The organism is Salegentibacter sp. UBA1130, assembly GCF_002311535.1.
GTDB classification, from domain to species: domain Bacteria; phylum Bacteroidota; class Bacteroidia; order Flavobacteriales; family Flavobacteriaceae; genus Salegentibacter; species Salegentibacter agarivorans.
Genome location: NZ_DCAP01000027.1, coordinates 122,643 through 180,313, shown reverse-complemented (window position 1 = coordinate 180,313; position 57,671 = coordinate 122,643). Strand labels below are relative to the sequence as shown.

Below are 57,671 nucleotides of genomic sequence, written 5' to 3'. Positions count from 1 at the left end.
TCATCCTGTCTAGCGCATACTGGCTGGCAAGTTCAGATATCTTTGAACGTTGCAATTGTTTAAAGTTTCTTAGCCCATCAAAAAGGTTTAGACTTGCAGTTACTCCTGCAGAAAAGTTTCTGGTGGTTTGCGTTTGTAAAACTCCAGTAGTTACGTTTTGGGTAAGACCCGTATTCCAGGAATTTGTTGCAGATGCATTTATATTAGGCAGAAAATTACCAATTGCGTCTCTTCTACCAAGCTCTGCCAACTCCACATCGAGTTCGCTTTGTTTTACTGAAATATTATTTTCCAGGGCATAATTAACACACTCCTGGAGGGTCCACTTTTTGCCTTCCTGTGCTTTTACCACTAAAGCAGAAAATAAAAATATGATTAGTAAGCTGTATTTTTTCATAATAGGAATTGTAGTTGATGAGTCTATGAAATTCTAAACTTGTTACATTTTGAATTAAAAATCTAATTACCGGCAAACTCCGGACTAGGTTTTACAATATTCCAAACCTTAATTTTATCGTCTTTAGAAATGCCATTTATTACCTGAACCTGAATACCATCACTTATTCCTAATTCCAAATCCCGTCTTTCAAATTCCTGGTCTCCGGTTTGTACTTCTACAAAAGGCTTCTGGCTGTCTGGGTCAAATTGAACAAGTGCTTCTTTAATTGCTAAAACCTCGTCTGCCCGGTCTAAAATAATAGAGGCATTTGCACTTAAACCGGCACGAATAAAGGTAGTATCGGCTTTATCTAAAGTTCCTTTTATTTCAAACTGAATGGCTCCGTTTTCGTCTACACCTTTTGGTGCTATATAATCTAAAATGGCATTAAAAGTTTTATTTTCTATAGCACCCACAGTTACTTCAAGCGGTAAATCTTCTTTAATTTTCCCCACTTCACTTTCATCAACTTTTCCTTCAAAAATCATTTCGTTAACATCGGCAAGCGTGGCTAAGGTAGTACCATCGTTAAAGTTGTTACTTTCAATAACCTGGTTTCCTACTTTAACCGGAACATCCAGCACCATTCCATCTACAGTAGATCTTATAAGCGTGTTGGCTGCACTACCAATACCGCTTGTGGTACCGGTTTGAACAATTTCAAAATTCTGCTCGGCAGAGCGGAAGTTTTGCTGCATCCTTTTAAAATTAGCTTCAGCATTATCAAAATCGTTTTGAGAAATCACCCCTTTTTCAAACAAAGATTTCTGTCTTTCAAAGGTTTTCTTTTCATTTTCTAAATTGATCCGCGCTGTAGCTACGGCATCTTTCGCACTTTGTAATGAATTTACATTGGGGATCACCCTAATTTTGGCAATAAGGTCACCCGCCTTCACTTTCTCCCCGGCCTCAATATATATTTCATCTATAATTCCTGAAATATTCGGCTTTATTAGCACTTCTTCTTTCGGAACAATATTTCCCGTTGCCACCGTTTTCTTCACGATGGTTTCCATTGAAGCCTGCTCGGTTTCATAAACCGTAGGATCTTCCTGATTTTTTTGAAACAAATAGTATAACGCCCCTACAAAAACCACGGCGATCAATACTAAAATTGAGATGGTAACTGTTTTTTTCATTTTTTGATTGAATTTGTATTCTTTATTTTTTTCTAGTTATTCGGTTCTAAGAGCATCTACAGGCTTGATCTTAATTGCGTTTTGCGCCGGAATAAGCCCGGCCAGCAAGCCAGAGCAAATTAAAATCATTAAAGCAGTAAGTACCACTCCCAGATCTACACTTGGATTGGCAAACATCATTTCTGAAGTATCCATACCGCTTAAGGCATAATTTATTGCGGCAATAATTCCGGTGGCAAAAATAATCCCTGCCATTCCTGAAATTATGGTAAGAAAAATAGATTCCATTAAAATTTGCCCCCTAATAGACCAGGGTGTGGCGCCAAGTGCACGCCTAACCCCAATCTCGTTGGTTCTTTCTTTTACTACAATGAGCATAATATTGCTAATTCCAATTATCCCTGATAGCAGTACTAAAATCCCTACAAAATAAGCCACTGCTTTTAAGGCTATAAACAAACCGTTTATTTTGTTGAATTCTTCGTATAAATCAAAATTACCTACGGCTCTATCATCTTCAGGATGAATAGAATGCCTGCTCTTTATGAGATCTAAAACGCTGGATTTTAAGCTGGTAATAGAATTTTCATCTTCGGCAGTGATCGCCATCCAACCTACGGTATCTCCCATATTAAAAGCCTGGGAAAAAGCCGTAAAGGGCACATAAATTTCTTTCTGTGCTTCTTCTGAATTTCCACCTCCGCCACCTTTCTTTTTGTATGTGCCAATTACCATAAAATTTACACCATTAATTTTGAGATAAGTCCCCAGGACTTCTTCCTCCTTTTCGTACAATTCGCGCCTTACCCCTTCACCAATTATGGCAACTTTACGCTTTTCCTGAATATCCAGATAATTAATAAACCTTCCAGAAGTAACATCCATAGGCTCCTGCTGAATGATTTCGGGATAATCTCCATACACGTTAAAGGCACCGGTTTGTAAACCGCGAACCACATTGTTATTTCCACCAAAGCCCCCTAACTGGTTCCTGGGAGATATAAACCTAAGTCCAGGTACATTTTCCCGCAAGGCTTCAACATCAGAAGTTTTAAAATTATAGCGCCTGCCTTTGGGAAGGCCTTTATAAGGTTTAGAAGCCGTTTGTGTCCACATAAACATAGTATTGGTAGCTATACCTCCAAAACCTTGTTTTACGCCATTTTCAAACCCTTTACCGGCAGCCAGTAAAATAACCAGGATGAAAATTCCCCACATTACCCCAAAAGCCGTAAGTAAAGTTCTAAACCAGTTAGCACTTAAGGCTTCAATTATCTCGTTCCATTTATCCCTGCTAAACATATTATTCGTCTCTTAATGCTACAATAGGTCTAATTCTCGCGGCTCTCCAAGCAGGGAAAAATCCGGCGATTGCACCGGCCAAAACCAGGATAAAAACGGTAGTAAGGGCTACATTGAAATTAACCGAAGGATTGGAAATATACTGGGTTTCTATAAGCGGACCCACAAACTCCAATAGTAACAAACTGGCAATTAAACCTATAAACCCAGCAATTGCGGTTACAAAAATAGATTCGTGAAGTACCATTCCAACTATAGAAAGTGGCTCGGCGCCGAGTGCTTTTCTAATTCCAATTTCCCTGGTTCTTTCTTTTACAATTATGAGCATAATATTACTTACACCAACAATTCCGGCTATAATAGTACAAATACCAACTCCCCAGAAAAAGAATTTTATCATATCCATAAGATCGAAGAAACGCTTGGCATTTTCCAGAGAGTTATTAATGCTAATGGCACTTTCATCGTCTGGCGCTATGGTGTGGGTTTCTTTTAACTGATTTTCTATAGCTTCAGAAAAACGAGTAGAAGCGGCCAGGGCTGCTTCAAAGTTTTCTGCAGGCTCTAAGGTAAAAGCCATATTTGCAATATTATTACCGCCTCCAAAAACACGTTGTGCGGTAGAAAGTGGCATAAAAACCCTACTTTCTTCTCTTTCCCCACCCGGATCGGTAAAAACACCTATTACTTTAAAATTTACTCCTGAAATTTGAACATACTCACCAATGGGATCTTTTTTGTCTTTAAAAAGATCGTTGCGTACTTTATTACCAACAACTACAACTTTTTCGAAATTTTGATGGTCTTTAAAATTTACAAATCTTCCTTCCACCATCCCACTGTTTTCCAGAAACTGATAATCTGGATAAACACCTTCTACACGATAGGAACCAGATTCTTTTCCAAAATTCACTATTCCATTCCAAATTCTGTAGATAGAAGATCTATATTCTAAATCGTCCTGATATTTAACAGCAGTGTAATTGAAGTCTTCATTTTTCATCTGAATTCTTCTCCCGGGATTCAGGCCTTTATATTCTTTAGAAGTCACCCCGGTATAGACATACATTATATTGGCGGCATCTCTTTCAAACTCTTGCGCAATACCATTACGCATCCCTTCGCCAATTCCAAGAAGAACTACCAAAATAAAGATACCCGAAGCCACTGAAAGCCCGGTTAGAAACGTTCGTAATTTATTTTTACGAATTGTTTCAAAAATTTCTTCCCAACGTTCAAGATCAAACATTTTGTAGCGCTCTAACCTGGTTAACGGGGGTGTCCTGTATAATTCTACCGTCTTTTAAATTGACGATTCTTTTGGTCATTGCTGCAATATCGGGTTCGTGTGTTACAACAAGTATGGTGCGGCCTTCATCGTTAATTTCCTGAATTAAATTCATCACCTCGTAAGAGGTTTTTGAATCTAAGGCGCCCGTAGGTTCATCGGCTAAAAGTACTTTTGGATCGCTGGCAAGTGCTCGTGCAATTGCTACACGCTGCTTTTGCCCTCCAGAAAGTTCATTGGGTAAGTGCCCTGCCCAATCTGCAAGACCTACCTTTTCAAGGTAACTCATTGCCTTATCTATACGTTCACCACGTTTAATTCCCTGGTAATACAGCGGAAGCGCAACATTATCCAGAGCGTTTTTATAAGAAATAAGGTTGAAGGATTGAAATATGAAACCCAAAAATTTGTTACGGTACCGGGCCGCTATTTTTTCGTTTAGATTTTTTATAGGAACGCCATCTAAAGTGTAAGAGCCTCCATCGGCTTCATCTAGCATTCCTAAAATATTAAGTAAAGTAGATTTCCCAGACCCTGAAGATCCCATGATAGAAACGAGTTCCCCTTCAGCAACGCTAAAATTAATTCCTTTTAAAACGTGTAGTGAATTACTACCCATTTTATAGGATTTATGAAGATCTTTAATTTCTATCATCGTAGTGAAAAATTACAGGTTGTTAACTTTTAACCAAAAGTGTCACCCATAAGACTCTACGAAAAGGGAAATGTTACATATAATTGAAGAAAATATTTTAAAAGCTGCTTATGCCTTTCCAGACTTCTTAGCTTTTTTTCGGGAACGATATATAAAATATCCCAGGCCACCCACCAACAAATAAGGAAAAGCCATTAGATAAAGAATCCCGTTATTAATACCTTCAGCAGCACTGGTATCGGTATCGCTTTCTAAAACTGCGCGGCACATAGAACATTGTGCTTCAGCTAATTCAGGAAGTAGCAGCAAAAAGAAAAAGATAAATAAAAACCTGATTTTCATAGCAGTAATTTCTAAATGCAAATTTAATAAATTTTACTATTAAGCTCTCTTTGCAGTTGTTAAGACTTAAACTACTTCAGAAGAAAAATTAATAATACGGAAACATAAAAATATAAACCAAAACCCCTGTAATTGCAACATAAGACCAGATTGGAAAGGTCCAGCGGGCAATTTTTGCGTGTTTATCATATTCGCCGGTTAAGCCGCGATACATGGTAAAAAGTACCAGGGGAACAATAATTGCTGAAAGTACTATATGCGTAATTAAAATAAAGAAATAAACAGGACGTAAAATTCCTTCTCCGCCATAAGGCACGGGATCGTTACTAATTTTAGAGATCACATAACTCACCAGAAATATGGCTGAAAGTACAAATGCGGTGATCATCACATTTCTATGCAGTTTATATTCCTTAATACTCATAAAGAAGTAGCCAAGCATTAGTAAAACAGCCGTAGAACCATTTAAAACCGCGTGAAAAAACGGGAAAGTTCCTGTTTGTGCGCCAAAAATATTATAACGCTCTGGGAGGTACATAAGAATAAGTACCAAAACCGGCACAAGTATTGATAATGCAATTATTACCGGCACCGCAATTTTATCGCTTTTTGTTAGTGCTTTTCTCACAGTAGTTTTTTAATATCTTCAATTAAAATATCAATTTGCGGTTCTTCTTCACCTTCTACAACCGATTTATTTCTTTCTACAGATCCTCGATAATAAATTATTGGGTTTCCAAAATTATCTAAACGTGATCTAATATAACCTTCTTTATCAACAAGCGCAAAAAGGCCCTGGTGAGCAAAACCACCGGGAACTTCACTATTTTCACCGGCATAAATATTATATCCGCCATTTGCCAGCCCGTAAATGGAATCTTTTTCTCCGGTTAATAGATTCCAGTTGGGATGATCTATTCCATAATTTTCAGCATAAGCATTTAAAACTTCTGGTGTATCATGTTTTGGATCTATTGAAAATGAAGCAATTCCAAAATCTTCTTCATTTTTAAATTCTTCCTGAACTTCTACCAGGTTTTGATTCATAATTGGGCAAATTGTAGGGCAGGTTGTAAAAAAGAATTCGGCTACATATACCTTCCCACGGTAATCTTTACTACTAACCGTGTCACCATCCTGGTTTATTAATTGAAATTCTGGGGCTTTTTTCTTTCTTCCGTTTATTTCGATATAAGAAAGTGCCTTATCGGTATTCAATTTTTTGTCGGCTCCTTTAATATTTAATCGGTCAGATTTTACTACTTCATCGCTACTAATCGTTTCAACTATTTTTGGAATAACAATTATTCCGAAAATTAAAATGATAAGCGAAAGCCCTATATAAGAATACTTTTTTTTCATGCTAATTGTTTTTTCTTTCGGCGTTGTTCTTTTTTAAAGCCAGCCTGTATTCAGCAAGAATAACTTTTACATCGTCGTTCATTTTATCACTCAATTCTGCCACCGAACGGGAGTCATACCCATAAACCTTTCCAAAATCTTCATCTTCATCACGCCCTCTTAAATTAAGGTCTTTATCTACAATAAAAACGTAAGGCGTATAAGTATTATTAAGCTGGTGTGGAGTGTTGAAACTTTCAAACACCTCTTCTACCTGTGCTGAAGTTCCAAAAATGAATTCCCATTTTTCAGTTTCAGAAATACCGCTAAATTCTTCTTTAAATTTTTCAGCTTCTTCCCTGGCTTCTTGTGGTAATACCACTACGAACTGAAAATCTTTGAATTCGTAATATTTTTCAAGTATTTTCTGGTCAAGATTAAATGTGTTTCCCTTTAGGTTATCGAGATCTTTCCCAAAAAAAGCTACAATGCTAATTTTATCTTCTAAACTAATAGGCTCCCCATCAAGACTTTCAAATTTAGAAACATCTTTAACTTCCGGAGTTAACACAGGTAATTTTGCGAAATTATTTTGACCTGAAGCAAAAAACATATAAGCAATAATAGGCAATGCAAAAAGCACTAAAAGCACTAAAAACTTTTTCATAATCGGGTCTATAGAAGTGAGTGCAAAAATAAAAAGACGGTATCACAAAACCGCCTTTCTCTAAACTTTTAACTTTTAAGCCAGATTAAAAATCCCAGGCTACGTGATTAGATTTAAACACCTCATAAATATAGTCACCTTCTGTTAGAAGAATAAAAATAAGGTAACTTATAAGAAAAACTGAGGTCCAAACAATTGCTCTTCGCAATCCTTTAGTTTCGCCTTCAAGGTGCATAAAAGACCAGGCAATATAATAAGCTTTATAAATTGTAAGAATTATAAATATCCAGTTAAGAAGAGACATACTTAAAAAAGAAGTTCTTGTAAGAAATTCTGGTTTAAAAATCCCTAAAACAACTTCTATAAGTGTAACGATAGATAGGATTACAAATACCGTCCAGATCTTCTTTGTATTAGATTCGTGATGATGTGCTGTACCGTGTGCCATTTTTAATATTTTCTAAAATTATACCAGGTAAAAGAATGTGAAAACAAATACCCAAACTAAATCTACAAAGTGCCAGTAAAGACCAACTTTCTCTACCATTTCGTAATTTTTTCTTCGCTCGTAAGTACCAAGAAGTACATTAAAGAAAATTACGATATTAATAAGTACCCCAGTAAAAACGTGAAAACCGTGGAAACCGGTAATAAAGAAGAAAAAATCTCCAAATAATGGCGGGCCGTATTCATTACGGGTAAGGTTAGCACCTTCTACCACTCCTGCGGCTTCATTATCTAATTTAGCAATAGATTCTTCACGAGAAAGGATGGTTTTTTCACCCTCTTCGGTCATTATTTGTGTTCTTATTAAAAGGTCTGGATTTGCAGCAAAACCAGCTTTTATTTCTTCTATAGAATAAGATGGCATAGCTTTTTCAGATTCAAACCATACTCCATTTTTAGATTCGTGCTCCACCCTATCTGAAGCTGCTGGGATAGCAATATCTGCCAGTGCTACCCTATGACCGTCGCCATCAATAAACTGAAGAACGTTACCTCCATTAGTGTAAACCGCGCCATAAGTTCCATTGATAAAATTTTTCCATTCCCAGGCTTGAGAACCAAGGAAAATAATTCCCCCAATAATAGTAAGGAACATATAAAAAGTAACTTTGGCTTTATTTAACTGGTGGCCGGCATCTACTGCCAATACCATGGTTACCGAAGAAAAAATAAGGATAAAAGTCATTAATGCCACATAATACATTGGCGCATCTACACCGTGTAAGAATGGAAAGTGATTAAAAACTTCGTCGGCAATTGGCCACGAATCCATAAATTTAAAGCGGGAAAACCCATAAGCTGCAAGAAAACCAGAGAAGGTAAGTGCATCGGAAACGATGAAAAACCACATCATCATTTTGCCATAACTGGACTTTAAAGGCTCATTACCACCACCCCAGGTTTTACCTTCGGTGCCTGTTCTAACAACAGTAGCTTCCATAGAAGAGTATTTAAATTTTAAGTATTGCGCAAAAATACGCAATTTTATTATCTAAAGAAATATAAAAACACAAACAGGTAAATCCACATAAGATCAACAAAATGCCAAAAAGTCGCACCTAGCTCAATTCCAAGCATTTGACCTTTTTTATAACGTTGTTTAAAATGGTTATAAATTACTACCAAAAGCGTGATAATGCCCGCCAACAGGTGAGCCATATGCACTAGAACCAGTACGTAAATAAAGGAAGTTGTAATACTACTTTCACTACCGGTAAAGTAGTAACCTTCGGCTATAATTTCAGTAAATCCATTAAATTGAAGCGCCACAAATAAGACCGCAAGAACCAGTGTACCAATAAGTAAGGCGGAGGCGTTTCTTCGGTTTCCGGTTAAAATACTTTGTTTTGCTAACATAAACGTGAGGCTGCTTAAAACTATAACAAGAGTACTCCACATGAATGCATTTGGAAGATCAAATTCCGTTAACCAGTCTGGCCTTGTTTTACTTACTACATAAGCACTGGTGAGCCCACCAAAGGTCATAATCATACTAATTATCCCAAACCAGAGCATCATCTTCTTTGCCCTATCGTATTTGTGCTTTTCGGCATCTTGAGTTAAATCCATTCTCTTATAAATTTATCAAAAACATATACTATTTGAAGTAGCGTAATATAAGATACGCTTGCAAACATCAATTTCTTAGCGGCCTGCGCCGTCTTTTCCTTATACAATTTTAAAGCATAATACAGCATTCCCAGGCCAAGTAGAAGAATGAGCCCGCCAGCTACCGGCGATAGAAAAAGTTTACCTGTAACTCCAAAAACAGGAATTAAAGAAACTAAAATGGTCCATACCGTATAAAGAATTACCTGTATGGCCGTTCCCTTATCACGCTTTCCGGTAGGTAGCATAAAAAAACCTCCTTTTTTATAATCGTCAAACAACCACCAACCTATTGCCCAAAAATGAGGAAACTGCCAGAAAAATTGTATCATAAATAAAGTTCCGGGCTCTATACTAAAATCTCCTGTGGCCGCTACCCAACCTAACATAAAAGGAATTGCTCCCGGAATTGCACCTACAAAAACTGATAACGGGGTTTTAGTCTTAAGTGGAGTATAAACACTTACATATAAAAATATACTAATTGCCCCAAACATAGCCGTCTTGGGGTTTATAATGTATAAAACGATAAGCCCGGCGATGGTAAAAATACTTGCGATTAAAAACGCTGTACTTACCGACATTCTACCATCAGGAATAGGTCGGTTTTTGGTGCGATCCATAAGTGCATCAAGATCCCGCTCTATAATTTGGTTATAAGCATTTGAAGCGCCCACCATAAAGTAACCACCAATGGCAAGTAAAAAAACAGTAACAAAGTTTATGCTATCTGCACCCAAAAAATAACCTGCAACCGAAGAAAAAACCACGCTTACGGCAAGCCGCACCTTGGTAATTTCTTTAAAGTCTGTTAGGATAGAAGCCGAGGAAGTATGTACACCGGTGCTGCTCAAAAATAGGTTTTTTCAATTGGCGCAAAGATACTCCTTAATTGGGTTTTGGCAAGGGTGCAAAAATGTTAATTTTCAGCACTTAAGAAAATGAAAAAATATTGAATAAAACTACTTAAAATACTATAGTAATTTAGCAATTTATTTAATAATCGTAATACCAGTTAAAAATATCGGTACGTAAACCAAAATTTATCCAGGAAGTTGTATTCTCATAATTTTGATGCGTTTTTACATCGGGGTTAAAAGAGCGATAAATAAAACTACCGTAAAGCTTTAAATTTGTTGCCGGGTTTACAATATAACCTGCTTCAATATTCGAAAAGAAAGAAGTTGTAGTATTTCCCTGGCCAATTTTCACACCGACATCAAAAGGCCGCTGGCGCTCGCTGGTATAGATGTCTCCTCCATAGGCAGCCTGGTTTGTTGCCATATTATAATCAAAACCTCTATTGCCGTAAATTACTTTGGCACTTCCATACCATCTATCATTTTTATAGCGGGCAATAGCTAAAATCTCCCTGAAATTAGAGCCCCACAAGTGAGCCATAGACTGGTTATTATGCCCATAATTTAAAACCCCTGTGTTATGCGAATAAGTGTAAGGCCGTACCTGGTTATATTCTGCCTGTAGAAATAACCCGGGAATTTTAAAAGCATCAAAATATTTCACTCCCAATTGATACCCAAGTTTGTTTTTCCAGCTTTGATTCCCACCAAAAACATCAGAAGTAGAGAATTCATCTATAATCATTTGACCATAGATATTAATTTCATCTGAAAATTTATATTTTGAAGTAAGGCCAATAATTGCATTGCCGCCACGTGCCCCGGTAGAAAATTCTATAGCCCGATAAAAAATTACCGGGTTCAAATAATTTAAATCGAAGCCCCGGTTATTATCATTTTCCCAAACCACAGATTCAAATAAACCAATATTAAGCCTTTTGGTTACATTATAACTCAAGTAATGGTTGGCCATATATTTTGTTCTAAAGGAACCATTTTCTGTAACTGCCGGTCTCACATCACGCAAAGACATCCAGGTATTGGTATATTTTAACTTCCAAAACGTGGTGTTGAGTTTAAAATAAGGATATGGTGAAGCATTATCACTCATTAAAAGGGAGCGATAACCGTCTCCAATAAAGTTTTTGCCGTGGCCAAATTGAAGATTAAAAAACTTATTGGGTGTGTAAGATAAATACCCTTCAGCTACAGGATAATCATAACCTTCGTCCATAAAAGGTTTTGCAATTCCCCTGCCGGGTATTATAGCAGGATCGCCACCATCTGGCCTAATAGATTCGGCAAACCTATTGTAATAATCGACAAACCTGCCCTGATTTTCGTAAGCTACCGTATAAAAATTAAACTTTTTCCCTAAACCACCCTGAAAAATAAGAGCACGGGTGTTATTATACGTAAAATCGAAGTCTGTTTGCTGAAAATCTTTTCCTAACTGAAGATCTAAAGCAAAATCCAGGGTAAACCAATAATCTTTGGTTTGATATTGCACCAAATGCTCATTCCATAACTTTTTGCCAAACCAGGAATCTGCATCCCGCAGCATTTTATTTTCTTCAGCTTTAAAATTATAATATTTAGAAACTTCAGAAAAAAGCAAAGGCTTTGAAGCCGAGTGAGTATTCACTCCTATTTTATTGAATTCAGCATCAAAACGGCTGTAGTATTCATGCGATAAAGGAATATTTATCTGACTTTCATACCGAGGGCGCGTAAATTCTTCCGATTGAATTTGATCATATTCATTAGTCAGATCATCTTCTTGAGGTTGCTGAAAATTGATTTCTGAAATATCAGGTTCAACCTGGGAGGTAGTAGAAAAATCTTCAGTATTTAATTCCAACGGAATTTTTACAGGCATTTTAAACTGGACAAAAATTGGCCTGGAATTATAAGTAGCCGGCTTAATTTGAGGCAACAAATTAAAAACACGCTGCATTTCTTCCTTTAATTCTGCATAAGCTGCATCTGTATAAACAACATTAAAATTTCCGGTTTTATCAACTTCAAAAATAACAATGATTTCTCCCCTATAATTTTCTCGTATTACCTCTAAAGGAACTTCGTAATTATTCAGAACAAATTTGGTAAGGGTATTTTTAAAGCAGGTTTCTTTATTAGCAAAATCTACATTGGTACATTGAAGAAATTCAGGAAAACGCTGGCTATTATCCTGGGCCTGAGATTTTAAAATAATCGCACTTAGCAAGAAAAGAAGAAACAGGTAGTTCTTCATACTTAAAGTAGGGAAAGATTGGTTACACCTTCGAAATATACATTTTTTTAGATAGAGTAAACCAGCTTAAAATAAAAAATCCCGGGACAAGCCCGGGATTTAAATTTATACTAAATAAATGTCTTAGTCCTGAATTTGGAATACAATTGGTAAAGAGTACATAACCCCTACTGCCTTACCACGTTGTTTACCCGGTTGCATACTAGGCAATTTATTAATTACCCTTGCTGCTTCACGCTCTAACCTTGGGTGGGGCGCTCTGGATTGAACATTGGTAATATTTCCTTTTTCATCTATCTTAAACTGAACAATTACCCTGTTTACACCAGAAAGGCCAAGTTCTGCACCAAGATCTGTATCGAACTCACGGTTTACAAACTGACTAATCTTTTGGCTCATACATTGCTTACGCTCTTCGTTGTTATTTAGGTTTTCACAACCCGGGAAGATTGGCACATCTTCAATTACAGCGAAGGGAACATCTGCAACCTCTTCTTCTACGGGTGCTTCAACAACCTCTTCTACCTCAACAATTTCATCCATATTGGTTTCAGTAGACTCAATTTCGTCTTCTTCTACCTCTTCCTCATCCTCTACAACTTCAATAACCTCTGGTGCCGGAGGTGGAGGTGGAGGAGGTGGAGGTGTATTCTGCATCTCTGTAATTGGGATTTCTTCATCGTCTAAATCGTCCATATTTAACTGGCCGGTATCAATGGCTTCCTTGTCATAAGTCTTCCATTCAATTGCCCTCCAGGTAATTAATAGAACAACAATAAGCCCCAATTGCAGAAAAAATACACTTCTTCTGGTTAAATCGGCTTTTGGATTTTTCTTTGGTTCCATAATAGGTTATTGATTAATAAGGATTGCTAAATTAAATATTTTTTCTAAAAAATTAAATTAATCTTACTATTTAACCTTTTTAGACTCTTTTCAAAGAGAAGAAAGATAATAACAGCAAGCAAAATTCCAGCAGTATTCGCCAAAATATCATACCAATCTGGTTCTCTATAACTGGTAAGTACACCCTGTAAAACCTCAATTAACATACCAAACAGTATAGAGAGGCCGGCTAATTTAAATAGGTTACCTTTATAAGTAGCTTGAGGTCTATTTCTTTGCATAAAATATACCTTCCACAATGCTACAAGTCCAAAATAGGCCCCAAGATGTAAAAGTTTATCTGTAGGATTAAAACTCCCCACACTAATTTTACCGAGTTTCACTAAAGAAGAAACCGTTAGTAATATAGTATAAAGGCTCGCTACAAATAAAGTTATTTTAGCTACCAAGAACTTCTTTGTAGGCATCTGCACTTAAAAGATCTTCCAGCTGAGATTCATCAGAAAATTTAATTTTAATCATCCAACCTTCTCCGTAAGGATCTGAATTTACTTTTTCCGGCTCATCTTCAAGGCTCTCGTTAAATTTAATAATTTCGCCAGAAAGAGGCAAATAAAGGTCTGAAACTGTTTTTACAGCTTCAACTGTTCCAAAAACCTCTTCTCTTTCAAGGGTTTCGTCTACGGTTTCTACTTCTACATAAACGATATCACCTAATTCGCCCTGGGCAAAATCTGTAATACCAATTGTAGCCGTATCACCTTCTACCTTAATCCATTCGTGGTCTTTGGTGTACTTTAAATCTTGTGGAATATTCATTAGTTCTATTTTATATTAGAGCAAAGTTAATTTTTTAAAGCAATACTTCAAACAAGCCTCAATTAATTTCCAAAATTATATCTAAGTGTAATACCCGATCTTATGGTTGTTTGCGGAAATGCAGTAGATACTGCATATTCAGAGAAATTATGTTCGTAATAAAATATTGCCGTTAGATTACTGGAAATTGCATAATCTGTTGTAAAATTAATACGCCATATATCCTGGCCGGCAATTACCTGGCTGGTTTCTAAATCTAAATACCTTATAATACTCTTATTTCTTCTAAAGGAAACATCTGCTTTAAAATTAAGATCGCTGCTTAGAATACGATTGGTGCCTCCAAGGCCGGTGGCAATCCTTAAATCGCTAATTCTATAACCCGCACCTAAAATATATTCGTTTCCGGTGGTTTCAGTCAATAAATTATTATCAAAACTCAGGGAAAGCATTCGGTCTTTTCTTACTTCTGCTAAAAGCTGAATAGCATTTTTCGTTTCCAGGTCTAATCGGAAAAGCGGCGTAAATAATTCAGTTAAAACAATATTAGAATACAGCATTGGGTTTTTAAAATCCCCGGCTTGGTTGGTTTCAAATTCATTCTCGGGATCGTAATCCAGGTTTGTTTGAAATTGATTAATGGTATAGTTAGACTGGTAGCCATGATTGATGGAAATTCTTCTGAATTTATCTTTAAACCAACCAATTCGCATTAAACCGGTATACTTCATATTCCAGTTTGGCAAAGGCATATCTCTAAAAGCTCCCAGCTTAATATCTTCGGGATCTTTCCCTGCATAGGCCGAAACAAAAGCCGGTAATAAAACGGCCTGGTTTGTTTTTCCTATTCCTACCGGATAACCGTCTTCATCTACATTATTGGGATCTAAACCTCTCTCCTGAGCAATACGGCGAGCAATATTTAGGCGATTTTCCCTAAAGTTTTCAAAAGTTTCAGAAGATTGCTCATCTGACTGATTAAAGGCGGTTTTTATTAGAATAGTAGAAATATTAAAATTCCCATAATTATAAGGCGTCAAAGAAATATATTCCATGGTAGTAGGATTTACCCTATAATTCTCTGAGAAATTTTCTGAATAATTCCTATTTGCGCTAATATCTACAGTAAGATCTGGAACAATATCCAGCGAAGCCTGAACGTCTAATTGCTCGTTTTTAAGTGTAGAATACTGTTGGTTAAAATTTTGGAATAAGGTTAACCAACCTCTTCTGGCAGCGGTATACCTAACTTCATCCTGCCAACCAAAAGTAAAGGCTGTACTGGGCTGCAAGGTGCCCATAAACCCCACGCTGGGAGTATAACCGGGAAGAAAAGTCCCTTCATTTTCGCGATAGTTTACCTGCAGTCTACTTAAAATAGTTACAAAATCTACAAACGTATTAAAGCTCTTGCTAGTTTTCTCAACCACTTGGGTATTTTGGGTTCGCTCTGCATCTCGTGGACTTCCATCTAATGTAGGCACCCCGGCGCTTCGTTGCTTTATAGTTTGGCCTCCACGCCCTTCTTTCTTTTCCAGCCCCAGGTAAGAATACAGGCTCTCCATATCTAAACTTGCATTTATTTGGTGAGAACTTGAATTCTGAACACTATTTCCAATATCTGGAATTCCTTCCAGGTTTTCGTAAATCCTGGAACCGCGTTGCCATTGGAAATCGCCTGTATAAGAATACGTAGCATTTATAAATTCCAGCACAGGAATTTTATCAAAAGGAAGATCGTAATTAACCTGCAGATTTTGATAATGCAAATCTGGTGTGCCTATACTGAAAAAATTATCCCAAACCCCAATCGTATTGTTGGCAAAACCGTCTTCATCTATATAATTTCTTACTATTCGATTATTGGAAGCGTTGAAGCTGAAATTTAGAGAATTAGTAAGATTATAATTTACACCATATTCCCAGTTAAACATATAGTTTCGCTGGTAAAGTGTTGGAATTCCCAAATCATCGTCTGAGAGTTCCAGGGATCTAAATTTTTGTTCGTTGTATTGTCTTAAAATCGTAGAACTCGCATTTATATTAGAAGGCAGTAAATTCACATTAAAATCTCTTACCAGGGAATAATAATCGCTGCTATCTAAAGCCGAAATATTTTTGAAAGGTTCTACCTGTCTGGGTTCAAAATTAAACTCGTAGGTTGCCCCGGCTCTTACATTTTGGTTTAAAGACTCTTCAATTTCAAAATCCCGATGATCTACCTGATTATAAGAAGTTGTAAAAGCAAAATTCTCTATATCATAAGGCATGGGTTTTGCCTCGCCAGTGCGTTCCTTCCGCAAGCCTATAATATTTACACTTTGCCGTTTTGTATAAGACTGCGATTGTTTTTTTACCCTATCTCTTTCTACAGGATCTACAATATCGGCAAGTCTTGTTTCCAGTTCTAAATCAAGAAATTCCTGGTCGTATTTTGGTGTAATTAACTCCTCGCCCCTACTATAATTAAACGGAATTTTCACACCCCATTTTTCTGGAAGTAACTGGCCGGCATTTATATTGGTCACCACATCATATTGTTGTGAATTTTCCCGGCTCCGCTGATTTGGCCCCTGTTCTATTGTTCCAAACCCCACGGTACTTTTTCTACCGGTAGCGGCAACCGTAGCAAAATCAGAAAAATTGGTGTCCATATTAACTATTGTTGCCCAACCGCCTTCATTATCAAGATCTGAAAGTCTTAGTTCGTTAAACCAAACCTCTCCACATAAATCCTGAACCCCATTGGTGGGAGTTCCATTTTTTAAACCTAACATTAATACTCTTACATTTCCAAAACTGGGGTTTCCTTTTATCCCAAGGCGTAATTGATCCATTTCATAGGAGTCTTCTTCGTCAATTAATTTCAGGTTTTCGGTAAAGAAATTTAATTCTCCAGAATTTAAAGAAGGATCTCCTAAAACACCCGTTTTTACGCGTTGAAGTAGTTCCAACGGAAGATTCATTCGGTTAACTTCCGGCCAGATATCTTCAGCAGTCATCGCGCCAAAAGCCGTGGGACTTAATGGAATTTCAATTTGATAATAATTATCGGTAAAATCGGTTCCCATTCTTACAAAAGCTACCAACTGTCCCTCTTTTAAAGGAGTTTGGTTGGGTAGCGATTCAGCGTGTAAAAACATTTCAAGGTTTTTATACTGCCGCATATCTATCTGGAAATTTTTGTAAACCGCCCTCGCATCCTGTGGTTCCAGATCACAAACCCTAAGAGAAAGTGATTGCTCGTTTTGCCTTATATTGGTATTATTTTCAAAAAGCTCTTCTCTAATTACGCCCGGAGGTAAAACATAAGGCACCGGTTGCCTATTTTCGTTTTCCTCAATATTTACTGCTGAAACTTCAAAAAGAGTGTTTTGATTTTCCGGAAGAATATTTCTATCTCTTAAACCGCGATTATACCTTCGGTAGTCGCCTCTCACCAATTCCATAGTTCCAAAGCGCAATAAAGTTTCTTCTTCAAAGCCACTAAGAAACATTCTCATAAAACGAATAGATCTATAATCGGCTATACCTCCTTTAGCATCTGTAGGCTCGTAAATTGGAATTTTAAACTGAAGCCAGCGCACCGGGAGTTCATTCCCATTTCTAAGCGTGGTGGTAAGTTCTTTCTCGTCCGTTATATATTGATTATTTTCTACGCCCATCCCAGGGAAGAAAGGTATTTTATATTCAAAATAACTATCTATAGTGTTCATTGTATTATCCCGGTTCACATCTTCAGTAGTTGGCAATGTGGTATTTCCCCTATTGGTATCGCCAACTTCTGGCGGCGAGTTGCCATCTGGCCCGTTATAATTCCGGTAGCGATTAACTATATCGCCATCGGTATTTAGAAAATAATCGTAATTATCTGCCGCAGGATCGGGTAAATTGCTGAATTCAGGAAATTTTAATGATTCTTGCGCATCTGATAGACCGTCATAACCCACATCCTGGTTGGTTCGCTCTTCCCCTTCAGAATCAAAAGCATAAATTAAGGATTGGTCTGCAGGGACTTTGGCAACCTGCGTTTCTATGGTATTTTCTGCGCCACCACTAGCGGGCAAACCGTTTTCATATTGTTTACGACCATCTTTCAGAACATCTTCAGAAATATTCCCTAAATTAAAATTGATAGTTCCCGCTGAATTTCCCCTATTTTCAGAATAAATATAAGGGTCCATTACCCAAAATTCTATAAACTCTACATTGCTTTGTTCAAAATTGGTAGTATTTATTCCGCGCATTATTCCTCCAAAACTTTCCGAAGGATTGGGCAGGGATCCATTTGTGGCTGCAGGGTTAAAATTATAAGGCCCACGTTCTTCAGGAAAATAAGCTACATCCATAGTGTACACCACCTGGGGCTGTCCTTGCACTACATCGGTATTCGGAAAAATTTCGCTCAAGGCAACTCTTCTTGTTGCGTAGGTAGAAATATCGTTATCTGTAATCCCATTGGGGCGGTTACTGCTATAAAAAATAGGATCTATAGTATACCAGGCCAATTTCGCCCTTTTATCACCCACCTTTATATCGCCATTGGCGCGTTCCCCACCATACCCAAGCGGAACACTACTTAATTCCCAACTTAATGGAGCACTAATATCTATTGTAGTTTGCGCTGCTTCAAAATCGTCTATATAGGTGGTTGCTTTTCCCTGAAAATCGTTAATTGCCGGTGCCCCAGGTTGTAAATAGGCAAATTCTCCAGTTACCGAAAAGTTAGAAGGTACATCGGTATCTATGTTGGGCAACTTATTTACCAGCCTTGTAAACAAAGGAACCTCGGTAGAATAATTCACATTAAAACCGAAAATTGAATTATTTATGGGCTCGTAACTGTAATTTGCTTTTTGGGTTAGCGGGCGTTCCTTGAGGTTTAGGAAAGTAGCACCAACCAGGAAATTTTCATTAAACTGATGTTCTACATTTATCCCTGTAAAACGTTTGGTTTGCTGCCCAAACAAGGCATTATTTTCGGTATTTACCTGGATTGGAATATCTGAAGCTAACAAAGCTTCGTCTATAATTTGAACTCTTCCCAATTCATAATTCACTACATAATCTACACCTTCCTGCAACAACCTACCCCCGGCAGTTACGGTAACAGATCCCGGCGGAAGGTTAAAGCCAATAGGAATCCCTTCAACTTCGCCCGATTTATATCTCCCTTTTAACTGAAATTTATTCTTATCGGCATCTTCCTGTTCTGCCTGTGTTTTCGTGGTTCGATATAAAGACCTAAAAACATATTTTTGTTGATTGGCATTCCAGGTTTCGGGATTATTATAATCTTCGGTTCCGGTATTGGGGGAGTTATCAAGTTTTTCAAATAAATGCCGCCCAAAGGGTTCTACCGAAGTAAAAATTATATTTCCATTTTGTGGATCTATTGTTAGACCAGGCACATAATCAAAGAAACCATCTCCACCATTTATAGGGTCGTTATTGTTATTTAATTTATCGAGGTTAAAAACCCTAAGCAATGGGGCTTCCCTAACATCTTCAGGCAATGGTACCGAGCCATCACCAGCAGGTTTTATATAATTTAGTGGCTGCGGATCTGTATATAAAATATTCATTCTAAAATCTTCCCGCTCTAATTGATAAGCGCCAAGACTATAAATATTTTTCATCATTAAATCCCAAACAGGCTCATCTACATTTGTAATAGTGCTTTTTAGCATTTTAACCACCAGGTTCTGGTTTATGCGCTGGTTTGTTACCGGCTCATTGGGATCTTGTGTTGGGTTTTGAGCAGGATTATTGTCTCCTGTTGCATTCACGCCATCGTTGGCGAATTCTCCAACCTGGTAAACTTCACCGTTTACCGTATACTGAAAGGCGATGGCTAAAATTTCATCATTGCTTAATCGCTGGTTTAAGGAAATATAACCAAGTTGGGTGTTCAAACTATATTCGTTGGGCTGCAATTGTCTTGCATTCTCCAATTTTACATAATCCAGCCCTTCTGAAACCTGAACTCCGCCAAAACCATTATCTACCGTTGCCACATCTCTAATTGCGGACGTAAGCACAGATTCTGCCGAACCATTTATACCAAATGGATTAAAATCGTTATTCTCGTTATCTGGAAAACTTCCTCCTGGCTGATTAAAAAACCCTGCTGGAATGTTATCTAAACCTATATTTCCCGGTAAATTAGTTTCTCCCAAATCCTGGATAGCGACAATATTCCTCGTATCGGTTAGGTTTTGAACATTATTGGTTCTATTGGTTACCCAAACCTGCACCCTTTTAATCTGAATATTGGTATTTATAAAAGGATAATTTTTAAGCGCCTCACCATAGTTGTCTCTAAAATAATGAGAAAGAAAAAAGTGACGATCCTGGTCGTAATCCAGTGCAAACTTTTCAAATTCTTCTACAGTAGATCCACCTTCCACATTTACCGTTCTTCGTTCTGATTTCTGTTCAGAAAACACACCGGTAATTCGGGTTTTTCCGAATTGTAATTCGGTTTTAAATCCGAACAAACTTTGTGCGCCCTGCATTAGCGCATTATTGAGCGGCATATTTACATTTCCTACTTCAATTTTTCTTACAATATCATCTTCGGTAGGCGTGTATTCTAACTTTAATTGATTTTGAAAATCAAATGTAGATTCTGTATCGTAATTGGCGGTGATTTGTAAGCGTTCCCCTATTTGCCCAAGCAGGCTTAAACTAATTCGCTGATCGAAATCGAAAGTGAGGTTTTGCCTGTTCCTTGGAGAAAAAGCCGGGTTATCCTGTTTGGTGTAAAGCAAACCCAAATCCATCTCTACCGTTCCCTGCGGAACAATATTAATTTCTGAACCACCAAAAATGCTTTCAAAAAAACTATTATTTACGTAAAAATCTGGCAATAAATCTCGCTGAATTTCCGCTGCTCCTTCTTTTCGCCCGGCCTGCGCATCAATTTTCTGCTTAAAATAATTGCGCATTTCTTCATCTAAGACCAGGTTTTCGTATTCTTCAGGAGTTAAAATTAAAGGGATAGAAAGATCTAAATCTCCCAACTGCTCCCGATAAATATACCGGTCTAAAATAGGATCGTATTCGTAGAAAGAAGAGATTAATTCAGAATCAGGCAGCGTTATTTCACCCAAAGTATACCCGGTTTCGGTGGTATCCTGAGGGGTTTCCTGTGCAGTGGAACTCAATGAAATTATCAATGACAACAACAAGCTGAGCTTAACCGAAGTTGACAATTTCCAGTAATTGTGCCTCAATTCTTTACAAATTTTTAAGAGCCATTTTTATAATAGATTCTACGGTAGGGCTGTTAGAATCTTTCATTATCTTATCTACTACCCTTGTAGCCTGCTTTCTTGCGAAGCCGAGAGTCTCTAATGCAGATAACGCTTCTTCTTTTATAGTATTGTCCTGAGGAACAAAAACTTCGTCTTCCCCATAGACTTTCAATATTTTATCTTTTAGGTCCAAAATTACGCGCTGTGCGGTTTTAGCACCAATTCCTTTTACACTTTGTATGGTGGGAACATCGCCATTTGCAATAGCATCTTTAACCTGGTTGGGTTCTAAAGAAGATAACATTGTCCTGGCCGTACTGGTACCCACACCCGAAACCGAAATTAGCAGCCTAAAAATATCCCTTTCAGACTTTTGATAAAAACCATAAAGCGTATGGGAATCTTCCTTAACGTGTAAATGGGTATAAATACTTATATTTTCTGAATCTGGTATGAGAGAAAAAGTATGAAGAGAAATATTGACCATGTACCCCACGCCGTTGCAAGCGATTACTATGTAGGTAGGATTCTTCTCTATTAATTGCCCCTTAAGATGATGAATCATAAAATTTTAAACTTAACGAGCCAAATGTAGTAAATAAAAGTTAAGCCCGAAATCTTTGCTTCGGGCTTAACTACTGTATATGCAACTTATTTTACTCGATAAGCGAATTTAAAAATCCTTCGGACTTACCTCAAAATTGAAATAATTCAACTTATGTACAAATTTGTAAACTTACTTCTTTTGTTTTTTTTCTTTTTCCTGTGCATCAACTACAGTTACAGCAGTCATATTCACAATTTCTTCTACACTTGCGCCAAGCTGAAGAATATGAACTGGCCTACGCATTCCCATCATAATCGGGCCAATAGAATCTACCTTGTTAAGTTCTTTAATTAGCTTATAAGTACTGTTGGCTGAATCAAGATTAGGATAAATTAAAGTATTTACTTTTTTTCCCGCTAATTTTGAAAATGGGAACTTATTTTGAAGCATTTCACGGTTAAGCGCAAAATCGGCCTGCAACTCTCCATCTACATTTAATTCAGGATGATTACGGTGTAAATAAGAAACAGCTTCTTTCACTTTTGTAGCACGCGGATCTTTAGATGAACCAAAATTGGCATAAGACATCATAGCAACTACCGGTTCTAAACCAAATAATTGCACAGTTCTCGCCGTCATTTGGGCAATTTTAGCAAGATCTTTTGCCGGCGGATCTATATTAATAGAAGTATCACTTATAAAAAGAGGACCTCTAGACGTATTCATAAGGTTGGTGGCGGCTACACGGGTAACTCCCGGAGCCATACCAATAAGTTCCAGCATAGGTTTTACTACTGCCGGGTAGGCCCTGGAATATCCTGAAAGCAAGCCATCGGCATCACCTTCGTTAACCATCATGGCGGCAAAATAATTACGTTCCCGCATTAGTTTTTCGGCATCATAAAGCGTTACACCGCTACGGTTTCTCGTCTTCCAATAAACCTGCGCGTAAGCTTTTCTATGCTCTTCTTCCTCATCAGATTTTGGATCTATAATAGCAACTTCTTCGTGGAAGTCTATTTCTGCCATTAATTCTTCAATAAGCTTTCGGCGGCCCAGTAAAATTGGAATAGCGATTCCTTCATCGTGCACAATTTGTGCTGCTTTAAGCACATCAAGATGATCAGCTTCAGCAAAAACAATTCGTTTAGGATTCATTTTTGCACGGTTTAGCAACAACCTTGTGATCTTGTTATCACTGCCCATTCTTTCAAGCAGTTCTTCTTCATACCTATCCCAATCCTGAATAGGTTGTCTCGCCACACCGCTTTCCATTGCAGCTCTGGCCACTGCCGGTGGCACTTTAGCAATTAAACGCGGATCAAATGGCTTTGGAATAATATAATCTGAACCAAAATTTAAACGGGTTTCTCCATAAGCGATGTTCACCTGCTCGGGTACGGGTTCCTTGGCCATTTCGGCTAAAGCTTTTACCGCGGCCATTTTCATTTCCTCGTTAATCTTTGTGGCCCTAACATCTAAGGCTCCCCTGAAAATAAACGGAAATCCAAGTACATTATTCACCTGGTTGGGGTGGTCACTTCTTCCCGTAGCCATAATAATATCCTTACGGGTATCCATTGCCAGTTGATAATCAATCTCGGGATTTGGATTGGCCATGGCAAAAACGATAGGGCGTTTCGCCATACTTTTTAGCATCTCTGGAGAAACAATATCGGCGATAGAAAGGCCAACAAATACATCGGCATCTTTCATGGCTTCCTCCAGGGTATCTATTTTCCTGGAAGTAGCAAACTCTATTTTTTCTTCAGACAGGTTTGGACGATCTTTTCTAATTACGCCCTTACTATCTGTCATTATAATATTTTCAGCTTTTGCTCCAAAAGCTTTATAAAGTTTAGTACATGAAACCGCTGCCGCACCGGCACCGCTTATCACGATCTTCACTTTTTCCATCTTTTTCTTAGCAAGCTCCAGTGCATTTAGTAAAGCCGCAGCCGAAATGATGGCTGTCCCGTGCTGGTCGTCATGCATTACGGGAATATCCAGCTCAGCTTTTAATCGCTTTTCTATCTCAAAAGCTTCGGGAGCTTTAATATCTTCAAGGTTAATTCCGCCAAAAGTTGGAGCGATATTTTTAACCGTTTCAATGAATTTATCTACATCTTTAGTATCTACTTCAATATCAAAAACATCAATATCGGCAAAAATCTTAAAGAGCAAACCTTTACCCTCCATAACCGGCTTAGAGGCTTCTGGACCAATGTCTCCAAGACCTAAAACAGCGGTTCCATTAGAGATAACGGCAACAAGGTTTCCTTTGGTAGTATATTTATAAGCGTTTTCTTTATCTTTTTCTATCTCCAGGCAAGGTTCTGCCACCCCAGGGGAATATGCCAGGGAAAGATCTCTTTGTGTTGCATACTTTTTTGTAGGTACTACCTCTATTTTCCCGGGCTTGGGTTTGGCATGGTAAACCAGTGCTTCTCTTCTTTTTCTAGGATTATTGCTCATAATTTAATTTTTCTACTTACTACAAAGGTAGCAAGCTTGGTTTCAATATTGAACTCTAGCGGAAAAAAGAAAACTTAAAATTCAGAAAATTGACGGATTATTTTATCTCCCGTATTTTAATGAAAATTTAATAAAAGAGGAGCTGTTTTAGCCTGAAAAGCTTATAAATTTTAATGATTCTTGCAGTTTACTGAGGTTAAAACTTTAATATTATTTGCTTATAAATTCAATATTTCGCTTTAACCCTTCAAATTTTGTTCTTTTCACAGCCGATTTTCTAAAGATCTCATTAAAAGTTTCTTTGGTAAGTTCTTCCCAGCCCTGTTTATCTTTTTCTAATAATTCTGGATGCGGATTAAGCAATGGTTCGTTGTGAGGTTTTGAAAAACGGTTCCACGGGCAAACATCCTGGCAAATATCGCAGCCAAACATCCAGTCTTCAAACTGGTTTTTATAGGAGTTAGGCAGTTCATCTTTTAGCTCTATCGTGAAATACGAGATACATTTACTCCCATCTACTTTGTAAGGTTCAACAATAGCATCGGTTGGGCAGGCGTCTATGCAGGCGGTACAGCTTCCGCAGTGATCGGTAACCGGAGTATCGTATTCCAACTCGAGATCTACAATCAATTCAGCTATAAAATAGAAAGAACCGGTTTGTTTGGAAAGTAAATTGGAGTGTTTTCCAATCCAGCCGAGTCCGCTTTTAGCAGCCCAAACTTTATCCATAACCGGCGCTGAATCTACAAAAGCCCGCCCATCAATCTCTCCAATTTCATCTTGCATAAACTGCAATAGTTGCTTCAGTTTATCTTTAATTACAAAATGATAATCCCGGCCATATGCGTATTTGCTAATTTTATAAGAATCGTTCCTCTGGGTTTCTTCAGGATAATAATTCAGCAAAAGTGAAATCACACTTTTAGAACCCTCTACGAGTTTTGTAGGATCCAAACGCTTATCAAAGTTATTCTCCATCCAGCGCATTTCGCCGTGACGATTTTTCTTGAGAAATTCTTCAAGGCGCGGCGCTTCCTTTTCAAGGAATTCTGCTTTAGAAATTCCACAAGATAAAAATCCGAGGCGTTCGGCTTCGGATTTTATCAACTTTGTGTAAGCTTCCTTCAGAGTATCCTTCATAGTTTTACAAAGATGCGATTTTTAAAACATTTGAAGGATTTAAAAACCAAGAGCTCTGGAAACAATAATATATCCTGGCTCTGAAAAAAATATGGAATATTTGCCTATGGTGTGTTTTCGGCTAGAGGAGCCATATGCTCATGGGTAATTTTCCAGCCATCACTGGTTTTAATAAAAAGTAAAGTTCCCTGCATCTTAAAATCATAAGCTTCTTCGCCCCTTTCAAATTTGAAATTGGCATGGAAAGTTACATTAGCTACGTCACCACCATATATATGGATTTCCAGATCTTCCCAATCCCACTTTTCAACTGCAGTAATGGTTCCAAGAAAATTTCGTTCGAATTCATCATTTTCTTCAGGCCCCTGTCTTTTTCCGCCATCCTGGAATTCGGTAAATTTTGGCCCGTAGGCGTGCATCGAGATTAATTTGTCAGTATCATTATTTCGTATGCTTTACTCTATCTCCTCAAGAGCATACTTCACTTCCTCCTTTTCTTGCGCATATTCCTTACTCAGATCAGTTTGGCAGTAAGCCGAGCTGCATCCAAAAAGTAAGGCAATTAGAATAAACATTTTAGCTTTCATGACACTTAGTTTTAAGGTTACATTTTTTTCAAACACATTGATACTTAATGTACAACCATTTGATTTACAAAATAATAAGGGTTTACAGGGGTTTTTAAGATGTTTCCCGAGAGATCTCTCGGAACAATAGTTTTTTAGAAAACTTAAGGGCGCTCAGTAAGAATTAAAAGGAAATAATGATTGTTTATTGATCTAAAGTCAGGTCAATAATAAAGTAGATGGTTTTAGCGGAATATAAAATCAGGATCTTGATTGAAATTTTAGAATAGCATTTTTTGGTTTGAGCGTTATAAGTGGCTTAATATCGATCTCATCAAAACCAGGAACTATTTTATACTGGCTTACTAATTCGGTAACTGCAATGATCATCTCGAACATGGCAAAGTTATTACCTATACATTTCCTGGGGCCGGCGCCAAACGGGAAATACTGAGATGAATATTTTCTTCCTCCCTCAGCGAAGCGTTCCGGCTTAAAAGAATCGGGATCTTCCCATAAGTCAGGATGACGATGAACCTCATGAATGGAAAACAATAAATTAGATCCAGGCTGAAAATATTTTCCCTCGAATTCATCTTCTTCCAGGTTAACCCGATCTATAAAATATGCCGGCGGATATAGTCTCATAGACTCTTCAATCACCTGTTGGGTAATCTGGCATTTGATCACATAACTCATTAAGTCCAGATCCTGTTCCTTTAAAGAAGAAATTTCTTCATAGATCTTCTCCTGCCATTCCGGATTTAACGCCAGCAATTGAGCCGTAAAGGTTAGTGAGTTGGAAGTAGTCTCATGACCGGCAGTAAAAAGTATTAGAATCTCATCAATAAGTTGCTCCTCATCCATAAAATTCCCGTCATCATACTTTGCTTCCAGCAGCATATCTAAAAGATCATCATATTTTTCATTTGACTCTCTTCTTTCCTGAACAATCTTTCTTAGAATGTTCCGGGCTTCGGCAGTAAGTTTAAGATAACTATCAATCTTCCCGCTTGCTTTAAACCACCATCCCAAATAGGGCTGGCGTAGTTCCTTAACAAGCATTTTCTGGGTCTCTTCTGTAATATATTGCAACCTATTGATCTCTTCCTGATTCGCAGCACTGCTAAACAAAGATTTAACCACGGTTTGAAAAGCAAGATCATTATAAATAGGAAAAATATCCAGTTCTTCATTTACTGTAATCTTTTTATATTCCAATAATATTGCCTGCTTTATGGAATCAAGCAGATTAGCAAGTTGTTTTTTATGAAATGCAGGCTGAATTAGCTTTCGTTGTTTTTTCCAGTGTTCGCCTTCTGAAGTAAGCAATCCTTTTCCAACATATTTAACCAGATCTTTAGTCTGGATCTCAGACTTCACGAAGTTCTTCTGATTCTTTTGAAGTACATATTCCACCAGTCCCGCATCCCTGGAAAATATTACTGATTTATTAAATCCAATATTTAACCGAAATGTATCTCCTTTCTTCTGAAAATTATTATGGTGAAAAGGCAGAGGATTCTTTAAAATATTGGCGGAATGCTTTAGGAATTTCAGTAAAGATACTTCAGGTATTTTGCCATCTTCAGTCATAAATTACTGATTAAAAAGTCCGCCCTGAATATCTCCTTTTACCCTGCCCAAATGTTTGTAAGCAGCTTCGGTAACTTCCCTCCCTCTTGGGGTTCTATAAATAAATCCCTGTTGGATAAGAAAAGGTTCGTAAACCTCTTCAATAGTTTCAGCACTTTCGCTTACCGCGGTAGATAAAGTAGTTAAACCAACCGGGCCACCTTTAAATTTATCAATAATGGTTTCCAGGATCTTATTATCCATTTCATCCAGACCGTGGGCATCTACATTTAAAGCTTTTAGACCGTATTTAGCGATTTCCATATCAATCTTTCCATTGCCTTTAATTTGGGCAAAATCCCGAACACGACGAAGTAATGCATTCGCAATTCGAGGTGTTCCGCGGCTTCTCCCTGCAATCTCTATAGCAGCATCAAGGCAAATAGGCACACGAAGAATTTCTGAACTACGTTGAACAATATCTGAAAGCAATTCTGTTGAATAATATTGTAAGCGACTGGAAATACCAAAACGCGCCCGCATAGGCGCTGTTAGCAAGCCAGAGCGTGTGGTGGCTCCTATTAGGGTAAATGGGTTTAGATTAATTTGAACCGTCCTGGCGTTAGGTCCAGATTCAATCATAATATCTATTCGGTAATCTTCCATTGCTGAATAAAGATATTCTTCAACAACCGGACTTAACCTATGAATTTCGTCTATAAAAAGAATATCGCGTTCTTCAAGGTTTGTGAGTAATCCCGCAAGGTCACCCGGTTTATCCAAAACGGGACCTGAAGTAACTTTAATTCCTACCTCCAATTCATTAGCCAAAATATGCGCTAAAGTAGTTTTCCCCAGGCCGGGAGGACCGTGAAAAAGGGTATGGTCTAAAGCTTCACCGCGTTGGTTTGCAGCTTCCACAAAAACCTTAAGGTTATCCAGAACCTGATCCTGGCCGGCAAAATCATCAAAACTTAAGGGGCGCAATGCCCTTTCGATATCAAATTCTTCAGGAGAAAAATTCTCTCCGCTGGGATCCAGGTTTTCATTCATAAATCAGCAAAATTAAAGATAAGCTAGTTTAACAAAGATAAGTAAAATAGCGCGGGCCAAATTTAAAAGAACTTAAGTTATAAATTCAATTAAAATGTATTTACAAAACCTATAAAAAGTAAAAAACCTCTCCGTTGACGAAGAGGTTTTAAAATTTATTTTATTCAGTTTTAATGATTCAATTCTTCTTCGTGATCCTGAAGCGGAACATTCTGCGGAACAAAATCCTGACCAGGAAGTACGTAATCTGTACCCTCAAGATTCATCTTACTATAATCGTAAGACCAACGGTATACTGAAGGAATTGCACCAGGCCAATTTCCGTGAATATGCTCTACCGGAGTAGTCCATTCTAAAGTAGTTGAATTCCAAGGGTTCTGAGTAGCTTTTTGTCCGAAGAAAATTGAACTAAAGAAGTTATATAGGAATACAACCTGAACACCCGCTGTAATAAGGGCGAAAACAGTGATAATCACGTTAACATCGGCAAGGTCATCAAAGTATGGAAATGCCGTGTTTGTATAATATCGTCTTGGTAAACCTGCAAGACCTATAAAGTGCATTGGGAAAAATACCCCGTAAGCACCCACTGCGGTTATCCAGAAGTGAACATAACCAAGGTTCTTGTTCATCATGCGGCCAAACATCTTAGGGAACCAGTGGTAAACCCCGGCTAAAAGACCGTAGATGGCAGAGATACCCATTACCAGGTGGAAGTGGGCAATTACAAAATATGTATCGTGAACGTTAATATCTAATGTTGAATCTCCAAGGATAATTCCTGTAAGACCACCGGTGATGAATGTTGAAACAAAACCGATTGAAAACAGCATCGCAGGGTTCATTTGCAGGTTACCTTTCCAGAGCGTAGTGATCCAGTTAAAGGCTTTTACTGCAGAAGGAATTGCGATTAATAAGGTTGTAAATGTAAATACAGAACCTAAGAATGGATTCATCCCTGAAACGAACATATGGTGACCCCATACGATTGTAGAAAGGAATGCAATTGCTAAAATTGAAGCAACCATCGCACGATAACCAAAAATTGGTTTACGAGAGTTTGTTGCTAAAACTTCTGAAACAATACCCATTGCAGGTAGAATTACAATATAAACTTCGGGGTGACCTAAGAACCAGAACAAGTGTTCAAATAAAACCGGAGAACCTCCCTGGTGGCTTAACACTTCTCCTTCAAGATAAATATCACTAAGGAAGAAGGAAGTTCCAAAACTTCTATCCATTATAAGTAATAGTGCTGCCGAAAGTAATACCGGGAAGGAAACCACACCAATAATAGCGGTAACAAAAAATGCCCAAATGGTAAGTGGAAGTCTCATCATAGACATTCCTTTGGTTCTAAGATTAAGAACAGTAACAATATAGTTAAGAGAACCTAAAAGTGATGATGCAATAAAGATAGCCATAGAAATTAACCAAAGAGTCATTCCCATTCCTGAACCTCCAATAGCCTGAGGTAGTGCACTAAGCGGCGGATAAATTGTCCACCCGGCAGATGCAGGACCAGATTCTATAAATAATGAACTAAGCATAATCACACAAGAGATAAAAAACAACCAGTATGAAAGCATGTTCATAAAGCCAGAGGCCATATCCCGTGCGCCAATTTGAAGCGGAATTAATAAGTTACTAAACGTACCACTTAAACCGGCAGTTAGTACAAAGAATACCATAATAGTACCGTGAATGGTTACCAAAGCAAGGTAAATAGAAGGAGTCATTACTCCGTCTGGAGCCCATTTATCTCCCAGTAGCCATTCAAAAAGCATAAAAGATTCTTCTGGCCAGGCTAATTGCATACGGAAAAGTACGGACATCATAATCCCTACAATTCCCATTAATATACCTGTAATAAGATATTGCTTGGCAATCATCTTATGATCTGTACTAAATATATATTTAGTAATAAAAGTTTGTTTATGATGATGTCCGTGATCGTCGTGGTGATCGTGAGCCGGTGCTGTTGCTATTGCTGACATATCTAAATTATATTCTTTTTAGTTCTGTTATTCTTGTGATTCCAAAGTTGAAGCAAACGTATCCTGTTTACTCAACCATTCGTTATAATCTTTCTCGCTTTCAACAATAATCTTCATCTGCATATTGTAGTGCGCGTCACCACAAATCTTGTTACAAAGCAGGAAGTAATCAAATTCGTAGGAATCTAATGGCGCTTCTCCTTCTGCCATTAAAGCCTCGCTGTTATCTTTTCTAATTTCATTAATGGTTTTTACTTTATCTACCATATACTCTGAATTCCTCATTTCTTCAGTAGTAATATCTGGAGTAAAAGCAAACTGGGTAACCATACCGGGTACTACGTTCATTTGAGCTCTAAAGTGAGGAAAATAAGCAGAGTGTAATACATCCTGAGATCTAAATTTAAACAATACTTCCTTTCCTACTGGGAGGTGAAGCTCTGTTGTAATCTTATCATCATCTGCATAAGGATCATTCTCATTTAATCCTACAGTGTTTATCCCTTCAATAAAACGCACGTTAGCTTCCCCTAAAGTATTATCTTCTCCAGCGTACCGGGCTTGCCAGCTAAACTGCTTGGCATAGATTTCAACAACAATGGGATCATTATCTTCACTAATATTCATAATATCACTCCAGGTAAATAATCCATAGATTATTAAACCTGCAAGAGTAATTACCGGAATAATAGTCCAGATAAATTCAAGTTTATCGTTATCGGCGAAAAAGAGTGCTCTTTTCCCTTTTTTCCCCTGATATTTATAAGCGAACCAGTGTAGCAAGGCCTGGGTAATAACCTGCACCACCATAATAAGTCCGATGGAAATAAACATTAAAGTATCTACCTGGTTTCCATGTTCTGAAGCAGCTTCTGGAAGGTATAATTTACTCCAATGCCAAAAGCTATAAGCCATACCTACATAGATAAAGATCATAAACCAAAGCATTAGTTTGGCTTGTTGTCTATTATCGTTGTCGTTAGCTATTTCAGAACTCTCGGCTCCCGGCCCCTGAGACATCTGAAAAATCTTAGACATTTGCCAACCGGTAACGGCCAAAAGGGCTAATACTATTATTACTAAAAATACGGTCATTTTATAAGTTCTTCTTTAAACAATCAAATCTTTTATTAATAGTGGAAATGTTCACTTTCCTTTATAAATGGGTTGCGCTTAGCAAGTAACGGAGCTTTAGTTAGCGCGCTAAAGACCACAAAAGTAAACAATCCTCCAAAGAAAAGTACTGCACTTATCTCAGGAATTCCAATAAACCATGATTCTCCCACAGTTGCCGGCATTACCATATTAAATACATCAAGATAATGACCTATAAGTATAACGATACCCGTCATTACCACAAACCAGTTTACTCTTTTATAATCACTATTCATTAATACAAGCAATGGGAATAGGAAGTTTAACACTACCATACCAAAGAATGGTAACCCATAATTTTCAATCCTACTAATAAAGTAAACTACTTCTTCTGGAATATTTGAATACCAAATAAGCATAAATTGTGAGAACCAAAGGTAGGTCCAGAAAATACTTATACCGAACATATATTTGGCCAAATCGTGGATATGGCTATTATTAACAAATGGTAAATAACCTCTTGATTTTAGATAAATACTTACTAAAGCAATTACAGTAATTCCTGAAACGAACATACTTGAGAATACATACCATCCAAATAAAGTACTAAACCAGTGCGGATCTAAACTCATAATCCAATCCCAGCTCATAATAGATTCTGAAATAAGGAAGAATACTAAAAATCCTGCTGCAAGTTTAAAGTTCTTTTTAAAGTAATAGTTATCTGTTGCCTCATCTAATCTTCTTGAGTTTCTTACTAAGAAATGTCTAAATAAGAACCAACCAGCTAAAAATATGGCTGCTCTTATTAAGAAGAAAGGTACATTTAGAAATGCTGTTTTATTTTGAATAATCTCATCGTGCGCTACAACTTTAGGATCCATCCATACAAATAAATGGTTCAAATGAAAACCGGAAAGTGCTAAAAGTACAAACATAATGATCCCGCCGGGAACAATGTAAGCCGAAATGGCTTCCATAACCCTAAATAAAACCGGAGACCAACCTGACTGCGAGGCATATTGTAAAGCATAAAAAGCTAAAACACCTAAAGAGATCATAAAGAAAAAGAATGCTGCTACATAAATTGCCGCCCAGGGCTTATTCTGCAATTGGTGTAATTTATGCTCAAGATGTTCGGTATCATGCGCGCCTGCTTCTGCAGCGTGATCACCCTCTGCATTTCTACCAGGCTCATCATCTAACAACATCCCGTGTTCCGCTTCAGCGAAGTTAGCTTCCCCTTCTTCGGCATGAGATGTTTCACCGTGATGCTCTTCTGCAGCCATCATTTCCCTAACATCATCCAAATTTGATGGCGCCTGTAAAAACCCAATCACGAGCCCAATGGCACCAACAATCATAAAAATAATTGCTGTTAATTTTAATTTACTGGATAGCGTGTACATATTTATAGATCTAAATGCTTTATTCTTAATTATTGTTTTGCTCTTCAGCGCCGGTTACAGCTCCTTCTCCCTGTACCTCTTCAGCATTTTCCTGAGCTCTTTCTACTTCTACTGGGTTTGCTTCGGCAATAGAGGCTTCTTTTACTTCTTCAAAAGGAATTTCTTCACCACCTTCTAACTCGTTCTTAAGATTCATCACATAATGCGTAATCTTCCAACGCTCTTCTTCACTGGTTTGCGAGGCATAAGAACCCATGGTATTTAATCCGTAGTAGATTACGTGGTAAACACTACCTTCGGTAATAGCCCGCCCGGCATCATCGTAAGCTGGAACCCCAAGTATTTTCTCCCTTTCGGCAAGAATACCCTGGCCATCACCGTTATCTCCGTGACAAACTGCACAATATATGGTATATAATTGTTTTCCTTCATTTAGATTATCTTCTGTATAAGGCAACGGATTATTAAGGTTGGCTTTGGCATTTGCCATTCCATCTGGGGTATTTTCATAATCGTAAGGCATCCATCCTCTAGGGATAGAACCTTCTACAGGGAGTTTTGCTTCCTGTCCATTTTGAAAAATATCATATTCTCCATACGCCTCATAACCTATAGGCTCATACATATCTGGCATAAACTGGTAATTAGGCTTGTCGCTATCTGCACAAGACATTACAAAGCCCCCAACCAGGAACAATATTATCGCTTTATAGAACAAATTTCTCATTCTGGCTATTTATTATCTATTAATTTAATTTCAGCGGCACCGGTATCGTAAAGGAATTTGGTTAATTCGTCTACGTTATGATTTGCTGCATCTATTTCCATCAAGAACATATCATCGGTTGTTCTAACATCGGGATTTTCAGCTTGTTTAAATGGCCACAATTTACTTCTCATATAAAAAGTAATTACCATAAGGTGAGCTGCAAAAAACACGGTAAGCTCAAACATAATTGGCACAAAGGCGGGCATATTTTCAATAAAACTGAAACTTGGCTTCCCTCCAATATCCTGAGGCCAGTCTTCAATCATTATAAAATTCATCATTGCAACTGCAACTACAAACCCTACTACACCGTATAGAAAAGATGTTATAGCAAGTCTTGTTGGCGCAAGGCCCATAGCTTTATCCAAACCGTGAACAGGCATTGGAGTATAAATTTCACCAATATGATAACGGGCCTCTCTTACCTGCTTTACAGCTTGCAAAAGCAGGTCGTCATCATTATAAATAGCGTGTATAACTTTTGATGCCATCTTAATTACTTATTTTTTAGTTCAGTTGCCTGTGCTACCCAATCTTCACGTTGTGCTGAATTAGGGAAGTTCTCTATTACTTCATCAAGCAATTCAAAATCATCCTGGGTAAGTTTACTTACCTGAACATAGGTATAAAGACCTACCTGATGTAAACGCTGTTCAAGGAAAGGACCTACTGCCTTAAGTTTTTGTAGTTCGTCTGCCGTTTGATTCTCAGGATTAAATGAACCTGTTCTTTCTAACATTTCGTCTATTCTATCCTTTTGAACTTCAGACAGCGTTAATGCATCTGCATTTACCGTTTCATTATGCCCATCATTATCGCCTTCTTTATAAGCATCTTCATCATCCATTTTTTTATCAACCTTATTAGCGATATTCTGTTTAGGCTCACCTACATTTACAGGAGTATAATGTTTAACATCATCTCCATGCTGGGCTCTAAGCTTTTTGTATTTAGATCCAGATGATTTAAGTATTGTTTTTACTTCCGCTTGAGCAATTACTGGAAACGATCTCGCATATAAAAGGAACAATACAAAGAAGAATCCTAAGGTTCCAATAAAAATACCAATATCTACAAAGGTTGGAGAAAACATTGACCAGGAAGATGGAAGGTAATCACGGTGAAGTGAAGTTACAATAATCACAAAACGCTCAAACCACATCCCGATGTTTACCACGATAGAGATAAAGAACGAGAACATAATGCTGGTACGTAGTTTCTTAAACCACATAAACTGTGGAGAAAATACGTTACAGGTCATCATTGCCCAATAAGCCCAGGCATAAGGTCCTGTTGCCCGGTTAAGGAAGGCATATTGTTCGTACTCCACTCCAGAGTACCAAGCAATAACAAGCTCGGTAATATAAGCAACCCCAACAATAGAACCGGTGATCATAATTACTATGTTCATCAATTCAATATGCTGTATTGTAATATAATGCTCAAGATTAGAAACTTTTCTCATAATAATAAGAAGGGTGTTCACCATTGCAAAACCAGAAAATACCGCTCCTGCAACAAAGTAAGGAGGGAAAATTGTGGTGTGCCATCCCGGAATAACAGATGTAGCAAAGTCAAAAGATACAATAGTGTGTACTGAAAGTACTAATGGAGTTGCCAACCCGGCAAGTACCAAAGAAACTTCCTCAAAACGTTGCCAGTCTTTTGCACGCCCACTCCAACCGAAACTTAGAATTCCGTAGATCTTTTTATTGAAAGGAGTAATTGCCCGGTCACGAATCATTGCAAAATCGGGAAGTAAACCTGTCCACCAGAACACAAGCGAAACCGAAAGATAAGTTGATATCGCAAATACATCCCAAAGCAGTGGCGAGTTAAAGTTAACCCATAACGAACCAAATTGGTTAGGAATAGGAAGTACCCAATAAGCTAACCAGGGACGACCCATGTGAATTAAAGGAAACAAACCAGCCTGCATTACAGAGAAGATTGTCATCGCCTCTGCAGAACGGTTAATTGCCATTCTCCATTTTTGCCTGAATAATAAAAGTACAGCCGAAATTAGCGTCCCGGCGTGACCAATACCTACCCACCAAACGAAGTTGGTAATATCCCAGGCCCAGCCTACAGTTTTATTAAGCCCCCAGGTACCAATACCTGTGGAAATAGTGTAAATTATACAACCTACACCCCAAAGAAAGGCAACAAGGGCAATTGAAAAGACAATCCACCAGGATTTATTCGCCCTTCCTTCTACCGGCGCAGCCACATCCACGGTAACGTCGTGGTAGCTTTTATCCCCGGTAACTAAAGGCTTTCGTATAGGTGCTTCGTAATGAGACATATCCTTTTTTAATTGATTTCTTTATTAATTTATTAAGCTTCTGTTGTATTCCTAACTTTTGTTTGGTACATCACATTAGGTTTAGTACCCACATATTCCAACAAGTGATACATTCTATCATCTTCTTTTCTATCGCGAATTACTGCTCCTTCTTTGTTAATATCACCAAAGGTCATAGCGCCTTTATCACAAGCAGCAGAACAAGCCGTTTGGAATTCACCATCTTCAATTTCTCTTCCTTCACGCTTGGCATCAAGAATTGTTTTCTGTGTTTTTTGAATACACATAGAACATTTTTCCATAACCCCTCTAGAACGCACTGTTACATCAGGATTAATAACCATTCTTCCTAGGTCATTATTCATATGGTAATCAAACTCTTCGTTTTGAGCGTAATTAAACCAGTTGAAACGACGCACTTTATAAGGACAGTTGTTTGCACAATATCTTGTACCTACACAACGGTTATAGATCATTTGGTTTTGCCCCTGTCTTCCGTGAGAAGTTGCAGCAACAGGACACACAGTCTCACAAGGAGCGTGGTTACAGTGTTGACACATTACAGGTTGGAATACTACCTGCGGATTATCTGCAGGCTCTTCCAATTCCCCAAATTCAGAAAGAGAACTTCCTAAACCAGAGATATTTTCTTTTTTATCCAGATCGTTTATAAAAGTATCTTCAGAAGAATAATACCTGTCAATACGCAACCAGTGCATATCACGAGATCTTCTAACTTCACTTTTACCTACAACCGGAACATTATTTTCGGCGTGGCAGGCAATAACACAGGCACCACAACCGGTACACGCATTAAGATCTATTGAAAGATTAAAATGGTGACCAATACTACGGTCAAAACCATCCCACATATCAACCTCAGGAGAAGTTACCGGTTTTTCAACGTGATCTAAAGAAACATTTGGAACAGAATTCCATTCGCTAACATTTCTTGTATTGAAAATTTCTAGCGTGGTTTCTTTTATAATATCTCCACGTCCCATTAAAGTATTGTGAAGCTGCACACAGGCAAATTCGTGCATTCCGGAAACTTTTTCAATAGTTACCGACTGCACAGCATTTAAATTCTTATATAAAGGATAAGCGTTTACACCTACCTGCATTTCTTTTTGCAATCCTTCTTTCTTACCATAACCAAGCGCAAGTCCTACTGAACCTTTAGCCTGTCCCGGTTGAATAATTACAGGAACATTATTAACGGTTGTGTCATCTACAGTTACGTTAACATAGCTTCCGTTTAAACCTCCATTAGAATCACTATCATTTTCTAAACCTAAAGCTTCAGCATCAGATTTAGAAACCGTTAGATAATTATCCCAGGATGCCCTGGTTAGAGGGTCTGGCATTTCCTGCAACCACGGGTTGTTAGCCTGTTGGCCATCACCCATAGATGGTTTTGTATAAAGCGTTAACTCCATACCTTCACCTTCTGCAGAACGTACCAATTCACTGGCCGCCGTGGTCACATTTATAGACCCGGAACCTTCAGCAGTTTCTACATTTACAGGCGAGGTTGCTCCAAAAACACCATCGTGAAGGGCAGTATTCCATGAAGAAATATTACCACTCCAGGTTTCTTTTATATAATCGTGGTAAGATTGATTATTATCTGTCCACTTCAACAAACAATCCTGAAATTGTCTGGTATCAAACAATGGTCTAATTGCAGGTTGCATTAAACTAAAGTTTGAAGTAGTATATTGAATATCACCCCAACTCTCTAAGTAATGAGGAGTCGCGGCTACATATTTACAAAGTTTAGCAGTTTCATCTGGGCTCATACTAAAGGCAAGAGAAACTTCTACATTTGCAAGAGCTTCAGCGAATTCTTCTCCATTTGGCAACGAATAAGCAGGATTTACCCCAGCCATCAACACTGCACCAACAGATCCAGATTTCATATCTTTTACAGCTTGCATTACCGCCTGAGAATTACCCTGGCGAATCATTCTTGCATTAGCGGTATCCATAACACCACTTCCAAGAGCTTCATTAATTGCAAGTACTAAAGCCTGCGCATTATCATCAGGAATTCCAGAAACCACAACAGCTCCACTTCCGGCCTTTCTTAATTGACGAGCCGCTTTTACAACCGCATCGTCAATTTTAGCAGGTAAATTGCTGGTAGAAGATCCACCTGCAACATATCCATAAAGCGCAGCCAAAACAACTTTTTGCTGAGATGGTGTTACAGGAATACGCTTATCAGCATTTGCACCACTTAAGCTCATATTAGATTCAAACTGAATATGACGGGACATTTTGCCTTCTTTCGGCACACGACCTTTGGCATAGCCCGCATCATAACCACCACCCTGCCAGTCACCAAGAAAATCGGCTCCAACAGAAACTATGGTTTCAGCTTTAGAAAAATCGTAATTTGGTAAGGCACGTTGCCCGAATTTAGACTGAAATGCATTTAAAGCAGCATCTTCAGAAACCGTATCGTAAACAACGTGACGAACATTTGGATACTTTTCTGAAAACTCATTGATTAATTTTGTAGTTGAAGGACTGGCAAAAGTTTGCGTCATTAAAACAATATCACCAGAAACATTATTAAGGGCATTTCCAACCTCGCGGTCAAATTCTTCCCAGGAAACATTTCTTCCTTCAATCATTGGGCGTTTCACCCTATTAGCGTCATACATTGACAATACCGAAGCATGAACACGAGAGTTAACCCCGCTTTTAGACTTCGACAATTCATTATTTTCAATCTTAATAGGTCTTCCTTCCCTGGTTTTTACCAGTACACTGGCAAAATCAAAACCATCGGCAATTGTAGAGGCATAGTAGTTAGCCACCCCGGGAACAATACGCTCTGGCTGTACCACGTAAGGAATAGACTTAATCACAGGACCTTCACAGGCAGCCAATGAGGCCGCTGCTGTACTAAACCCAACATATTTTAAGAAATCCCTTCTTGAAGTTTTTGAACTTTCAAGAGAATCTTTATCCCCAAGAAATTCATTAACCGGAATCTCTTCAGCAAATTCTTTTTGTTGGAGCGTCTCAACAACAGAGCTGTTTTCATTTAGCTCTTCAACACTTTTCCAGTATTTTTTGTTTGATGACATATATATCTAGATATTAACTTCTTTATTAACCCCGAACACCCGGGAAAAAATTTTTAGTAATGGCATTTGGCACATTCAAGACCACCCATTTGAGCTACTGTAAGCTCCTCTACACCATACTTTTTAGACAATTCTTCGTGAATTTTCTCATAGTACTCATTTCCTTCCATTCTAACTTTGGTATCACGGTGGCAATTAATACACCATCCCATAGTTAAAGGAGCGTCTTGATAAACCACTTCCATCTCTTCGATTGGACCGTGACATTTCTGACATTGCACCCCGGCAACCGATACGTGTTGAGAGTGATTAAAGTATGCGAAATCTGGAAGATTATGAATACGAACCCATTTAACCGGTTTTTCCTCACCAGTATAATCCTGTTCTGCCGGATCCCAACCTACAGCATCATAAAGTTTTGCAATTTCACCGTCATAAAATTCTTTTGAATATTCAGCCGTAGCAGTTTCTGGAGCTACTTCTGAAATTGATTTATGACAATTCATACATACATTAAGCGATGGGATACCCGCCTGCTTAGATGTTCTGGCTGAAGAGTGACAGTATTTACAATCTATCTGATTATCACCAGCGTGAATTCTATGTGAATAATGTATTGGCTGAATTGGCTCATAACCCTGATCTACCCCAACCTGCATAAAGAAGCCGTAAGCAAACCAACCAATTACCAGTAAGCCAAAAACAGCACTTATTAAAACAAGGAATTGATTTTCAACGAAAGACTTCCAAATTGGTTTTCTTTTAGGTTTTTCAGGAACTACAACACCACTTGCCTGAGCAAAATTTCTAAGTGTTTTGTTTACGAGGAATAATACCGCAAGCAGCATTACCAGAACGAACACCAAAATTGCAAGAATAACATTTACCGATACACCACCACCAGAAGAATCTCCTCCACCTGACTCCCCACCGGTTTGCGCCGCTTGAGGTTCTGGTTTCGGCTGTTCTACATAAGCAAGGATATCATCAATATCAGCATCTGATAATTGAGGAAAAGCCGGCATTGCGGTTTGATTATACTCTTCGTAGATCGCAACGGCCTGGTCGTCTCCAGACGAAATTAAATCCTGGCTGTTTTTAATCCAGCGGTACAACCAATCCATTTCTCTCTTCTCGGTAACGCCGTGAAGAGCAGGACCAATACCCGCGGAATATGGTTTGTGACAGGCAGCACAAAGTGAATTAAACAGAGATTTCCCATTCGCAGGATCCCCGAGATCTGACGCAGCAGCTGCGTCAGCTTCTGAAGATTCACCCGATGATTCATCGGTTTGCTCCTGGCCTTCCCCTGCGGCATCCTGAGAGGCCTCCTCCTGTGCAATTCCCAAAACGCTAAATGAGATAAAAAATGCTACACTTAAGAGCAATAGTCGCGAAGTTGAGTGGCGGTATTTCACCTTTTTCATATTATAAGTTGAATTAACGTCTTAACTTTGGTACGGTTTTTAAAGCCTTAAGCCTTAGTAATATTAACACTTTGTACCCTTAAATTCGGCAACAAAAGTAATACTTATAGTCGATTTTAGGAATGTTAGATAAGTGTTAATCGGTAATTTATATCAGTTCTAAATAATAAAACCAGGCTTGTTTAAGTTATTAAATTATACTTTTGCCTTAAATAAATAACTATGAGAAAATTAAGCATAAACAAAATACTCTTAAGTTGTTTTCTTTCAGGATTTTCTTTACTGAATTTAACAGCTCAGGAAGGCCAGATAAATATAAGTGAAGACGATAAGCTCTCTAAACTTTTGGAGTTAAAATCTGAAATGAGCGAGAATAATGAAATTGGAGACCGCTATAAGATTCAACTTTTCTACGGAAATAATGGAGAAGCAAACGAGGTAATAAAAGATTACCGAAGCAAATTTGAATACCCTTCACTAATCGCTTACGAAGCGCCTAATTATAAGGTTTGGGTTGGTAACTTCAGGAATCGTTTGGAAGCCGACAGGGCGCTTTTAAAAATAAAAGAAAGCTTCCCTTCTGCTTTTATTCCAAAACCCAGACGCAGATAATTCTTCAGCAAAAAATTAATTTAAATAGACTTTTAATTTATTTTAAATAAAACCATAAAAAAAGCGGCCCTATAGCCGCTTTTTTCTATTTAAGAGTAAACTTAATTATTTAAGTTTCTTTTTCACTTCTACTTCACGGAATGATTCTATAACATCCCCTTCTTTAATATCGTTGTAATTCTTAACCTGGATACCACAATCGTAACCTTTGGCTACTTCTTTAACATCGTCTTTAAAACGTTTTAAAGAAGCAAGTTCGCCGGTATACACCACTACTCCTTCACGAATTAAACGTATTCCAGAACTTCTGTAGATTTTACCGGAAGTAACCATACAACCTGCAATAGTTCCTACTTTAGAAATCTTAAAGGTTTCTCTAATCTCTGCAGTACCAGTGATCTCTTCTTTAAGCTCTGGAGAAAGCATTCCTTCCATCGCATCTTTAAGATCGTTGATTGCATCGTATATAATCGAGTAAGTTCTGATATCAATTTCTTCTTTATCGGCTACCTGTCTTGCATTTCCAGCAGGACGTACGTTAAATCCAATAATTACCGCATCTGACGCCGAGGCAAGTAACACATCACTTTCGGTAATAGCACCTACTCCTTTATGAATAATATTTACCTGAATTTCTTCAGTAGATAATTTAAGGAAGCTATCGGTTAAGGCTTCTACAGAACCATCCACATCACCTTTAAGGATAATATTAAGCTCTTTAAAGTCACCTAAAGCAATTCTACGTCCAATTTCATCAAGGGTAATATGACGCTGAGTTCTAACACTCTGCTCACGTTGCAACTGAGTTCGTTTAGCAGCGATATCTTTAGCTTCACGCTCATCTGTCATCACTTTAAACTTATCACCCGCTTGCGGCGCACCATCAAGTCCAAGAATAGAAACCGGCGTTGCTGGTCCTGCTTCTTTAACCTCGTGTCCACGTTCATCGTGCATCGCTTTCACCTTACCGCTATGGCGACCTGCTAATACATAGTCTCCAATTTTTAAGGTTCCCGCCTGCACAATAATGGTAGCTACATAACCTCTACCTTTATCAAGGAAAGCCTCTACTACGGTACCTGTTGCAGTTTTAGACGGATTAGCTTTTAATTCAAGAATTTCAGATTCCAGCAAAACTTTCTCAAGAAGTTCTTCAACTCCCATTCCTGTTTTAGCTGATATATCGTGCGACTGAACCTTACCACCCCAGTCTTCAACAAGCAAGTTCATCCCTGCCAGTTTTTCTTTAATTTTCTCTGGATTCGCCGTTGGCAAATCAGATTTATTGATAGCAAAGACGATAGGAACACCGGCAGCCTGGGCGTGAGAAATAGCCTCTTTGGTTTGCGGCATTACATCATCATCTGCAGCGATTACAATAATCGCGATATCTGTTATCTGTGCACCACGGGCACGCATCGCCGTAAAGGCTTCGTGACCAGGAGTATCCAGGAAGGTCATTTTTTGACCGTTTTTAAGCTCTACACCGTAGGCTCCAATATGCTGTGTAATACCCCCGCTTTCCCCGGCAATAACATTTTCTTTACGAATATAATCCAGCAAAGAAGTTTTACCGTGGTCTACGTGACCCATTACAGTTACAATTGGCGCTCTTTCTTCAAGATCTTCAGGATTTTCAGGAACTTCTTCTACTGTTTCCTCAATATCTGCAGTTACAAAGTCTACTTCGTACCCAAATTCATCTGCAACAATAGAAAGTGTTTCAGCATCTAAACGCTGATTCATCGTTACCATCATTCCAAGAGACATACAGGCCGAAATTACTTTCGTTACCGGCACATCCATCATCGTAGCAACTTCACTTACGGTTACAAACTCTGTAACCTTAAGGATTTTACTATCTGTTTCCTGCTGTGCAAGATCGTCTTCTGAACGTTGACGGTGTTGATCTCTTTTATCTCTTCTATATTTAGCTCCTTTACCTTTACCAGATTTACCCTGAAGTTTTTCAAGGGTTTCTCTAACCTGCTTTTGAACTTCTTCTTCGCTAGGCTCTTCTTTAGTAATAGGTTTAGCTCTTTTTCTAGGGGCTCCTTTCTTACCACCACCCTGATTTGAAGCTCCAGGCTTCACATCTTTACTAATTCTACGACGACGCTTTTTACGCTTTTCTTTCTCCTTCTTCTCCTCGGCAGCTTTCTTTTCGTCTTTCTTCTTTTCCGGTTTTTTAAATTGAGAAAGGTCAATTTTCTTTCCGGTAAAGTTAGGGCCGTTAAGTTTGGTATAATTAGTTTTATGAGTCATTGACTCAGCCTCTTTAGGCTCTTCTTCTTTTTCTGAATGAGTTTCCTCTTTTTTAGAAACTTCTTCGGGCTTTTTCTCCTCTTTAGAAGGTGCTTCTTCTATAGGTTTTTGAGGTTCAGGCTTTTCTATTTCGGCTTCAGGCTTTTTAGCTTCCTCTGGCTGCTTAGATTCGGCTGGCGCTGGTTTCTCCTCTTCTTTTTCGGCTTTTTTCTCTGGTTTTTTATCCAGGTCTATTTTACCTACTTTTTTAGGACCGGCTAATTTAGCTCTGGCAGTAACTGCCTCTTCTTTGCGCTTCTCGTCCTCTTTCTTCTCCTCGGCTTTGCGCTTTTCTTCGAGCTCTCTTTCTCTTGCTAAACGCAATTCTTCCTTCTCCTTTCTTTTTTCCTCACCAACTTCTTTAGACTCGACTTTCTTAGACTTATCGGTCTCAAATTCATCAGAAAGCACCTGATAAACTTCGGATGAGATTTTGGTAGTAGGACGCGCCTCAATATCGTGACCCTTAGAATTTAAAAATTCTACAGCCCGGTCTAACGAAATATTGAATTCACGTAATACTTTGTTTAGTCGCATTGTTTTTGCTTCAGCCATAAATTGCCCTCTAAATTAACCTCTTTTAATTATTATATATTCAATGAGTTTTTTACTACTCTTCAAATTCTTCTCTTAAAACCTTCACTACTTCGCGAATGGTTTCTTCTTCTAAATCGGTAAGTCTAATAAGGTCTTCCAATTCCTGTTCCAAAACACTTTTTGCAGTGTCCAGCCCAACTCTTGAAAATTCCTTAATTACCCAATCTTCAATTTCATCAGAGAATTCCTTCAATTCTACATCTTCTTCAACTCCTTCTCTGAAAACGTCTATTTCGTAACCGGTTAACTGCCCGGCAAGCCTAATATTATGACCTCCACGGCCAATGGCTTTAGAAACTTCTTCCGGCTTCAGCATAACCTCGGCCGTTTTATTTTCTTCATCTAATTTAATAGATGTAATTTTTGCAGGACTCAGGGCCCTGGTAATATATAACTGGTCGTTATTGGTGAAATTGATCACATCTATATTCTCATTCCCCAATTCGCGTACAATACTATGAATTCTGGAACCTTTCATACCTACACAGGCACCAACAGGATCAATTCTATCATCATAAGTATCTACCGCTACTTTAGCCTTTTCACCAGGAACACGAACCACATTTTGAATGGTAATTAATCCATCAAAAACTTCAGGAATCTCCTGTTCAAATAGTTTTTCAAGGAATACCGGAGCCGTACGTGAAAGTATAATTGTGGGCTTATTGCCTTTAAGCTCTACACTTTCTATAATTCCTTTTACGTTATCTCCTTTTCTGAAAAAATCTGAAGGAATCTGGCGATCTTTTGGTAATACGATCTCATTTCCTTCGTCGTCTAACAAAATAATGGCTCTATGCCTAATATGATGAACTTCTGCGGTGTAAATTTCGCCTTCAAGCTCTTTAAAGTGCTTGAAAATATTGGTGTTATCGTGTTCGTGAATTTTTGAAATAAGATTTTGTCTTAAAGCTAAAATTGCACGGCGCCCCAAATCTACAAGTTTTACTTCTTCTGATACATCTTCACCCACTTCAAAATCGGGCTCAATTTTCCTGGCTTCAGTAAGGGAAATTTCCTGATTAGGATCTTCTACCTCACCATCGGCCACTACAACCCGGTTTCTCCAAATCTCTAAATCCCCTTTATCTGGGTTTACAATAATATCAAAATTATCGTCTTCACCATATTTCTTCTTTAACGCACTTCTAAACACATCTTCAAGGATGGCCATAAGCGTTACACGATCTATCAATTTGTCATCTTTAAACTCTGAAAATGACTCAATCAAGGCGATATTTTCCATATCAATTTGAGGTTAAAATGTTATCATAACTTTAGCGTCTGTAATCTCAGAATATGGCAATACCGCTTCTTTTTCTACGGTATGCTTTCCTTTTCCTACCGGTTTTGGCTCCCTGGCTTTCCAGTTAAGCTTAATCCCGTCCTGATCTACATGGGTTAAAGTTGCTTCAATTTTTTCGTTATTGGTAGTCACCTGTAGTTTTCTACCCAGGTTTTTCCTGTATTGCCGTTCCAGGTGTAAAGGCTCAGAAACTCCAGCCGAACTAACTTCCAAAGAAAAATCTTCTTCTTCCCTGTCTAGATTGTGTTCAATCTTGCGACTTACCGCAATACAATCGTTAACAGAAACCCCATTATCACCATCTATCACAACAGATATCTTGTTGTCGTTGGTAATGTTTAGGTCTATTAAAAATAGTGAATTATTTTCCTGGAAAGCTTCCTTCAACAAATTTTCTACTTTATCCTGCAACATAGCTTATAAAAAGAGGGGACTTTATGTCCCCTCGCTGTACTTTTTTAGTTTCAACGCTGCAAATATAATAATAATTTCAGAGAAAGAAAACCAGACTTTAAATGAAATTTTATTCTTAACTTTAATAAAGCAATCATTATTAATCTTTTAGAGGAATTAATGAAAAAGATACTCGTTCCTACCGACTTTTCTGATACCGCCGAACACGCACTAAAAATTGCGGCGCAATTAGCCAAAAAACATAATAGTGAGATCTATCTTCTACATATGTTAGAGCTCCCCATGCAGCTTATAGATCCTGTGGCCGGCGGCAATAGCCAAAATTTACCGGAATCTATTTTCTTTATGAAACTGGCTCACCAGCGGTTTGCAAAACTTATGCAAAGACCTTTTTTAAAAGATATTAAAGTTCACGAAACCGTAATGTTTCACCAGGCTTTTGACGGAATTATGGAAGTTAGCGAGGATTATGATTGTGATATAATTATTATGGGTTCTCACGGCGCAAGCGGTTTTAAAGAAATGTTTATTGGTAGTAATACCGAAAAAGTGGTGCGTTCTTCCAATATACCGGTACTTGTAATTAAAAATGAACACGGGAATTTTGAAGTTGAAAATTTTATTTTTGCCACAGATGCCGATGGCAGCAACAAACATACGCTAGAGAAAGCTTACAACTTTGCGCAATTAATAGAAGCAAAATTCCATTTACTTTTTATAAACACCCCTAATAACTTTATTACCAGCACCGAAGTACGGGAGCGTATAGAAAATTTTGTCTCAGGTTTTAATATACACGATTACAAAATGCATATTTACAATGATGTGAGTGTAGAAAAGGGAATTTTAAATTTCGCTATGAAACAGAAAAAAGCTTTAATTGGCATTAGCACCCATGGACGCAAAGGTCTGGCTCATTTTTTTAACGGTAGTATTAGTGAAGATTTAGTAAATCACGCCAACATGCCGGTTGTTACCTTTAAAATTTAAAGAAAGGATTTTAAAGCACCGTTTCTAACATTTTTCCAGAGGTAATTCCAGAAAGATTTATTTTGGGTTCGTTGGGTTTTTATGCCTTCCTGCTCTTTTTCTTCTGAAGTGGCATCGTTATTTACAATTAGATTGGCTAATGCCGAAAGAAACTTATTCTCTTCTTCCCCGTCATTTTGCAGCACTTCTACTTTAAAATCTCTGTACACCAGTTTCATATCTCCGGTAGAATTCTGATTGTTCCCCGTAAAATTAAATTGTATATCTCTAATTCCACCTTCAGCTTTCACGTTTAAGGCCGGCTCCATAAACTGGTTAATCCCTTCGCTGGAAATCCTATCCATTTGCCCGGAAATTGAGAATACATCAGCTCTATTTGAGATATCAAAATTCCAGTTTACATTTAATTTGGCCTCCCCCTGAAACTGAGTTTGCACATCAATATCTGTTCTGGGGAAATCTTCAGCATCCATATTTACATTACTAATATTATAAATACTGGCATTAAGATTTTTAAAGGTTACTTTCCCGGGCCCTCTCTTTGGATTCACCAACTCCTGGTACTGTATTGCCAGGTTATTAACCTTAAGCGTATCTAGTTTTAGCTTAAAAGGCAGTTCTCTAATCATTTTACTATACATAGGCTTTTGCCGGGGATCGTCTTTCACTTGCTTATCCCGGTATATCTTAATATCGCCATTTGTTATTGTAGTAGTACTACTTTCCAGGCTAAGGGAATCGTTCTTAAAACTCCAGTTAAAAGATTCTAAAGTTAATTCTCCCAGGCTCAAATTAAACCTGTCTTTTTCATAAGGAATATGTTTCTGAAATTCCTGCTTATCATATAAAGGTTTCATTTCAATATTGCTGAAAATAAGAGAGTTTTCATTCATTTCCATCTTTTCAACATACATATCATGCAAATCGTTGAGATTGAAAAATAAACTATCTGAAATCATTTCGAGATCCTCGTAATTAAAAGGTAGTGCACTTTTTAAAGATTCCCGATTTACACTTACTTGTTTTAAATTTAGGGAAGGGATATTTGCAAAAAGTTGCTTTTTAACCGAATCGTTTTTAGCCATTTTAAAATTGCCATCAACCACCTCAACCGATTTGATTAAAAGGTCTATTTCAGCCGAATTTCCTTTTTCTGAAGTGTCTTTTTCTTTTTCAGCTTCAGTATATATTGTCACTTCAGGTTTAGTAAATTTTAAGGTATTTATTTCAATATTTTTATTGTTTATATATTCCAAAATATCAATCCCGTCTATCTTAATTTCTTCCGCATTAATTTGCATTCCGTTCTTATTATAAACGGGATTACTTATTGATGCACTTCTGCCAAGGAGGCTTGCATTAAGATCTTCATATTTAAATTCGGCCTTTTTAAGATTTTCTTCCAGGGCGGTTTCCATTTTATTTTCAATAAAAATATTGCCTCCAATTATAGCAATAGCCAAAACAATAAGAATAACAATAAAACTCAGGAATAATTTAGATTTTTTCTTCAAACTCGCATTTTTTATGACCGAAATTTACAATTTCAAAACACTTAGCCTCACTGTTTAAGAGTTTTTAACTTAAAAATTTAACCCCAAAGTTTTCTTTGCGTTAAATTTTAGCAAAAGCCTATAAGTATCAAATTTTCAATGGTTTTTGATTGTATATTTGCCCCGTAACCTAATAGAAATTATGATTTTTAAGCTTAGTATAAAAATAGTATTTATTGCCGTAGAAATTTTTCTTGCGGTGTATAGTTTTGCGCTAAGCGACAGCCTTCTTATTAAGTTTCTATTTTTTGCAGTTACTGCAGTAATTGTGGCATTTTCTGTAACTAAAATAACTAATAAATTACTACCTATAGATAAAGACTATATTTCTTCGGAAGAAGAATCTGAAGAAAATTAAGAGTCAAAGTTTTAAAAGAGTAAAATCCGGAAGATTCATTCTTTCGGATTTTTTTATATTTTGCCCTTACGTATGAAGTTAATTTGCATTTCAGACACTCATAATAAGCACGAACAAATTCCTATTCCCGGGGGAGATATTTTAATTCACGCGGGAGATATTACCGAAGGAGGGACTAAAAGGGAAGTGGTAGATTTTCTAAAATGGTTTTCTTCACAGCCACATGAACACAAAATTTTTATTGCCGGCAATCACGATTTCTTTTTCGAAAAATCCAGCAAAGAAGAAATTCAGGAAATTATCCCTGAAAACGTTCATTATTTAAAGGAAAGTGAAATTACAATTAACAGTATTAAATTTTGGGGCTCCCCGGTAACTCCCGGTGATGGCACCTGGGCTTTTAACCAACCACAATCCCAGGAAATAGATGCTCACTGGGAAAAAATTCCTGCAGATACTAACGTACTAATATCTCACACCCCACCATATAAAATTAAAGACGTTTTAAATAATGGAAGGTCTATTGGTTGCGCTTCGCTATTTAAAACCATAGAAAATCGAAAAATTAAGTTTCATATTTTTGGCCACGTGCACGATTCTTATGGAATTACTACTGTAGGAGGAACAAAATATGTAAATGCGTCCTGTTTAGATAATAAATACCGATATCTTCACCCGCCACTAGAAATAGCGATTAATTAGATACAAAAAACTTCGTTTCATCGCTATAAGGGAAACCCCTTAAACTTACTGTAGTACTTTTCTCTCACATAAATGGCTTCTAAGTTTAAAAAAAATACAAAAAGTTTATTTAGTCGTTAAATATTTGCTAATCATAGGATTATTAGAACTTTTTTAACAGAGAAAAGGAAATCATGGTGTAATTTAGCGAACGCTAACACCTAATACCAACACCTATGAATAATAATACTAACCCAAATACCACATTAGATGAGGTAAAAAACCTGATTTCTTACAGTATTTATAATTTTGATTCTGAAGAGAATTCAAATTATAATCTTATGCATCGTGCTATTATCAAAAAATATTTTGATGCAAAAAATGTAAAAATTAATTACAAGGAACAAACGGTAGATTTAAAAATACCGGTTGGAAAACGTAAGTACACAGGAATTACTTTTGAATGCCAGGACTTAGAACGTTTTCTAAAATCCTGTCTAAAAAAAGACGAAAAAAGCATGGATTTCTATCAGGAAATCCTGAACCACTACAACATTTACCACGCTGCTTAAAATTTTAAGCCCTTTAAGACTAAAGCCATACGCCCTACCGTATGGCTTTTTTATTATTTTATTTTTAATTATTTCAATACTACTGTTTCAACATAAATTAGTTAATTTTGAAGCTTTAACCCTGGAATTAAAAATACACGCTTTATACCTTATCGCTTACTATGAGTAAAAAACAGCAACCCACAGATCATAAAAAATACTTCATTTTTGAAAAGAAGAATTACCAGTTTATGTTTATAGGGCTGGCGGTAATAGCTTTAGGTTTTATTCTAATGGCCGGTGGTGGCAGTGAGGATCCCAATTCTTTTAATCCAGATATTTATAATTTTCAGCGTATTCGTCTTGCTCCAACTTTAGTACTTCTTGGTTTCGCAATAGAAGTTTATGCCATTTTATTAAATCCCAAAAAGTAACCTACATTGAACGAATTAGATGCTGCCATTCTGGGGATAATCCAGGGGTTAACCGAATTTTTACCTGTTTCTTCCAGTGGCCACCTGGAACTTGGCAAAGCCCTGCTGGGCGATAATAGCATACCCAGTGAATCCCTACTTTTTACAGTTATTCTCCACGCTGCAACGGCATTGAGTACCATTGTGGTTTTTAGAAAAGATGTAGCAGAAATTTTTAAAGGCCTGTTTCAATTTAAATGGAACGATGAATTTAAATTTTCATTCAAGATTATTCTTTCCATGATTCCTGCTGCGATTATTGGGGTTTTCTTCGAAGAGCAATTAGAAAGTCTGTTTGGCGGCAATATTATTTTTGTAGGCTTTATGCTTATTGTTACTGCCTTACTATTGTGGTTGGCCGATAAAGCCAAAAATACCGATAAACCTGTAAGTTACAGCAATGCTTTTGTTATTGGAGTAGCCCAGGCAATCGCAATTTTACCCGGAATTTCCCGTAGTGGCGCTACAATCTCTACTTCGGTATTATTGGGAAACGATAAAACCAAAGCGGCAAGATTTTCATTTTTAATGGTTGTTCCTTTAATTTTAGGAAAAATAGCCAAAGATCTTTTAGATGGCAACTTAATGGAAAGCACAACATCTTTCTCTATTTTAGCCATTGGTTTTATTGCCTCTTTTCTTGCCGGGCTCGCAGCTTGTACCTGGATGATTAGTATTGTAAAGAAGAGTAAGCTCTCTTATTTTGCCATATACTGTTTTATCGCAGGAATTGTTTCTATAGCGGTTGCTTATTATAATTAAATAAATTTTTCTTGGAATTACTTTTCTAAGGAGAAACCAAATAAACCTTTATGACCACAGAAATTGAAAAATTCACTCCGGAAGATTTTAAAACCGGCCAGATCCTGGTTTTTGATAAGCCATTGGAGTGGACATCATTTCAGTTGGTTAACAAGGTGCGTTGGTTAATTAGAAAAAGCTGCGGAATAAAAAAGATAAAAGTAGGCCACGCCGGTACTTTAGACCCTTTGGCTACCGGAGTTTTGGTAATATGCACTGGGAAATTCACCAAAAAGATTCCCGAGCTGCAAGGAACCGAAAAAGAATATACTGGAACTTTTACCCTGGGTGCCACAACCCCTTCTTACGATATGGAAACTGAAGTAGATAAAACCTACGACACTGCACATATTGCTGATGAAGATTTAGATGGCGCCGCGCTTCAGCTTACAGGAGAAATTGAACAAACCCCGCCGGTATTTTCTGCTTTAAAAAAAGATGGGAAACGCCTTTATGAATACGCCAGGAAAGGAGAAGACGTGAAATTAGAGAGCAGGCCGGTTACCATCCACAAATTTGAAGTAGATGCCCCACGGTTTCCCGAAGTAGATTTTAGAATAGTTTGCAGTAAAGGCACCTATATAAGAAGTATGGCTAACGATTTTGGAATTGCGCTTGGTTCTGGTGCCTACCTCTCTTCTCTTAAACGAACGCGTGTAGGAGAATTCACTATAGAAGAAGCTTTAGACCTTCAATCTTTTGAAAAATTATTACCTTCAGCATAAAATAGAACATTACACGTTTTATTTTATAGCATGGATTTTTTCGATAAACATAAAGCCCTTATAATAACCGTACTTTTTTGTTCGGTTTTAATTCTTGGCCTTTATAATTTTAACCTTTCCCAAAAACAAAAGTACCAACAAGAAATGTTGGTAGATCTAGAAGAATATACACAAACTGAGGAGGAAGAAGAAATTCCGGAAGAAGAAGCAGAACCGCAAAATTCTAATAATTCTCCCGAAACACATAGAGCTTTTAATGAAAACCAGGAAGCGCGGGAAGAAAATTTCAACAGAGAATTAGATGAAATCTTAGAACAGAATAGTGCGCAACAGGAAAAAAGTTCAGAAAACGAAACGGAAAGTTCTACTAAGGGTACTTTCGCTACCGGAAGTAAATCTGAAACAAAAAAACGATCTGATGGCGATGCTTCTTCCAAAGATATTTCTACCCAATCGGGAAGTTTAAGAAATAGTTCCATCTCATTTTCGCTGCGCGGAAGAAATGCAATCTCTATTCCTAATCCCATTTATACCTGCGACAGGGCCGGAAAAATTGTAGTGAATATCACTGTAAACGCTGAAGGTCGTGTAATTGATACCGGAATTAATAAAGCAAGTTCAACTTCAGATAACGAATGCCTGATAGAAAACGCATTAGAATATGCCGCCAATGCCGTATTCTCCCAATTGGTGGGAAGAAACGAACAACCCGGCACTATTACCTACAATTTTAAACCTTAATTAAAATGACGAAATTACAACGCTGTGGCTGGTGTGAAGGCGATGCACTTTACGAAGCATACCACGATAATGAATGGGGCGTTCCTGTTTATGATGATGAAACCATCTTTGAATTTCTAATCCTGGAAACATTTCAAGCCGGTTTAAGCTGGATTACCGTGTTGCGAAAACGAGAAAATTTCAGAAAAGCTTTTGATGATTTTGACTACAAAAAAATCGCTAAATATTCTGAAAAAAAAATTCAGGAATTATTGGAAAATCCGGGGATTATCAGGAATAAATTAAAAGTGAGAGCTACAGTAACCAACGCTCAAAATTTTATAAAAATTCAGGAAGAATATGGGAGTTTCAGCAAGTATATCTGGAGTTTTGTAGAGGGTGAACCAATTCAGAACGCAATAGAAGATTACAAAAAAGCTCCTGCAACTACCGCTATTAGTGATAAATTAAGCAAAGATTTAAAGAAAAAGGGATTTAAGTTTGTAGGTTCTACCGTAATGTATGCTCATATGCAGGCTACCGGTATGGTAAATGATCACGAAGTAACTTGTTTTAGGTATAAAGAAGTTAAAAAACTCTCTTCAGATTAATCTTCAAGAGGAATTTCTAAATATTTAAGAAATCTCTTTCTCGGGATTTCTTCAGCGCCAAGGCTTTCTAAGTGTTTGGTGTAAACCTGACAATCTATGAGTTTAACACCTTCATCTTTTAACTGATTAACCAGGGTTATAAAACCGTATTTAGAAGCATTACTAACCCTGGCAAACATACTTTCACCGCAAAACACCTGTTGTTCTTTAAGATAAATTCCGTAAAGTCCGCCCACCAATTCATCACCCTGCCAAACCTCTACAGAGCGGGCAAGATTAAATTCATGTAATTCTCTATAACTTTTAATTATCTCGGGAGTTATCCAGGTTCCATGTTGGCCTTCCCTCCTGATCTCTGCGCAAGCTTCTATAACTCGTTCAAAATCTTGGTCAAAAGTTACTTTAAAAGCTTCTTTTTTAAATAGTTTCTTCATACTCTTAGAAACTCTTAATTTCTCGGGAAAAAGCACCATCCTGGGGTCGGGACTCCACCAAAGTAGAGGTTGTGAATCGTCATACCAGGGAAAAATTCCGTGGTTATATGCATAAATTAAACGTGGAATACTCAAATCTCCCCCAATAGCCAATAGTCCCTGTTCATCGGCTTCAGAAATAGGAGGAAATTTTTCGTTATGTTGTAAATAATGCAATTATCAGGGATTTTAGATGAATAAGAAAAGTACAAAAAGAAAAAGCTTAGCCCTCTTAATAGGATGCTAAGCTTTTTATAATATGAAACGAAATTATTTCTAAATCCCGCAAAAGAATTTTTTAGAAAGGAAGATCGTCGTAATCTTCTTCGTTTAAGTTGTTGGCAGGTTCAAAATTATCTGGTGGCGGAACATTTTGCCCACCTGCCGGCTGGTCTGCCTGTAGATTTTCTATTCTCCAACCCTGGATAGAGTTAAAATATTTGGTTTCTCCCTGCGGACTTACCCATTCTCTACCTCTAAGGTTAATTCCAATTTTTACCGGTTGGCCTACCTGAAAGTTATTAAGCAAATCTGTTTTATCCTGAACAAATTCTATCATAATATGTTGTGGATATTGCTCCTCTGTAGTCACCACTACTTCTCTCTTTCTAAACCCATTATTTCCAAAGGTCTTGGTTTCACCAATTAACTTAATCTTGCCTTGTACTTCCATTTTAATCTGTTTTTGCTAATAATAATTTCCAGGCAGCATCGGTATTGTTCTTCTCTAAAAACAATTGTGCCCGGGTATGAATATCTGTTTTGTTATTTAGTTTTACTAATTCAGCTAAATCTTTATTTTTAGCTATAAAACCTGCAACTTCTTCATCTTTTGGCAGCGCTTCAACATTCCCCAATTTACCAAGATCATTACCGGTTAAAGTTTTACTTTTCCTAATTTCTTCAGGAATGGCATCTATACCAATTCCTAAGCTTGAAAGCGGCTTTGGCACCTCGAACATTCCCATATTGGCACGGGTATACCAATTACCGCCCATTCTGGCCACCTGGTCTATTTTATGTTGATCTATAAATCCGTCATCATCTAAAATGCTTTCATTAATATGCATTTTAAGGACTTCGCAAATCACAAGATTCCCGGCACCGCCTTCCTGGCCGGTTTCAATAACCTGCTTCACTTTACATTCAAATTGTACCGGAGATTCCGCTACCCGAAATGGTTTTACAAGATCAGATTTTAGCATTGTAAAGCCTGCTTTTTCAAACTCATTTACACCTTCGGCATATTCGGTACTGGAAAGTGACATTTGCTGAACAATATCGTAGTTTACAATATTGATAACCACCTCATCAATATTCTTAACATTGGTGTAGGTATGCTTTACCGTATTATCCCTGCCTCTTCTCGCCGGGGAGAAAATTAAGGTAGGAGGATTAGATCCAAAAACATTAAAAAAGCTGAAAGGCGATAAATTTGATCGGCCTTTAGTATCTATTGTACTGGCAAAAGCGATAGGCCTGGGACCAATAGCACCAAGCAAATAGCGATGAAGCTTGCCTGTGCTCACCTCTTTAGGATCTATTGTAAGCATACTTGTTTTTTGGCAAAGGTAACGAAACCAATAGGGAATGAAAAGCCGGGACACGCAATAAAATTCGTTTAAAAACGCTTATCTTTAAATCCTTTAAAGCTCAGAAGCCTGTATGAACTTCACAGACGAACGCACTTTTAATCGCTGGTTTATTATTATCTCGTGTTTTATAGTAGTAGGCCTGGTTTTATGGAATACTACCATCTTTTTTCAGCGTTTAAAACAAGATGAACGAGCTAAAATGAATATTTGGGCGAAAGCGCAGGAAGCTTTAGACCGGGACCCGCCACCGGCCGATGCCGATCTTGATCTTATTCTTGAAATTTTAAATAACAATACCACAATTCCCATAATCCATACCGATACCGATGGAGATATTGCCTACACTACTAATATTGATCCCGATAAATTAGAAAATGAGAAACAAGCGCAACGACTTCTTGAAAATTTAAAGGAAGAAAATGCTCCTATTATTATAAACCTGGGAAATGGAGAGCAACAGTATATTTACTACGGCAATTCCCCGGTTTTAAACAGTCTTAAGTATTATCCTGTTGGGCTGGTTCTTATAGGTTTTCTTTTTATTGGGGTAGTTTATTTTTTCTATACCACAACGAAAAACAGCGAACAGAATAAGCTCTGGGCCGGGATGGCGAAAGAAACTGCACATCAAATTGGCACTCCCTTATCTTCGCTTATTGGCTGGACCGAAATCCTGAAACAGGAAAATGTAAAAGAATCCTACATTATTGAAATGGAAAAAGACATTGACCGTCTTGAAACCATCACTGAACGTTTTTCTAAAATAGGTTCGTCTCCAATTCTGGAAAAAACAAATATAATTGAAGCAACTCAAAACAGCTTCGATTATTTAAAAACAAGAAGCTCACGGCTTATTGAATTCTCCATTGACATCCCTAAAGGATATATCCCGGTAATGTTAAATTCCCAACTTTACAGCTGGACCATAGAAAACCTGGTTAAAAATGCCATAGATGCAATGCGCGGAAAAGGGAAATTGCATATTCAAATTAAAGAGGAACAGAAATGGGCGCATATCTTTATAAAAGATACGGGAAAAGGGCTTGATAAAAATAAATTTAAACTCGTTTTTGAACCCGGGCATACCACAAAAAAAAGAGGCTGGGGCCTTGGCTTATCTTTAGCAAAACGAATTATTGAAGGCTATCACCACGGGAGAATAAAAGTAGAAGAAAGCGAAATAAACAAAGGCACAACTTTTAAAATTTCCCTCAGGAAAGTTTAGAATTTAGAAAGTTGTGTTCTTAAATCTTCAGGAATTCGGAAGGTATTATCTTTTTCAAAATCATAGCAAACCACTACATCTTTACCTTCAGCGCAAACTTCATTAATGTCATTTAGAATAAGATGTTTTAAACCGAAACTGGAATTTTTTATAAAATCTATCCTGGTTTTTACTATAGCTTTCCCGGGGTAATACAGCGACTTTTTAAAATCGCAATGTGTAGAAACCAACATAGTTCCCATATTGGTATTCTCATACATCTCGTAAATACCTGAAGCTTCCCAAAAATTTACTCGACCCGACTGCATATAGCGCATAAACGAGATATTATTTACGTGCTTATACATATCTAAATCGCTCCAATCTATTCTAAGCTCGAGTTTTAAATTATACGTTTCGCTTTCCATTAAAGATTAACGTGAATAGATTCTGCCAGTTTTTTAAATTCCTCTTCTTCCATTTTTACGCTTTTAGAAAAATCCATATCGCTCATAGAATTTAACGGGATAAGATGTACGTGAACATGCGGAACTTCAAGCCCAACAACGGCCATTCCCACGCGCTTGCACTCTACCGTTTTCTCTAAAGCGATGGCTACTTTGCGGGAAAAACGCATTAATTCCTGGTACATCTCTTCTTCCAAATCAAAGATCTTATTCACTTCTTTCTTCGGAATACATAAAGTATGTCCCTTTGCATTTGGATTAACATCTAGAAAAGCTAAAAACTGACTATCTTCTGCGATTTTGAAAGCAGGCACTTCTCCCCTTACTATTTTAGTGAATAAACTGGCCATAATATTTTTGAATTGGTTAGTATATAAATATAAAATCCTTTTCACAGAACCTTAGTTAAAGGTATTGGAAAAGGATTTCACAAACTGTTAAATACCGGAAA

52 protein-coding genes (1 of these 52 only partly in view) are annotated in these 57,671 nt (G+C 37.6%); 11 read left to right on the top strand and 41 right to left on the bottom strand.

The genetic code is table 11. The features are described from left to right. From B4F31_RS10980 to B4F31_RS10825, 32 genes are all read right to left on the bottom strand, one after another. On the bottom strand, positions 1-397 hold the 5' portion of the coding sequence (locus B4F31_RS10980) for a TolC family protein (protein ID WP_093305025.1). 1,043 nt of this gene lie to the left of the window's left edge; only the first 397 of its 1,440 coding nucleotides appear in the window; the start codon lies at positions 395-397; its stop codon lies beyond the left edge, outside the window. Positions 398-459: 62 nt separating this feature from the next. Beyond that, the gene (locus tag B4F31_RS10975; protein ID WP_075325669.1) at positions 460-1,578 is read right to left on the bottom strand and encodes an efflux RND transporter periplasmic adaptor subunit; all 1,119 of its coding nucleotides are present in this window, start codon (positions 1,576-1,578) and stop codon (positions 460-462) included. A gap of 36 nt (positions 1,579-1,614) precedes the next feature. Beyond that, entirely contained in the window at positions 1,615-2,880 is a 1,266-nt protein-coding gene (locus B4F31_RS10970) for an ABC transporter permease (RefSeq protein WP_075325668.1), read from the bottom strand. A 1-nt stretch (position 2,881) separates the two neighbouring features. Then, on the bottom strand, positions 2,882-4,129 hold the full coding sequence (locus B4F31_RS10965; protein WP_075325667.1) for an ABC transporter permease: 1,248 nt from the start codon (positions 4,127-4,129) through the stop codon (positions 2,882-2,884). Further along, the gene (locus B4F31_RS10960; RefSeq protein ID WP_075325666.1) at positions 4,122-4,823 is read right to left on the bottom strand and encodes an ABC transporter ATP-binding protein; all 702 of its coding nucleotides are present in this window, start codon (positions 4,821-4,823) and stop codon (positions 4,122-4,124) included. The genes B4F31_RS10965 and B4F31_RS10960 overlap by 8 nt, the downstream gene beginning before the upstream one ends. Before the next feature lie 108 nt (positions 4,824-4,931). Next, positions 4,932-5,165, bottom strand: coding sequence for a hypothetical protein (locus tag B4F31_RS10955; RefSeq protein ID WP_075325665.1), 234 nt, complete (start codon positions 5,163-5,165; stop codon positions 4,932-4,934). A gap of 88 nt (positions 5,166-5,253) precedes the next feature. Further along, positions 5,254-5,793 carry a DUF420 domain-containing protein gene (locus B4F31_RS10950; protein ID WP_075325664.1) on the bottom strand — a complete coding sequence of 180 codons (540 nt, stop codon included), beginning with the start codon at positions 5,791-5,793 and terminating at the stop codon, positions 5,254-5,256. Then, the gene (locus B4F31_RS10945) at positions 5,790-6,527 is read right to left on the bottom strand and encodes an SCO family protein (protein ID WP_075325663.1); all 738 of its coding nucleotides are present in this window, start codon (positions 6,525-6,527) and stop codon (positions 5,790-5,792) included. The genes B4F31_RS10950 and B4F31_RS10945 overlap by 4 nt, the downstream gene beginning before the upstream one ends. A 1-nt stretch (position 6,528) precedes the next feature. Next, positions 6,529-7,173: a hypothetical protein gene (locus B4F31_RS10940; RefSeq protein WP_075325662.1), complete on the bottom strand. Its 645-nt coding sequence runs from the start codon at positions 7,171-7,173 to the stop codon at positions 6,529-6,531. A gap of 85 nt (positions 7,174-7,258) precedes the next feature. Continuing rightward, positions 7,259-7,621 (bottom strand): cytochrome C oxidase subunit IV family protein, encoded by a 363-nt coding sequence (locus B4F31_RS10935; RefSeq protein ID WP_075325661.1) that lies wholly within the window; start codon positions 7,619-7,621, stop codon positions 7,259-7,261. 18 nt (positions 7,622-7,639) lie between these two features. After that, positions 7,640-8,620, bottom strand: a complete 981-nt coding sequence (locus tag B4F31_RS10930; protein ID WP_075325660.1) for a cytochrome c oxidase subunit 3 — start codon at positions 8,618-8,620, stop codon at positions 7,640-7,642. Between the two features lie 47 nt (positions 8,621-8,667). Further along, complete coding sequence (locus tag B4F31_RS10925; protein WP_286761309.1) at positions 8,668-9,249, bottom strand: cytochrome c oxidase subunit 3; 582 nt, start codon at positions 9,247-9,249, stop codon at positions 8,668-8,670. Further along, a complete protein-coding gene (gene cyoE / locus B4F31_RS10920; protein ID WP_286761308.1) occupies positions 9,240-10,142 on the bottom strand; it encodes a heme o synthase in 903 nt (300 codons plus the stop codon). Before cyoE ends, B4F31_RS10925 begins: the two co-directional genes overlap by 10 nt. A gap of 142 nt (positions 10,143-10,284) precedes the next feature. After that, the gene (locus B4F31_RS10915) at positions 10,285-12,402 is read right to left on the bottom strand and encodes a gliding motility protein RemB (RefSeq protein ID WP_075325657.1); all 2,118 of its coding nucleotides are present in this window, start codon (positions 12,400-12,402) and stop codon (positions 10,285-10,287) included. A 123-nt stretch (positions 12,403-12,525) separates the two neighbouring features. Further along, positions 12,526-13,248: an energy transducer TonB gene (locus tag B4F31_RS10910; protein WP_075325656.1), complete on the bottom strand. Its 723-nt coding sequence runs from the start codon at positions 13,246-13,248 to the stop codon at positions 12,526-12,528. Positions 13,249-13,292: 44 nt separating this feature from the next. Then, the gene (locus B4F31_RS10905; RefSeq protein WP_286761307.1) at positions 13,293-13,697 is read right to left on the bottom strand and encodes a VanZ family protein; all 405 of its coding nucleotides are present in this window, start codon (positions 13,695-13,697) and stop codon (positions 13,293-13,295) included. Beyond that, positions 13,687-14,067: a glycine cleavage system protein GcvH gene (gene gcvH, locus B4F31_RS10900; protein ID WP_075325655.1), complete on the bottom strand. Its 381-nt coding sequence runs from the start codon at positions 14,065-14,067 to the stop codon at positions 13,687-13,689. Before gcvH ends, B4F31_RS10905 begins: the two co-directional genes overlap by 11 nt. Positions 14,068-14,129: 62 nt before the next feature. Then, positions 14,130-21,245: a cell surface protein SprA gene (gene sprA / locus B4F31_RS10895; RefSeq protein ID WP_286761345.1), complete on the bottom strand. Its 7,116-nt coding sequence runs from the start codon at positions 21,243-21,245 to the stop codon at positions 14,130-14,132. Positions 21,246-21,309: 64 nt separating this feature from the next. Next, the gene (gene ruvA, locus B4F31_RS10890; protein WP_075325653.1) at positions 21,310-21,891 is read right to left on the bottom strand and encodes a Holliday junction branch migration protein RuvA; all 582 of its coding nucleotides are present in this window, start codon (positions 21,889-21,891) and stop codon (positions 21,310-21,312) included. Between the two features lie 171 nt (positions 21,892-22,062). Next, entirely contained in the window at positions 22,063-24,348 is a 2,286-nt protein-coding gene (locus B4F31_RS10885) for an NADP-dependent malic enzyme (protein WP_093305046.1), read from the bottom strand. A 210-nt stretch (positions 24,349-24,558) separates the two neighbouring features. Further along, entirely contained in the window at positions 24,559-25,488 is a 930-nt protein-coding gene (queG, locus tag B4F31_RS10880) for a tRNA epoxyqueuosine(34) reductase QueG (protein ID WP_075325652.1), read from the bottom strand. 104 nt (positions 25,489-25,592) lie between these two features. After that, positions 25,593-25,940: a nuclear transport factor 2 family protein gene (locus B4F31_RS10875; RefSeq protein ID WP_286761344.1), complete on the bottom strand. Its 348-nt coding sequence runs from the start codon at positions 25,938-25,940 to the stop codon at positions 25,593-25,595. 375 nt (positions 25,941-26,315) lie between these two features. Next, the gene (locus B4F31_RS10870; RefSeq protein WP_286761306.1) at positions 26,316-27,650 is read right to left on the bottom strand and encodes a cytochrome P450; all 1,335 of its coding nucleotides are present in this window, start codon (positions 27,648-27,650) and stop codon (positions 26,316-26,318) included. A gap of 3 nt (positions 27,651-27,653) precedes the next feature. Beyond that, positions 27,654-28,682, bottom strand: a complete 1,029-nt coding sequence (gene ruvB, locus B4F31_RS10865; RefSeq protein WP_075325649.1) for a Holliday junction branch migration DNA helicase RuvB — start codon at positions 28,680-28,682, stop codon at positions 27,654-27,656. A 170-nt stretch (positions 28,683-28,852) separates the two neighbouring features. Further along, on the bottom strand, positions 28,853-30,679 hold the full coding sequence (locus B4F31_RS10860) for a cytochrome c oxidase subunit I (RefSeq protein ID WP_075325648.1): 1,827 nt from the start codon (positions 30,677-30,679) through the stop codon (positions 28,853-28,855). Between the two features lie 27 nt (positions 30,680-30,706). After that, positions 30,707-31,774, bottom strand: a complete 1,068-nt coding sequence (locus B4F31_RS10855; RefSeq protein WP_075325647.1) for a cytochrome c oxidase subunit II — start codon at positions 31,772-31,774, stop codon at positions 30,707-30,709. A gap of 35 nt (positions 31,775-31,809) precedes the next feature. Then, a complete protein-coding gene (locus tag B4F31_RS10850; protein ID WP_286761305.1) occupies positions 31,810-33,183 on the bottom strand; it encodes a quinol:cytochrome C oxidoreductase in 1,374 nt (457 codons plus the stop codon). Between the two features lie 25 nt (positions 33,184-33,208). Next, positions 33,209-33,910 (bottom strand): c-type cytochrome, encoded by a 702-nt coding sequence (locus B4F31_RS10845; RefSeq protein ID WP_093305057.1) that lies wholly within the window; start codon positions 33,908-33,910, stop codon positions 33,209-33,211. A 5-nt stretch (positions 33,911-33,915) separates the two neighbouring features. After that, on the bottom strand, positions 33,916-34,443 hold the full coding sequence (locus B4F31_RS10840) for a DUF3341 domain-containing protein (RefSeq protein WP_075325644.1): 528 nt from the start codon (positions 34,441-34,443) through the stop codon (positions 33,916-33,918). Positions 34,444-34,448: 5 nt separating this feature from the next. Then, positions 34,449-36,257 carry an NrfD/PsrC family molybdoenzyme membrane anchor subunit gene (nrfD, locus tag B4F31_RS10835; protein ID WP_093305059.1) on the bottom strand — a complete coding sequence of 603 codons (1,809 nt, stop codon included), beginning with the start codon at positions 36,255-36,257 and terminating at the stop codon, positions 34,449-34,451. Positions 36,258-36,289: 32 nt separating this feature from the next. Beyond that, on the bottom strand, positions 36,290-39,358 hold the full coding sequence (locus B4F31_RS10830) for a TAT-variant-translocated molybdopterin oxidoreductase (RefSeq protein WP_286761304.1): 3,069 nt from the start codon (positions 39,356-39,358) through the stop codon (positions 36,290-36,292). A gap of 53 nt (positions 39,359-39,411) precedes the next feature. Further along, complete coding sequence (locus B4F31_RS10825; RefSeq protein WP_093305063.1) at positions 39,412-40,785, bottom strand: c-type cytochrome; 1,374 nt, start codon at positions 40,783-40,785, stop codon at positions 39,412-39,414. A 222-nt stretch (positions 40,786-41,007) separates the two neighbouring features. Between B4F31_RS10825 and B4F31_RS10820 the strand changes: the two genes are divergently transcribed. Next, the gene (locus B4F31_RS10820; RefSeq protein ID WP_075325640.1) at positions 41,008-41,397 is read left to right on the top strand and encodes an SPOR domain-containing protein; all 390 of its coding nucleotides are present in this window, start codon (positions 41,008-41,010) and stop codon (positions 41,395-41,397) included. A 105-nt stretch (positions 41,398-41,502) separates the two neighbouring features. On the opposite strand, the gene infB is transcribed toward B4F31_RS10820, so the two are convergent. Genes infB through rimP form a run of 3 tightly spaced genes read right to left on the bottom strand, consistent with a single transcriptional unit; the run spans position 41,503 to position 46,018 of the window. After that, complete coding sequence (gene infB / locus B4F31_RS10815) at positions 41,503-44,256, bottom strand: translation initiation factor IF-2 (protein ID WP_075325639.1); 2,754 nt, start codon at positions 44,254-44,256, stop codon at positions 41,503-41,505. Between the two features lie 55 nt (positions 44,257-44,311). After that, entirely contained in the window at positions 44,312-45,544 is a 1,233-nt protein-coding gene (gene nusA / locus B4F31_RS10810) for a transcription termination factor NusA (RefSeq protein WP_075325638.1), read from the bottom strand. A gap of 12 nt (positions 45,545-45,556) precedes the next feature. Next, positions 45,557-46,018 carry a ribosome assembly cofactor RimP gene (gene rimP, locus B4F31_RS10805; RefSeq protein ID WP_075325637.1) on the bottom strand — a complete coding sequence of 154 codons (462 nt, stop codon included), beginning with the start codon at positions 46,016-46,018 and terminating at the stop codon, positions 45,557-45,559. A 159-nt stretch (positions 46,019-46,177) separates the two neighbouring features. Between rimP and B4F31_RS10800 the strand changes: the two genes are divergently transcribed. Then, a complete protein-coding gene (locus B4F31_RS10800; protein WP_075325636.1) occupies positions 46,178-47,008 on the top strand; it encodes a universal stress protein in 831 nt (276 codons plus the stop codon). On the opposite strand, the gene B4F31_RS10795 is transcribed toward B4F31_RS10800, so the two are convergent. Next, entirely contained in the window at positions 47,005-48,522 is a 1,518-nt protein-coding gene (locus B4F31_RS10795) for a hypothetical protein (protein ID WP_286761303.1), read from the bottom strand. The two genes, B4F31_RS10800 and B4F31_RS10795, sit on opposite strands and share 4 nt — an antisense overlap. A gap of 181 nt (positions 48,523-48,703) precedes the next feature. Between B4F31_RS10795 and B4F31_RS10790 the strand changes: the two genes are divergently transcribed. From B4F31_RS10790 to B4F31_RS10755, 8 genes are all read left to right on the top strand, one after another. Next, positions 48,704-48,919, top strand: a complete 216-nt coding sequence (locus B4F31_RS10790) for a hypothetical protein (protein WP_075325634.1) — start codon at positions 48,704-48,706, stop codon at positions 48,917-48,919. Positions 48,920-48,991: 72 nt separating this feature from the next. Then, a complete protein-coding gene (locus B4F31_RS10785) occupies positions 48,992-49,621 on the top strand; it encodes a metallophosphatase domain-containing protein (RefSeq protein ID WP_075325633.1) in 630 nt (209 codons plus the stop codon). Positions 49,622-49,836: 215 nt separating this feature from the next. After that, positions 49,837-50,172, top strand: coding sequence for a hypothetical protein (locus B4F31_RS10780; protein WP_075325632.1), 336 nt, complete (start codon positions 49,837-49,839; stop codon positions 50,170-50,172). 161 nt (positions 50,173-50,333) lie between these two features. Then, positions 50,334-50,585, top strand: a complete 252-nt coding sequence (locus B4F31_RS10775) for a DUF3098 domain-containing protein (RefSeq protein ID WP_075325631.1) — start codon at positions 50,334-50,336, stop codon at positions 50,583-50,585. Between the two features lie 6 nt (positions 50,586-50,591). Then, on the top strand, positions 50,592-51,386 hold the full coding sequence (locus B4F31_RS10770) for an undecaprenyl-diphosphate phosphatase (protein WP_075325630.1): 795 nt from the start codon (positions 50,592-50,594) through the stop codon (positions 51,384-51,386). 50 nt (positions 51,387-51,436) lie between these two features. Then, positions 51,437-52,150, top strand: a complete 714-nt coding sequence (gene truB, locus B4F31_RS10765) for a tRNA pseudouridine(55) synthase TruB (protein WP_075325629.1) — start codon at positions 51,437-51,439, stop codon at positions 52,148-52,150. A 30-nt stretch (positions 52,151-52,180) separates the two neighbouring features. After that, complete coding sequence (locus B4F31_RS10760) at positions 52,181-52,891, top strand: hypothetical protein (RefSeq protein ID WP_075325628.1); 711 nt, start codon at positions 52,181-52,183, stop codon at positions 52,889-52,891. Positions 52,892-52,896: 5 nt separating this feature from the next. Then, positions 52,897-53,481: a DNA-3-methyladenine glycosylase I gene (locus B4F31_RS10755; protein ID WP_286761302.1), complete on the top strand. Its 585-nt coding sequence runs from the start codon at positions 52,897-52,899 to the stop codon at positions 53,479-53,481. Here B4F31_RS10755 and aat read toward each other — a convergent pair. The 3 genes from aat to B4F31_RS10740 all read right to left on the bottom strand — a co-directional run bounded on the left by aat (position 53,478) and on the right by B4F31_RS10740 (position 55,507). Then, positions 53,478-54,131 carry a leucyl/phenylalanyl-tRNA--protein transferase gene (aat, locus tag B4F31_RS10750; protein WP_075325626.1) on the bottom strand — a complete coding sequence of 218 codons (654 nt, stop codon included), beginning with the start codon at positions 54,129-54,131 and terminating at the stop codon, positions 53,478-53,480. The two genes, B4F31_RS10755 and aat, sit on opposite strands and share 4 nt — an antisense overlap. A gap of 121 nt (positions 54,132-54,252) precedes the next feature. Then, positions 54,253-54,627 carry a DUF3127 domain-containing protein gene (locus tag B4F31_RS10745; protein WP_075325625.1) on the bottom strand — a complete coding sequence of 125 codons (375 nt, stop codon included), beginning with the start codon at positions 54,625-54,627 and terminating at the stop codon, positions 54,253-54,255. Between the two features lies 1 nt (position 54,628). After that, positions 54,629-55,507 carry a flavin reductase family protein gene (locus B4F31_RS10740; RefSeq protein WP_075325624.1) on the bottom strand — a complete coding sequence of 293 codons (879 nt, stop codon included), beginning with the start codon at positions 55,505-55,507 and terminating at the stop codon, positions 54,629-54,631. 112 nt (positions 55,508-55,619) lie between these two features. Here B4F31_RS10740 and B4F31_RS10735 point away from each other — a divergent pair, with 112 nt between their 5' ends. Next, on the top strand, positions 55,620-56,774 hold the full coding sequence (locus tag B4F31_RS10735) for a sensor histidine kinase (RefSeq protein WP_286761301.1): 1,155 nt from the start codon (positions 55,620-55,622) through the stop codon (positions 56,772-56,774). Here the strand turns inward: B4F31_RS10735 and B4F31_RS10730 are convergent. Both B4F31_RS10730 and B4F31_RS10725 read right to left on the bottom strand, forming a co-directional pair. Next, a complete protein-coding gene (locus B4F31_RS10730; protein ID WP_286761300.1) occupies positions 56,771-57,181 on the bottom strand; it encodes an acyl-CoA thioesterase in 411 nt (136 codons plus the stop codon). The genes B4F31_RS10735 and B4F31_RS10730 overlap by 4 nt on opposite strands. Beyond that, positions 57,181-57,570 (bottom strand): HIT family protein, encoded by a 390-nt coding sequence (locus B4F31_RS10725; RefSeq protein WP_075325621.1) that lies wholly within the window; start codon positions 57,568-57,570, stop codon positions 57,181-57,183. Before B4F31_RS10725 ends, B4F31_RS10730 begins: the two co-directional genes overlap by 1 nt. Between the last annotated feature and the right edge of the window lie 101 nt (positions 57,571-57,671).

Excerpts from the sequence above, each read along its gene's own strand:
- B4F31_RS10860 (WP_075325648.1), bottom strand. The coding sequence starts at position 30,679 with ATGTCAGCAATAGCAACAGCACCGGCTCACGATCACCACGACGATCAC.
- nusA (WP_075325638.1), bottom strand. The coding sequence starts at position 45,544 with ATGGAAAATATCGCCTTGATTGAGTCATTTTCAGAGTTTAAAGATGAC.
- B4F31_RS10915 (WP_075325657.1), bottom strand. The coding sequence starts at position 12,402 with ATGAAGAACTACCTGTTTCTTCTTTTCTTGCTAAGTGCGATTATTTTA.
- B4F31_RS10935 (WP_075325661.1), bottom strand. The coding sequence starts at position 7,621 with ATGGCACACGGTACAGCACATCATCACGAATCTAATACAAAGAAGATC.
- B4F31_RS10850 (WP_286761305.1), bottom strand. The coding sequence starts at position 33,183 with ATGTACACGCTATCCAGTAAATTAAAATTAACAGCAATTATTTTTATG.
- ruvA (WP_075325653.1), bottom strand. The coding sequence starts at position 21,891 with ATGATTCATCATCTTAAGGGGCAATTAATAGAGAAGAATCCTACCTAC.
- B4F31_RS10975 (WP_075325669.1), bottom strand. The coding sequence starts at position 1,578 with ATGAAAAAAACAGTTACCATCTCAATTTTAGTATTGATCGCCGTGGTT.
- rimP (WP_075325637.1), bottom strand. The coding sequence starts at position 46,018 with ATGTTGCAGGATAAAGTAGAAAATTTGTTGAAGGAAGCTTTCCAGGAA.
- queG (WP_075325652.1), bottom strand. The coding sequence starts at position 25,488 with ATGAAGGATACTCTGAAGGAAGCTTACACAAAGTTGATAAAATCCGAA.
- gcvH (WP_075325655.1), bottom strand. The coding sequence starts at position 14,067 with ATGAATATTCCACAAGATTTAAAGTACACCAAAGACCACGAATGGATT.
- B4F31_RS10800 (WP_075325636.1), top strand. The coding sequence starts at position 46,178 with ATGAAAAAGATACTCGTTCCTACCGACTTTTCTGATACCGCCGAACAC.
- B4F31_RS10930 (WP_075325660.1), bottom strand. The coding sequence starts at position 8,620 with ATGGAAGCTACTGTTGTTAGAACAGGCACCGAAGGTAAAACCTGGGGT.
- nrfD (WP_093305059.1), bottom strand. The coding sequence starts at position 36,257 with ATGTCTCATTACGAAGCACCTATACGAAAGCCTTTAGTTACCGGGGAT.
- B4F31_RS10785 (WP_075325633.1), top strand. The coding sequence starts at position 48,992 with ATGAAGTTAATTTGCATTTCAGACACTCATAATAAGCACGAACAAATT.
- B4F31_RS10780 (WP_075325632.1), top strand. The coding sequence starts at position 49,837 with ATGAATAATAATACTAACCCAAATACCACATTAGATGAGGTAAAAAAC.
- B4F31_RS10755 (WP_286761302.1), top strand. The coding sequence starts at position 52,897 with ATGACGAAATTACAACGCTGTGGCTGGTGTGAAGGCGATGCACTTTAC.
- B4F31_RS10960 (WP_075325666.1), bottom strand. The coding sequence starts at position 4,823 with ATGATAGAAATTAAAGATCTTCATAAATCCTATAAAATGGGTAGTAAT.
- B4F31_RS10940 (WP_075325662.1), bottom strand. The coding sequence starts at position 7,173 with ATGAAAAAGTTTTTAGTGCTTTTAGTGCTTTTTGCATTGCCTATTATT.
- B4F31_RS10740 (WP_075325624.1), bottom strand. The coding sequence starts at position 55,507 with ATGCTTACAATAGATCCTAAAGAGGTGAGCACAGGCAAGCTTCATCGC.
- B4F31_RS10730 (WP_286761300.1), bottom strand. The coding sequence starts at position 57,181 with ATGGAAAGCGAAACGTATAATTTAAAACTCGAGCTTAGAATAGATTGG.
- B4F31_RS10830 (WP_286761304.1), bottom strand. The coding sequence starts at position 39,358 with ATGTCATCAAACAAAAAATACTGGAAAAGTGTTGAAGAGCTAAATGAA.
- B4F31_RS10885 (WP_093305046.1), bottom strand. The coding sequence starts at position 24,348 with ATGAGCAATAATCCTAGAAAAAGAAGAGAAGCACTGGTTTACCATGCC.
- truB (WP_075325629.1), top strand. The coding sequence starts at position 51,437 with ATGACCACAGAAATTGAAAAATTCACTCCGGAAGATTTTAAAACCGGC.
- B4F31_RS10965 (WP_075325667.1), bottom strand. The coding sequence starts at position 4,129 with ATGTTTGATCTTGAACGTTGGGAAGAAATTTTTGAAACAATTCGTAAA.
- B4F31_RS10745 (WP_075325625.1), bottom strand. The coding sequence starts at position 54,627 with ATGGAAGTACAAGGCAAGATTAAGTTAATTGGTGAAACCAAGACCTTT.
- B4F31_RS10870 (WP_286761306.1), bottom strand. The coding sequence starts at position 27,650 with ATGACTGAAGATGGCAAAATACCTGAAGTATCTTTACTGAAATTCCTA.
- B4F31_RS10725 (WP_075325621.1), bottom strand. The coding sequence starts at position 57,570 with ATGGCCAGTTTATTCACTAAAATAGTAAGGGGAGAAGTGCCTGCTTTC.
- B4F31_RS10970 (WP_075325668.1), bottom strand. The coding sequence starts at position 2,880 with ATGTTTAGCAGGGATAAATGGAACGAGATAATTGAAGCCTTAAGTGCT.
- B4F31_RS10775 (WP_075325631.1), top strand. The coding sequence starts at position 50,334 with ATGAGTAAAAAACAGCAACCCACAGATCATAAAAAATACTTCATTTTT.
- B4F31_RS10790 (WP_075325634.1), top strand. The coding sequence starts at position 48,704 with ATGATTTTTAAGCTTAGTATAAAAATAGTATTTATTGCCGTAGAAATT.
- B4F31_RS10925 (WP_286761309.1), bottom strand. The coding sequence starts at position 9,249 with ATGGATTTAACTCAAGATGCCGAAAAGCACAAATACGATAGGGCAAAG.
- B4F31_RS10840 (WP_075325644.1), bottom strand. The coding sequence starts at position 34,443 with ATGGCATCAAAAGTTATACACGCTATTTATAATGATGACGACCTGCTT.
- B4F31_RS10760 (WP_075325628.1), top strand. The coding sequence starts at position 52,181 with ATGGATTTTTTCGATAAACATAAAGCCCTTATAATAACCGTACTTTTT.
- B4F31_RS10955 (WP_075325665.1), bottom strand. The coding sequence starts at position 5,165 with ATGAAAATCAGGTTTTTATTTATCTTTTTCTTTTTGCTGCTACTTCCT.
- B4F31_RS10820 (WP_075325640.1), top strand. The coding sequence starts at position 41,008 with ATGAGAAAATTAAGCATAAACAAAATACTCTTAAGTTGTTTTCTTTCA.
- B4F31_RS10910 (WP_075325656.1), bottom strand. The coding sequence starts at position 13,248 with ATGGAACCAAAGAAAAATCCAAAAGCCGATTTAACCAGAAGAAGTGTA.
- B4F31_RS10945 (WP_075325663.1), bottom strand. The coding sequence starts at position 6,527 with ATGAAAAAAAAGTATTCTTATATAGGGCTTTCGCTTATCATTTTAATT.
- infB (WP_075325639.1), bottom strand. The coding sequence starts at position 44,256 with ATGGCTGAAGCAAAAACAATGCGACTAAACAAAGTATTACGTGAATTC.
- B4F31_RS10825 (WP_093305063.1), bottom strand. The coding sequence starts at position 40,785 with ATGAAAAAGGTGAAATACCGCCACTCAACTTCGCGACTATTGCTCTTA.
- B4F31_RS10855 (WP_075325647.1), bottom strand. The coding sequence starts at position 31,774 with ATGACCGTATTTTTAGTAATAATAGTATTAGCCCTTTTGGCCGTTACC.
- B4F31_RS10845 (WP_093305057.1), bottom strand. The coding sequence starts at position 33,910 with ATGAGAAATTTGTTCTATAAAGCGATAATATTGTTCCTGGTTGGGGGC.
- B4F31_RS10735 (WP_286761301.1), top strand. The coding sequence starts at position 55,620 with ATGAACTTCACAGACGAACGCACTTTTAATCGCTGGTTTATTATTATC.
- ruvB (WP_075325649.1), bottom strand. The coding sequence starts at position 28,682 with ATGAATGAAAACCTGGATCCCAGCGGAGAGAATTTTTCTCCTGAAGAA.